We start from the raw sequence: 57671 nt of genomic DNA, 5'->3' as shown, positions 1-57671 counted from the left end.
CAAAGGTAAAGCGATTATCAAGCAATACGAAGGCTTTAGAGCCAAGCCCTATCTATGCCCAGCAGGTGTGCCTACTATTGGCTATGGTGCGACATACTACACTGATGGGCGCAAAGTGACGCTAAGAGATGCACCAATTAGCGAAGCGGTTGCAGATAAGCTACTCGATAAAATGCTTGCCAAGTACGAGGATGCAGTCAATCGCTATGTGCAAGTGCCTATCAATCAAAATCAGTTTGATGCGCTCGTGTCGTTTTGCTATAACTTGGGGCAAGAGAATCTACGCAATAGCACGTTACTCAAGAAAGTAAATGCCAAAGATTACAAGGGTGCGGCTGACCAATTTCTGCGCTGGAACCGTGCAGGTGGCAAGGTATTGGCAGGACTTACCAAACGCCGCACTGATGAACGTAAGTTGTTTTTGTCTTAAAGATAATAATCATCACCACGGCTTTTACTTTCAAGCCGTGCGATTTTTTCTCTCAGACAGAGTAGCCGGTTTTCAAGTTCGTCGTCTGTGAGCTCTGCCACCGCTTTGTCACCGATTTCTAAATCAGGATTGGTGGCAAGGTGGTACAGGGCTTCGGTGATGATGCGATAGTCTAAGTTGTCAAGTTGCATATTGAACCTCAATATCAAAACAGTTGCTTAACATCAGCAATCTTAATGTAATAGGCGGAATCATAGTTGATGAAGCCGTTTTCTACTTCATTCCATTTGACCATGGTTTCTTTGTCCAAATGTCCAACTACGGTGCAGTGTATATTTGCACAGGTGCGAATTTCAGCGCGTTTTGTCGTATAACCCTGATGTATTTTTTCAACATATACAGGCTTCATTGCTTGATCTAATCTTTCTTGTTCTTGTCGCTGCTGTTGGGCTTTTACATTCGCCATGGTTTGTTGATAATTCTGCTCACTTTGTTGCAAAAAGTCATTACCAGCTTTTTGTATTCTGCCCATGTACCAGGGAAGGACAACAAAGTATAAGAATGCTAGAAAAGTCATGCTTAGTAAAAATTGTTTTAAAACTTTTTGTTGTCTACGATTCATATCAGACTCTACTAAAGGCTTAAGTAAAATATTTGCTAATAACATCTTCTTGTGTCAATCCAGCTTCTGCAAAGTACACTTTCTCTATCTCATTGAGTGCTTCACGAATTTCACGCTGTGAGATTTGGATATACTGCAACGTCACATCGTCACTGGTCTTGCTGTCCTGGTGATTTAGCAATCTTTTCAAAACTGGGTAATTCATTGACAATCGATTGGCCACACTAATGAAAGTGCGTCTCAAATCATGTGGCGTAATGTATAAACCAGCCTTGCCGCTAATCACTTCGTAGCTGCCACCCAAGTCTTTGACATGATCATCAATCCGTTTTATCTGCGACGGGAACACCCATTCGCTACCTTGGGCAAACTTTGCCCGGTGCCGCATTAACGCCCATAAAACATCACCCATGGGCAGCGGATAATCACTGCCATTTTTTGTATCTTTGAATAAAATCTTGCCAGTCTTTAAATCGATATCCGACCATGCCAGTGTTTGCGCTTCATTGAGTCTTACGCCGGTTATCATAAACACAAGCATAATATCACGGGCATTGTGAGAATATGGCGCCTGTCTATGTGACCATCTATCTATATGCTCGAGTACAGCTTTTAAAAACTTGCCCAAGTATTCTTCTTCGACGTGGCGTTTTTTAGGTTTAATCGGGTTCCAGTCTTTTTTGACATTAAGAATATTGATGGGTTGTTCTTTGATGATAGGTTCTTCTTCATCATCGAGAAAAGAGTGACGGCAATAGTTCCATACCGACCTAAGTACGCGCATCGATGCATTGGCTTGCGCTGGACTGTCTTTTGTAAGTCTGGCATGGCGGTCACTAATCATTGATTTGGTGATATCGTTAATTGGTAAATCGAGCCAATCTTTAAGCAGTGTTAATATTTGGCGGTCATAGGATTTAATCGTTTCATCGGTCAATGTCTTTTTACTTTTAAAGTACTCATAACATTCTCTGAGTGTTGGTACTGTAGCGGGGGAATCACTTTGCTTTTTATTGGGGTCAATGCCTTGGACCAGATTGCTGATAATGGTAACGGCTTTTTCTCGGGCTTCAGTCAGTGTGATAAGCGATATGTCAGATATGACAACTCGGTGCAACTTGCCAGCCACACGTTTATTGACGATATAGGTTTTTCCAGATTTGCGGACAAACACGGCAAAGCCGGCTAAAGATGAGTCTTGATAGATTTTATCTTTACCGTCGTATTTGAGATTATCAATGAATGTTTTAGAGAGTTTATTTGCCATGAAAATATACTACATGTGAATACATGGCAAGTATATTAATCCATTTAAAAAGGCTTGTAAAAGTATACGGATAGTATACTCGACAGCGAAAGACGTGTGATTTAGATAGCTTAAAAAAGGTAAATTTTAGGCATTAAAAAACCCCTGATATCAGCATTATCAAGGGTTTCAATATATGGTGCCCGGGGCCGGACTTGAACCGGCACGCTCGTAAGAGCGAGGGATTTTAAATCCCTTGTGTCTACCAATTTCACCACCCGGGCAGGGTAGTCACAGCACTGACGCTTGGCGTCGTGTGGTGTCTGTGTCAGAAGTGGGTGCTATTATAATCAGTTTTGTTAACTTTGCAAGCAATTTTTTACGATATTTTTTCGCGTTTATTGCTGACTCATAATAACAAAACAATAGTACCGCAAAATGAAAATGGAGGCTGAGGCCGGAATCGAACCGGCGTCCGCGGATTTGCAATCCGATGCATGGCCACTGTGCTACCCAGCCATTTCATTTAGGTTTGCTATGATAGCAAAAATTTTTAAAAGTGCAAGGACTTTTTTAGCCATTTAAGCGATGTAATGAAGGATTGTGAAGGGTATTTGAGCGCTAATTTAGCGGTTAAACATTTTCAATGGATGTTATCACGCCACAAAATCGGTTAAAATAACGCAAATTTTTTGCTAACCGACTTTTTGTTGACCGATTCGTTATTAATTGAGGAACCACCATGACTGCGACAGTGTTAGATGGCAAAGCGTATGCCAAACAAATGGAAGCTGAACTTGCCGAGCGGGTTGCCAAGTTAAAACAAGACTCTGGACGCACGCCGATTTTGGCAACGATTTTGGTGGGCGATGACCCTGCCTCTGCAACTTATGTCAAAATGAAAGGCAATGCCTGTCAACGTGTGGGTATGGATTCCTTAAAAGTTGCAATGCCACAAGCCACCACCACCGAGCAGCTATTGGCAAAAATTGCCGAGCTTAACAACAATCCTGACGTGCATGGGATTTTGCTACAACACCCTGTGCCCAGCCAAATTGATGAGCGTGCCTGTTTTGATGCCATTGCGCTGGCAAAAGATGTGGATGGCGTGACTTGTTTAGGCTTTGGCAATATGGCGATGGGCGAGCCTGCGTATGGTTCTTGCACCCCGCAAGGCATTATGTATTTATTAGAAAAAAACGGCGTTGAGCTTGCTGGTAAGCATGCGGTGGTCGTGGGTCGTAGCGCGATTTTGGGTAAACCGATGGCGATGATGCTATTAAACGCCAACTGTACTGTGACCATTTGCCACTCACGTACCCAGAACTTAGCAGAATTGGTCAAACAAGCGGATATCGTGGTGGGTGCTGTGGGGAAACCAGAACTTATCAAAAAAGATTGGATTAAATCGGGCGCCGTGGTGGTCGATGCAGGGTTTCACCCGCGTACCCATGCGGATGGCACGAGCGGTGGCGTGGGTGATATTGAGCTGACAGGTATCGAAGCTATTGCCTCAAGTTATACCCCAGTGCCAGGTGGCGTAGGTCCAATGACCATCAATACACTCATCCGTCAAACGGTAGAAGCGGCAGAAAAAGCAGCAGCAAAATAATGGGTTTGAATTAAAAAAGGAAGTGTTTAAAGCTTCCTTTTTTTGTACATTTTTTTTGTATTCATTTTTTCACCATGACTGGAGATCTCTACGTGACTGATGCTGAAACTTCGACCTATAAAACTTCCCCCTATAAAACCTCAATGCCATCAAATGCTGCTGACTCATCAGCCGTTTTTCACCAACTGATTACCGCATTGCAGCAAGTGTTGCCTAGCGCTAAGCTTGCCAAGACATATGTGCCGCTACTATCTAAGCCGAATCAACCTTTTTATTTATGGCTCATTGATCCAGATTTTTGTCATGAAGATTTGACGCCAGCGGTGATAGAAAATCTGTGGAATAATTGTCCATATTGGGTGTTTGCATGGGCGTCCGGGCAAGTATTGGCGCAGTATATTTTGCGGCAGCCACAGATGGTGCGCAATAAAGTGGTGATGGATTTTGGCGCAGGGTCGGGGATTGTCGGTATTGCCGCAAAAATGGCGGGTGCCAAACGGGTCATTTGCTGTGATATTGATAGCGTGAGCCTAACTAGCTGCCAAGCCAATGCGCAATTAAATGGGGTAACGGCTGAGCTGCTAGATAATTTATTTGAGTTAAAACAGCAATTTGGCATGGATAAAGTCGATGTGCTGTTGGTCGCGGATGTGCTGTATGACAAAGCCAACTTGCCGTTATTAGATGTGTTCTTACAATACACGCATGAGGTTTGGGTGGCTGATAGCCGCGTCAAAAATTTTGCTCACCCGCGCTACCACAAGGTAACGACGTTGGATAACACAACCACTTTGCCCGATATGGATGAAGCCAAGCAGTTTAACCAAGTAGTCCTTTATCGCAGTACCGATTGACTCAGAAATAGCAGGATTATAGTAGTATGAAGTGTATGCCCGCCAAAAACCCTCGCCTTTGTTTTCTGTACTTTTAAGGCTATGAAATAATTTGTAACATAGTTATCGCATTATCGCTATTTTCAAGGCATAATAAGCCACACCCCTATTTTTAATCATCTGTTTGTTCAATACCATCCCCGATGGCATGCACCGCGGCATCATTATTGATGACAACAGCTAGATGATTGCCTTCCCGTTTTACGTTTAGAAAAGGAATCCTAATATGAGTATTTGTATCACTGCCACAGGATTATACACCCCGCCTTACAGCATCAGTAACGAAGAGTTGGTCGCAACTTTTAACCAATATGTTGACAACTATAATGCCAAAAATGCCGATGCCATCGCCCGTGGTGAGAAGACAGCACTCGTGCATTCGACGGCTGAATTTATCGAAAAAGCCTCAGGTATCAAATCCCGTTATGTGATGGAAAAAGACGGAATTTTAAACCCAGATATCATGGCGCCTGTGATTCCTTATCGCAAGCTTGGCGAAGAGATGTCCATCATGGCAGAAATGGGTCTAGATGCACTCAAACAAGCACTGGACAATGCAGGTTTACAAGGTAAAGACTTAGACGGTATTATTGTTGCTTGTTCAAACTTCCAGCGCGTGTATCCTGCCATCGCCATTGAAATCCAACAATATATTGGTATGCAAGGCGGTTTTGGCTTTGATATGAACGTCGCCTGTAGCGCAGCAACCTTTGGTATCGCCCAAGCGGTCGGTCTGATCAAATCTGGCACTGCCAGACGTGTCGCCATGGTCAATATCGAAATTACCTCAGCGCACCTCAACTGGCGCAACCGTGACAGCCACTTTATCTTTGGCGATGTGGCAACCGCGACGATTATCGAAGAGATTGACGAAAAAACAGCCACACCCAAAGGCTATGAAATTTTAGATAGTCATCTGTTTACTCAGTTTTCAACCAATATTAAAAATGAATACGGCTTTTTGGATCGCAGTGAATTCTTAGCCGCTGGTACACCGATGTATCCTGATATCGACGCGCCTGTGACCGACAAATTGTTCTTGCAAGAAGGTCGCAAAGTATTTCGTGAAGTGTGTCCTGCCGTGTCCAATTTAATCCTTGAACTGCTCCATAAAAACCACGTTGAGCCACAACAACTCAAAAAAATGTGGCTGCACCAAGCCAATGCCAACATGATTGATTTGATTTTACGCACCGTGTTGGGCAAAGATGCGGATAAATCAATCGCGCCCATGGTACTGGCAGAATATGCCAATACCAGCTCCGCCAGTCCCATGATCGTGTTTCATAAACACCAAGAAAATATGCAATCGGGTGATTTGGGTGTGATTTGCTCGTTTGGCGCAGGTTACTCAATTGGGGGTGTGTTGGTTAAAAAAGTCTAAGCTTTTTATTGCCTATCACGAAACCCATGCAAATCCCCCCAAAATGTGGCAAAATATCCGATTATTTTGCCATTTTTATTTTTAGGCCCTAAATTAAGCCAAAACTTTTAAGCCATCATTATGAAAGAATCTTTACGTTTTCGCCTTGACCAAATGTCTGACCGTTTCGAAGAAGTCACCGCCATGCTGTCTGAGCCAGAAACCATGAATGACAACAAAAAATTCCGTGAATTATCGGTTGAGCACAGTGATTTATCAGCATTGGTCGATGTCTGGGGCAAATACCGCCAAGCGGAAGAAGATTTGGCAACCGCTGAAGAAATGCTGTCAGATTCAACGGGCGATGGCGACATGAAAGAAATGGCACAAGAAGAAATCCAAGCCGCCAAAGATACCATCAATGAGCTTGAAGACGTGCTCAATGTGATGATGCTGCCTAAAGACCCGAATGATAAAGTGCCTGCCTTCTTAGAGATTCGAGCAGGGACGGGCGGCGATGAAGCGGCGATTTTTAGTGGGGATTTGTTCCGTATGTATGAGCGTTATGCGGCAACCCAAGGTTGGACAGTGGAAGTATTGTCCGAGAACGAAGGTGAGCATGGCGGCTATAAAGAAATCATCAGCCGCGTATCGGGCACGGGTGTATATGGTCGCTTAAAATTTGAGTCGGGTGCACACCGGGTGCAACGGGTGCCAGAGACTGAAAGCCAAGGACGGGTGCATACTTCGGCTTGCACGGTCGCGGTGATGCCAGAAGTTGAGATTGATGATACCGTGGATATCAACCCTGCCGACTTGCGTATCGATACGTATCGTGCCAGTGGTGCAGGTGGTCAGCATATCAATAAAACCGACTCTGCAGTGCGTATTACCCATATTCCAACAGGCACGGTGGTCGAGTGTCAGCAAGAGCGTAGCCAACACGCCAACCGCGATAAAGCCATGAAAATGTTGGTATCCAAAATTCAGCAAGAAAAAGTGCAAAAACAAATCGATGCGTCGAGCGATATGCGTAGAAACCTTGTCGGTAGTGGTGACCGCTCGGAGCGCATTCGTACTTATAACTTTCCGCAAGGGCGAATGACCGACCACCGTATTAATTTAACGCTGTATAAACTCGATGCGATTATGCAGGGTGACTTAGATGAGCTTCTCGACAGCCTACTGCGTGAGCACCAAGCCGATTTGATGGCATCGGTGAGTGGGGAAGAATAACGGGTATGTTGGATTAATAGGATAAAACTTTATTTTTACCATTTGGCATAAAAATTTTAACTTTTGATAGTGTAACTAAAATTGTGGGAAAACATCATGTCACAGCAAAACCAAACTGAAAATGCAGCAACCGAAGCGCATGTGGAAGACAGCCAAGACGTCAACGAACTTATCAAACAACGTCACAGCAAACTTGATTTAATCAAACAAGCAGGCAGAAACCCTTATCCAAATCAATTCAAACGCAAAGAATACGCCCAAGATTTGCAGCAGCAATTTGCCGATAAAGACAAAGAAACATTGGCAAACAGCGATAAAGTCATGGTGACTGTCGCTGGTCGTATCATGCTCAAACGGGTGATGGGTAAAGCCAGCTTTGTGACCATTGCCGACATGACAGGGCGTATCCAAGCCTATGTCAGCAAAAACGACTTGGGCGAAGAGATTTACAATGACTTTAAAACGTGGGATATCGGTGACATTATTGGTGTGACAGGTTATGTATTTCGTACCAACACCGGTGAATTATCTGTGCATGCCACCGAAGTACAGTTATTGACCAAATCATTACGCCCACTGCCAGACAAATTCCATGGGTTAAGCGATACGGAGGCTCGCTATCGTAGCCGTCACCTTGACCTGATGACCAATGAAGACAGCCGTAACGCCTTTATTATCCGTAGTAAAGTCATCGCAGGTATTCGTGAGTATATGCTAAATGAGCGTTATATGGAAGTTGAAACCCCGATGATGCACGTCATTCCAGGTGGTGCGGTGGCTCGTCCATTTGTCACCCATCACAATGCGCTTGATATGCCGCTTTTTTTACGCATTGCGCCAGAGCTGTACTTAAAACGTCTAGTCGTGGGTGGTTTTGAGCGTGTGTTTGAGATCAACCGTAATTTTCGTAACGAAGGGGTATCGGCGCGTCATAACCCAGAATTTACCATGATTGAGTTTTATCAAGCCTATGCCGATTATGAAGATTTGATGAAACTGACTGAAAATATGTTTGAAAAACTGGCAAACGATATTTTAGGTACCACGGAGATTGATTATCAAGGTGAAGCAATTAGTTTTAAAGCGCCATTTGAACGCTTGCCAATGACCAAAGCGATTGAAAAATACGCGGATAATTTTGACATGAGCAAAATTGCAGACCGTGATTATCTAGCGGATTATGCCAAAAACGTACTCAGACAAGACGTTAAAGACATCTTTGGGATTGGCAAACTGCAAACCATCATCTTTGAAGAAACCGCAGAAACCAAACTGCGCCAACCAACCTTCGTCACAGAATATCCTGCCGAAACTTCACCGCTAGCACGCCGTAACGATGACAATAGCGAGATTACTGACCGTTTTGAACTATTTATCGGCGGGCGTGAGATTGCCAACGGCTTTAGCGAGCTCAATGACCCAATCGACCAAGCCGAGCGGTTTAAACAACAAGTGGCTGAGAAAGATGCAGGCGATGATGAAGCGATGCATTATGATGCAGAGTTTATCGAAGCATTGTCCTATGGCTTGCCACCGACTGCAGGCGAGGGCATCGGTATTGACCGTTTGGTGATGTTATTTACCAATGCACCGAGTATTCGTGATGTGATTTTGTTCCCCCATATGCGACGTAAAGACGTCTAAAAAATACCAATACAGCGTTAATATAGCGTTAGCTTTGAAAACCGCAGTCATTATGGTGACTGCGGTTTTTTTATGATAATCCAGTCCTCAACAAAGCCAACCCTTACCCTTATTGAAGCCAGTAATATCAAAGATATCTTTTGAAACAAAACTAATAAAAAATCGGCTCAACTCATCAAATAATCAGTGTTAGACTAAACTGTATTTTTCGCTCAAACCCGTCTATTTTCTGACCTATCGTTGAGAAACGTTGACTATGACAGACCCCCGTTCAGACAAGCCTTTGGAAACCCCACCTGTTTTGCCGCCTACGTATCGTAAACCTAACAAATTTAATGTAATCCTCCCTTGGATTCTGTTACTACTAGTCCTGTTGGCGGGCTTGTGGATGATGACCAAGCCACAGTTGCCTTGGCAAAAAAATCAAGCGATGGTAGCCAGTCAGACCAGTTGGCAGCCGCCCAAATCTGAGCCTGTCGATACTAAAAAACTCGGTGATAATCCAAATGCTGCGGTGGCCTCTTATCACAATGCTGTCGCTGTCGCTGCCCAGTCAGTCGTCAATATCTATACCACGCAAAAAATCGAGGAGCATCCCTATATGAATGACCCGATGATGCGCCGCTATTTTGAATATCACGGTATCCCCAATGGCGAAAGCGATAATACCAATTTAGGCTCGGGTGTCATTATTTCGCAAGATGGCTATATCGTCACCAACTCGCATGTGATTTCCAAAGCCGATAACATTATCGTGATGCTCAATGATGGTCGTAAGGCAACGGCAAAAGTCATCGGCAACGATGTGGAAAGTGATTTGGCGGTGATTAAAGTTGATTTGACAGGGCTGAAACCCTTAGGATTTCGTGAACAGTCCACCCAAGTGGGTGATGTAGTGTTGGCAATTGGCAACCCGTTTGGGGTCGGTCAAACCGTCACCCAAGGCATTATTTCGGCAACGGGGCGCACGGGACTCGGTATCAACACGGTGGAAGATTTTATCCAAACCGATGCCGCTATCAATCCCGGTAACTCAGGGGGTGCGCTGGTGGATGCTTATGGTCAGCTGGTTGGTATCAACACCGCGATTTTTTCACGCTCGGGCGGCTCAATGGGCATTGGGTTTGCCATTCCTACCGAGATTGTCAAGCTTGTGATGAATGGCATTATTAAAGATGGTAAAGTGCACCGGGGCTGGCTTGGGATTGAATTACAAAGTTCGATGAAAGACCCAACCAAGCTAGGTGATGACACCCAGGGCGTTGAAGTGATGAACGTGATGCCCGATGGTCCTGCCGCCAAAGCGGGCTTGCAAAAAGGGGATATCATCACCGCAATGGATAATAAACCTGTCAATGATGCCAATACACTCATTCAAATGGTCGCACGTAAAGCACCCAACAGTGTGGTCAATCTCCAAGTGATGCGTAATAAAGCGCCAAGCAGCGTCAATGTGACCCTAGGCGAAAGACAACCCCAAGAGACTTTGACCGAGCTACCCACCTCACAAAACTTTGACCAAAATAATGATAGTGCTAATCAAAATGGCACCAGCAATGAGGATGACATTCGAGCAGAGTTAATGGAATTACTGAAAAAACATCATTAAACGTTATTCAAAACTTCAAAACTTCAAAAGTTTGCTGCGTTGCGGTTAGTTAGGTGCTTTACCTGCTCTGGTTGCCTGCTGTGGTTATCTGTTTTCATTACCTGCTAAGGTCAAACCACGCCCGCCATCCACTGCAATAATCTGCCCTGTGATATACGGGGCAGCTGCCAAAAATACCGCCACTTGCGCGATATCTTGCGGTGTGCCAATTCTTTTTAACGGTACGGCGCGGCAGATTTTGTCAATCGTTTCAGCGGTGAGCGCTTGCTCAGAGCCCTCTATGGGTAAAATGTTAATACCTGGTGCAATGCCATTGACGCGGATATCGGGTGCTAGTTCGATTGCTAGCGACTGCACCATCATTTGGTGCGCGGCTTTTGCCATGTTATAGACTGTATAACCCCCAAATGGCTTGCCATTGGCGTGAATGTCCAAAATGCTGATAATACAGCCTTGCGATTTTTTTAGATAAGGGTATAAATATTGGCTGATAAATAACGGGGTTTGCGCATTGGTCAAAAATAAATTTTGCCAGTCTTGCTGAGAGATTTGACCAAAGGGCGTCGGGTAAAAGCGTGAGGCATTATGAACCAAACAATCCAATCGACCAAAACTGTTGATTATGCGCCAAGTCAATTGTGGTAACGTTTCAAAATCCTCTAAATCCCCTTGCACACTTTTTGCTGACTGTGGGCGAATGGCATTACAGTAATCAACAAGTTCCATGGCTTCTGATTCGCTGGTGTGGTAATGGATGATGATATTATAATTGGCTTGATGCAGTGCCAGCACAAGCGCCCGACCAATTCGTTTGGCGCCACCTGTGACACACGCCACGCGGTACGGATTGGATACTTCGCTTATCGCGGCTGGATTTAACATCATTTGCTACCTACGTCTATTTGATTAAGCGGTTTGTCGTTTTAATCATTCATGCTTTAATTCATATAAGCCCAATTGGTTGGGATTGGAAAACCTCATGATTATCACACACCTTAAACGAGCGACACAACTTTATCAAGCGCTGCAAGATTATCAGCAAAGCACCCATGCCTTTAGCCAAAGCATCACCAAATGGCGCACCAAGTCCTAACGATTTACCTTAAATTTACATAAAAAAAGAGCAGGAGTCATCCCACTCTTAATTTTTGACACTTAAAAATTAGTTAGCTTTAAAATAGTTAACTTTAAAAAAAATTAGTTACCTTGCTCAAGCGTTTGTTGATAGGCTTGGTCAAAATTGACTGGCGCAAGTAACAATTGTGGGAAGCTACCACGGGTCACAATGTCACTGACCACTTCACGGGCATAAGGGAACAATACGTTTGGACAATACGCACCTAAAATTGCTCCCAATTGTTCTTCAGGGATATTTTGCAACATAAAGATGCCCGCTTGGTGTACTTCTGCGATAAATGCGGTTTCACCACCGTTATTAGCAGTCACATTAACGGTTAATATCACTTGGTAATGGTCATCATCCAACTTTTCAGCGGCACTTGATAGGTTGATATCAAGCTCTGGTTGCCATTCACGGGTAAATACATCTGCACCCGGTACTTCTAATGACATATCTTTAACATAGATACGCTCTAGCGCCAGTTGTGGTAAGTTTTGTTCGTCTGCCATGGTAGTGTCCTCAATTAACTGTTCTTACGGGAATTATAACAATATGACAGCTTTAACTTTATTTAAAAACTAGTCTAAAAACTATCAACTGTATTTATAATGGGGGTTATTTATCTAGTAAAGTTCTAGTAAAGTTTTTTAATCTGCGAACGGTTAATCCGCTAATAGACCATCAAGTTTGCCTTGACGCTCAAGACCAGCAAGTTGGTCATAACCACCAATGAAATTATCGCCAATAAAAATTTGCGGTACTGTGCGGTAATTATTGGTTTTTTGCGCCAATGCCTGACGTTCCTCTGTGGTCACATCATACATATTAACTTCTTCAAATGCTTGGCCTTTGTTTTTTAATAGCATTTTAGCTTGCATACAATAGGGGCAAGTCGGTGTGGTATAAATTTTCACCATAGCCATAACAATCTCCTTATTTCTGGATTTTCTAAATTGGGTTAAAAGCTTATTATCAGATACCGATGAGATAATAAAGCGTTATTGATGGTTATGGGGCTTGGCGATTTAAATTTCAAATTGTGAACAGCCAACCAATCTTATTTGGTTTTGCCGGACACGGTTTTTTCTACCACTAAAGGTAAACCTGCGGCTTGCCAATTGGTAATACCACCATCAAGACGATAAACGTTGTCGTTACCAATCATTGCCACGGCGGTACCCGCCGTCATACCCATTTGGCAAACGATGATAATAGGATGGTCAGCACTGCGAAGTGCGTCAACGTGATCTTTTAGTTCAGTAAACGGGATATTGCGGCTGCCTTTGATATAGCCTTTTTCAAAATCTTTTCGTGGTCGGATATCAATCAGCTGAGCGTTTTGGTTGTTAACCATCAAGCCCACTGCATTTGGATTGATTTTTTTGCCGCCGCGTTTGTTCTCAAGCATAAAAAATAGCACAATTAGCACAAACATGGTGCCAAATAAAAATGGGTGATGACCCATAAACTCAAACCAACGTTCCAAGATATCCTCCACAGGGGCATTGCGTCAAAATTATCGTTTGATTGCCCATAAAAAATTGACTGTATTATAACGGTAGTTGTCAATTTTAAGAAACTTTTATTTAGTCTAATATTTGGTCTAAAATCGCAAGCTTAAAAATCCTGCGAGGCCGCTTCTTGTTGCAGTAGCACCAAATTCTCCACCCGCCTTGCTAGCACTTGCCCGTCTGTCACCGCCTGCCACATCGCACAATTGGGCGTGGACTCGGTGTGTTTGCAATCGCGAAAACGGCAGTAGGGGGCGAGCGGCGCAAGCTCGATAAAGCCTTGCAAAATATCATCAGGGGTCAAATGCCAAAGCCCATATTCGCGAATACCGGGCGTATCAATAATGGCGCCTTTGCTGAGCGCCATCGGGTCAAACGCTAAAAATCGGCTGGTGGTGGTAGTATGTTGACCCAACTGTGAAATGGTTGAAATTTCATTGACTGATTGTCCCGCAGCAGGCAATAACTGGTTGACCAAGCTGCTTTTGCCAACCCCTGATTGACCAGCAAAAATCACATTCTTGCCGGCGACGGTGTTTTTTAGTTGGGTTAAGTCACCATTTGATTGGGTCACTAAGGTGGCATAGCCAAGCTGCTGATAGGCTGACAGTAGCTCTGTCACCTCGCTATGACTGCCATCTGCCAACAAATCGGCTTTATTTAAAATTAGCAATGGCGTGATGTCTGAGTGATGGCAAGCCACCAAATACCGATCAATCAGCTGGGCAGACGGCAGCGGCAGCGGCGCAAATACGACCGCTAAAATATCGACATTGGCGGCGATGGGTTTGAGCTTGTGGTAACGGTCGGGGCGGCTGATGATGCTTTGTCTATCATAAATCGCTTCAATGCGCCCAAGTCCTGTATTTGGGTCAGCGATAAAACGGACTTTATCCCCAGTGGCAATCAGTGGCAAGTTGGTACGGGTGTGACAACGCCAAACACTGTGCAGGGTGATGGGTTGCCAAAACGGTTCTGGCTCGTCAGCGGCGACAATCGGTTTTTCAGGCAGGGTTTGCGGTAGGCTAGTGGCTTGGACTTCGAGCTGCTTGCCAAAGTTTGCGACAACAATGCCATCCATCAGCTGGGCATCGTCCAGCACTTGCTGGGATTTTTGTTGTTTTTGGATGCGGCGGGTTTGCTGGTCAGTGAGTTTACGTTTACGGATTAACGCCATACGCTATTCACTACATCAGCCACTAGGGGATTTTTTACCATACTAACACCTTATAAAATTTTGCAATACTTTTAGGCTCGCTACATGAGCACGCATGAGCAATCGCCAACAAAACCAATATTTTACCTGTAAAATCTGCTAAGATGGCGGATTATTTGTTAAAGAGTATGAAAAGGCAACAGTATGGCGGTTGATAAAAAACATCTGATTTGGATTGACCTTGAGATGACAGGTCTAGATACCCTCAACGATACCATCATCGAAATAGCGACGATAGTGACTGACAGTGAACTCAATATCTTAGCCGAAGGTCCTGTGTTTGCCATTCATACGCCTGACATTGTGCTCAACAGCATGGATGATTGGAACACGCGCCAACATGGGCAATCAGGACTGATTGACCGTATTCGCCGTAGTAACGTGACGATGGCTCAAGCAGAAAGCGAAACCATTGCATTTTTGAGTAAATATGTCGAATCAGGACGCTCACCGATGTGTGGCAATTCGATTTGCCAAGACAGACGGTTTTTGGCACGTCAAATGCCAACGCTTGAGCGGTTTTTTCATTACCGCAATTTAGATGTGTCAACGGTCAAAGAGCTGGCTTATCGCTGGCGTCCCGATATTTTGTCAAGCTTTGAGAAAAAAGGAAATCATTTGGCACTTGATGATATCCGCGATTCGATTCGTGAACTGCGCCATTATAAAGAGCATTTTTTTAAGTTTATTGGTTAACAGTAAAATTTTTAAAACGATACAATTCATATCATAATACTTGAAATTATCCAAAATTTTAGGCATCATAAGCTGACAAAAGGAATTTGTTAGCTTGACTTGGTACAAGTAAATCGAGATACAAGTAAGTCAGTACGAGTGTAAATCAGCAATAGTTGCGAGCCCATCGCAAATAAACTGGTTACATCAAGCCAGATTTATTTCAAGTCAGCGTTATTTTAAGCCAGTGGGTGACCGTTAACACTGGCCTTATTCCTATTTCATGGACGACATTAGGAGCCTGTCATGGACAATCTTGACACCCAAACCCCGCAATCTACCCATCCTGATTATCAAAGCTACCACTATCAAAGCTATATTGACCAATTCAATATCGACGAACTTGAACAGCAAATCCTGCAAGGTTGCCGCATCAATGGTATCAACGGCTATGTAGAATGTGTGGGTCGTCATGCCCAGTCTGATAAAGCAAATAAAGTCGCGCTAGTGCATGAAGACACCCAAGGCAATATCCATAAAATCACTTACGCACAGCTCGATAAACTAAGCGGTAAAATGGCAAATCTGCTCACTTCTTTGGGGGTGAAAAAAGGCGATCGGGTATCAACCATGCTGCCCCGCACACCGACTTTGTTAGCGGTAATTGTGGGTGCGTGGCGCATTGGTGCGGTATATCAGCCATTGTTTACCGCATTTGGTGTCGAAGCGATTGAATACCGCCTTGAAAAAGCCGATACCAAAGTGGTTTTCACCGACAGCCATAACCGTGAAAAATTCAATGATATAAACCCACTACCAAACATGGTGATGGTGGGCAGCGAGCAAGCTGCCAAACAATATGGCGATTGGCATTTTAATAGCCTAATGGCAGCGCAAAGGGAAGACTTTGAACCTGTGATGCTAACAGGGGAAGATCCTTTTTTGCAAATGTTTACTTCAGGTACCGTGGGCAAGTCAAAAGGTGTGGCAGTACCACTTAAAGCGCTAACCGCATTTTATTTGTATATGGTACACGCAGTGGGTTTAAGCGATAATGATCGGTTTTGGAACATGGCTGACCCAGGTTGGGCATATGGCTTGTATTATGCGATTACAGGACCTTTGTTAGTGGGTGCTACTACCCACTTTAATGAGTCAGGGTTTGATGCCAAACATACATTAGATTTTATCAAAAACCATAAAATCACTAATTTAGCCTCATCGCCCACCGCATTTCGTATGATGAAATCAAGCGGTGTTTTTGACAACAAAGCTGATGAGTTACCGCTATTGACGCGTATTAGCTCAGCGGGTGAGACGTTAAATACTGAAGTGGTGACGTGGATTAATGACAATCTTGGCGCATCTATTCTTGACCATTATGGACAAACCGAATTGGGGATGGCGTGCTGCTGTCATCATAAGTTAACCCATGATCAGCCAATTGGCTCAATGGGTATGCCCTTGCCAGGTTATCGATTGGCGGTACTGGATGAAAACTTTAATGAAGTAGGCGCAGGCGTACAAGGTCAACTAGCCGTTGATGTGGCGAACTCGCCATCCTTATTTTTCCAAGGCTATACGTGGAACGAAAAAAATCCGTTTGAAAATGGCTATTATCTGACGGGCGATATGGTCGAACAGCATGATGATGGCACTTTTTGGTTTGTCGGGCGTGATGACGATATTATTACCACCGCAGGGTATCGCGTGGGTCCTACCGATGTCGAGAATACGGTAATGGAACACCCGTCGGTAGCGGAGACCGCGGCAATTGGCGTGCCAGATGACATACGCGGTCACATCATCAAATCCTATGTTGTGCTCAAAGACGGATATGCCGCTAATGACGAGTTAGCCAAAGACATCCAAAGCTTGGTGCATGCACGGTTATCTGCTCATGCGTATCCACGTATCGTTGAGTTTATTGATGCCTTGCCAAAAACCCCAAGTGGTAAAGTGCAACGTTTTATGCTGCGTAGCATGAGTGAGGCGCACTAACAAAAATTTTATCCCTATCCAAAAGAGCATCTAGTGTTTGCTAGGCTTTTTTTATCAACAAAAAATAACAGGTTAACGGAAAAACAATGCAAGTACAAAATAATACATTTTTGGTCACAGGCGGCGCATCAGGTTTAGGTGAAGCGACAACCCGTTATTTGGTGGCGCATGGCGCAAATGTTATCATCGCTGATTTGAACCAAGAAGCCGGTGATAAATTAGTGGCTGAATTGGGCGACAACGTGATTTTTGCAAAATGTGACGTCACCAGCGAAGCGGATGTCAAAAACGCGATTGAGGTGGGTGTGACCAAATTTGGTAAATTATCAGGGTCAATCAACTGTGCTGGTATCGTGGTGGTGCAAAAATTACTGGACAAAGAAGGCAATCCAGCCGATTTAACCACCTTTGCCCGTGGTATCCAGATTAACCTCATCGGTACTTTCAATGTGGCGCGACTGGCGGCGGCGGCGATGGCAAAAAATACTGCAGACAGTAATGAAGATAAAGGTGTGATTATCAACACCGCTTCAATTGCCGCATTCGATGGTCAGGTCGGACAGGGCAGTTACTCGTCATCCAAAGCAGGTGTGGTGGGCTTAACTTTACCACTCGCGCGTGAACTACAGCGCCATCAAATACGTATCATGACCATCGCCCCAGGGGTGTTCGGCACACCGATGATGGCAAGCCTGCCAGAAGCTGCCCGTACCAGTCTTGAGCAAGCCGTGCCTTTTCCCAAACGTTTGGGCAACCCAGAAGAATTTGCTAAATTGGTGGCACACATCATCGAAAATAGCTATCTCAATGGCGACGTCATTCGTTTGGACGGCGCTATTCGCATGGGTTAATTCAGGTGATTGTTGACGGTAACTGGGAAAGGCAACTGGCAACAGTAACTATCAACTTAGCCCTCTAAAAAAGCCACTCTGAGGAAGATTGGCTTTTTTTATTAACAATTTCACGGGGACTATTTGGTAAGTCACTATTTGGTGAGTATTAGGCGGTTATTACGGGTCAATCGAAGACGGTATTCTTCGCCGTCATGCTGAATGCGAATCTCTTTGGTCAGCGCAAATAAATGATTGGAATATAGCGTAGGCAAGGAACTTTGTTGGATGAGATTGGCGCGATTTAATAAGTGTAGCATGGGATACTCCTTTTCTCTGTAAGATAGGCGAATAGTGTGTTTAATTGATAATGATTATCATTTATATTTGATGGGTCGTCAAGTGACTTTTTTCACTTTTTCATCAAATTTAATGCTTTATAATTGGTAATAATCAACAGTTTGAGAAAAATATGTCAAAAGTCGTCAATGTGGCAGTCGCGGTGATACATTTTAACAATCAATATCTACTGGGATTTCGCCATGCCAGTCAACACCAAGGCAATCGCTATGAATTTGTCGGGGGAAAAATTGAGCCAGATGAAACCCCAATACAAGGGTTAATCCGTGAAGTCCATGAAGAGATTGGCTTGGATATCGGGCAAAATATTGCAGTCAAAATGGGGGTGATACGCCATGATTATGCTGATAAAACCGTGGCATTGCATGTTTTTAAAATTCAAGTGAGTCAAGCGCAGTTTGATGGTTTACAACAGGGTAAAGGCAAGGAAGGTCAAACGGTCACATGGGTTCATCAGTCAGACCTGGTTGCTAATCAATACCCGCTACCCGATGCTAATGCCCGCATTTTAGATTGGTTAAAATTGCCCAATGCGATTTATATCACGCAGCCCTTAGATAGCTTCGTTGGTGTGGATATGTGGGTTAATTTTTATAGCCAAAAACTGCCCCAAGGTGCCCATTGTTATCTTCGCCCGCAAACTAGCCAGGAAAATGCCACCGCTACGATTGATGCCTTGCTAACGATAAGGGCGGATATCACCCCGATTATTCAATATGCAACACTAGCGTGCTTACTTGAGCGCTTGCCTGAGCGTTTAGATGGGGCGTTAAAAAACGGCATGGTACATTTAAATCACCAACAACTCGTCACGCTGAATTTCTTAAACCTATCAAAAAATTATCGCTATTTTGGCAGTTATCATGACCAACATAGCCTAAGCAGATTAAATACTTTGGCAACCTCGCATACTGTAATGGGCTGTTTTTTATCCCCGGTGAAAGCCACACCGACACACCCAGAAACCTTTCAAAATGGGGGCATGGGCTGGCAAGTGTTCGGCGAATTAGCAAAGCTTAGTGATGTGCCGGTGTTTGCACTGGGCGGGGTGGGGCAGGCAGATTTAGCCACCGCCTATGAGCATGGGGCGATGGGAATCGCGGGTATTCGGTTATTGGTCGACAAGGTATAAAAAATAGCCAACAGGGTGATTTTTTTGTTACAATTTGGTTACATATTTTGTGGGTGGTATGAGCGATTTGCTTTTTTAACTTACTTTTTTAACGTAGTTTATTAACTTGCTTTTTTAACTCAATTGGTTTGCTATCGAAACTGTGTACAATCTTTGACCCAATAAAAAACGCCTATAACCGTTTGGGCGTTGCTATTTGACAATAGCGTATTAACTGTAACAACTGGCTGACAAAAAAACGCCCCAATAGTCACCGTTTGAGTGTTTATTTTGGGCTAAAATGACTACTTTAATGCGCAGTAAGACTGAGTAAAATAAGGTGATATAGACAATGAAAATAATGAGTAAAAAAACGCTAGCAGTGGCAGGTATTGCAGGGACATTGCTTGCGATGAGTGCTTGCTCCACCACCCCCACCAAAACTACCGCAACCAAAACCACCGCCAAGCCCACAAGCGTTGGCAAAGCTCAGGCGGTGCAAAGCGTTGATTTAAACCGTTATGCGGGCAAATGGTACGAAATCGCCCGTTTACCGATGTTTTTTCAGCGTAACTGTGCCAGTGATGTCACCGCCACTTACACCCTACAACCGACAGGCAAGGTGGAAGTCAATAACCAATGTATGGGCAAAGATGGCAAACCCATGCAAAGCATTGGTGAGGCCACCAAAAATGGCGACAGTGGCAGTAAACTTAAAGTTACTTTCTTGCCGCAAGGATTGCGTTGGTTGCCTGTGGGTAAAGCCGATTATTGGGTGCTTGCTTTAGACCCCAATTATAACCATGCGTTGGTGGGTACACCAAATCAAAAATACTTGTGGATTTTGTCACGCACACCCACGATGGATGAAGACACTTATCAAACCATGGTCGCTACCGCAAAATCTCAAGGCTACGATGTCAGTAAATTGCAAAAAACCGTACAAAACAGCCGATAATCTAGGTAGTTGAAACACCCTGCTTTAAAATTGCTAAAACGCCTAAATTCCGTTACAATTTAGGCGTTTATTTTTGCTGCATTTTCCACAGATTTTATTTTTCCTTCACAAAAAAAGGTCATACTATGTCTGCCAATCTCTACCAAGACCACCTCACCAATCGCAAAAATCAAGAGGCCCAAGCGGTTCAGTTGTTAGTTGAGCTAAATACCCTAGCCAATAAAGGCGTCAATGTGTTGTTTTTTGGCAACCGCATTGCGCTAAATCTTGTTGATATCATCGCCCATCATGACAAAAGCGCCCTTAACATCGCTGATACACTCGCTTTTGCCACCGCGTTAAACGACCAAAATCTAAGCCATACCACTGTAGATTTGGGTCAAGCGGTCAAAGCAGACAAACAAGCCGACAGCTTTACCAGCGGTGACGAAGTGCCTGCGACAGATGTCGTGTTGTACGGTTTTGGTCGTATCGGTCGTATCTTGGCTCGGTTGCTGATGAGCCGTCCTGCTTCAGATAAAGGCTTACAATTAAAAGCCATCGTCGTCCGTCCAGCCGGTGAAGCAGATTTGGAAAAACGTGCAAGTTTGCTTGAGCGTGACTCGGTACATGGCTGGTTTGATGGCTCGGTGGTGGTGGATAAAGCAAACAGCGGTATCATCGCCAACGGTCGTTTTATCAAAGTCATTTATGCCGCTGACCCAAGCGAAATCGACTACACGTCTTATGGTATCGACAATGCCTTAATCATCGACAACACCGGTAAATGGAAAGATGAAGCAGGTCTTGGCAAGCATTTACAGTCAAAAGGTGCCAAAAAAGTGCTATTGACTGCCCCAGCGTCGGGCGATATCAAAAACATCGTTTATAATGTCAATGATGATACCATCGGCAGTGATACCATCGTGTCAGCGGCAAGCTGTACCACCAATGCGATTACCCCTACGCTCAAACTCTTAAACGATAAATACGGCATTGAAAACGGTCACATGGAAACCATCCATGCATTCACCAATGACCAAAACTTGGTTGATAACCACCATAAAGCCGAGCGTCGTGGGCGTGCTGCAACTTTAAATATGGTGATGACAAGCACAGGCGCTGCCAAAGCGGTCAGTAAAGCGATTCCAGAATTAAAAGGCAAATTGTCAGGCAGCTCGGTACGTGTACCAACGCCAAACGTGAGCCTTGCGATTTTGAATTTGAATTTCAAAAACCCAGTCAATTCAAGCGATGAACTCAATGCCTTTATCAAAGAAGCCACTGAGAGTGAACAATGGCAAGCACAAATTGCTTACTCAGATTCGGATGAAGCCGTTTCTACCGACTTTGTGGGCTGTGAAAAAGTGGCGATTTGGGACGCCAAATCTACGCTTGCGCAAGACAACCGTGCAGTGATGTACCTATGGTATGACAACGAAATGGGCTATAGCACCCAAGTATTGCGTGTCGCTGAAACCATGGCAAAAAATGCCTAAGTGTTCCTAAGCGTTAAGGACGATGACAAAACCGCTCAATTTTGGGCGGTTTTTTATTGGATAAAATTTTAAACATCGATTGTTCAAATTTTTCTTGCTAAAATTCATGCTATAATATTTGGTTATTCAAGAATTTAAGGAAAGTCTTCAATGCGTTTTATCGATGAAGCAATCGTAACAGTCAAAGCAGGCGATGGCGGCAATGGTATCGTCAGTTTTCGCCGAGAAAAATACGTCCCCAAAGGTGGTCCCGATGGCGGTGATGGCGGCAAAGGCGGTGATGTGTACGTGGTGTGCGACGACAACACCAACACCCTCGTCGATTACCGGTTTACGCGTCGCTATGATGCCAAACGCGGCGAAAATGGCGGCGCCAAAAACTGTTCAGGTCGTGGGGCGGATGACATCTATCTATCTGTGCCCATCGGCACCACCGTGGTTGATACCGAAACAGGTGAGGTCTTAGCGGACTTGACCAAAAAAGGGCAAACGGCGAGGATTGCCAAAGGCGGTGACGGCGGGCAAGGTAATACCCATTTTAAAACCTCCACCAATCAAGCACCACGACGGGCCACCCCAGGTTTTGCAGGCGAATTAAAAGTCTTGAAGTTTGAGCTAAAAGTGGTGGCTGACGTGGGTCTTATCGGTCTGCCAAATGCGGGTAAATCTACCTTTATTCGTCAAGTCTCTGCTGCCAAACCCAAAGTTGCCAATTATCCGTTTACCACCCTGGTACCGAATTTGGGTGTCGTGGATGTGGGCAAACACCGCTCATTTGTCATGGCAGATATCCCAGGTCTGATTGAAGGCGCCTCTGAAGGGGCAGGACTGGGTATTCGCTTTTTAAAACACGTCGCTCGTACCCGTCGATTATTGCATCTGGTCGATGTACAGCCCATTGATGGTAGCGACCCGGTGGCAAACGCCCAAGTGATTTTTAATGAGTTAGAAAAATTCTCGCCAGAGCTGTCAAAACTGCCACAGATTTTGATTTTAAATAAAATCGACCAAGTGCCCGAAGAGTCATTAAACCAACTTTGCACCCACATCGTGGCAGAGCTTGGTTGGACAGGGATGGTTTTTCGTACCTCCACGCTCACCGGGGAAGGGGTTGATGCCGTGGTTTGGCATTTGATGAACGAAATCGAGCAAGAGCGCGAGATGGAAGAAACCGATCCCGACTTTGCTGAAAGTCAGCGGTTGCGTTTTGAACGACTGGAAGCGGAAGTGCGCGCCAATACGGAAGAACAAAAAGAAGCGTATCGTGCCAAACGTAAAGCCGAGCGTGAAGGTCGCGCATTGGATGAAGATGACTTTGATGACGACGACTACGATGACGATGATGGCGTGGAAGTGGTCTACGCACCTTAGCGGTGATTGAAATAGCTTTAAAAAGGTTAGCGCAGGCTAACCTTTTTTATTAGGTGAATTTAGATAAGGACCGGTCATTTTTTTAATGCTTTGACAATGTGGGGTAATTCACCATAAAACACCCCAATGCCTGTTCCCATCAAGCCGTGATTGGCGAGCGAAATGGTCGACACGCGAATGACAGGCAGATCATGCCAACCAAAATGGGTCGCCAATAAATATTTAAGATACTCGGTGCTTTCATGATGCCCCGTATCTGTCAAATAGATAAACGCGGGTTGATTTGCGGCAAGTTTTTCGACGGTTTTTCCCATGGTGATCAGGGTTTTTTCAAGCTTACGCACTTTTTCTACCGCGACAATCTCACCAATTTGATTAATTTGCATAATCGGTTTGATATCAAATAAGTTGGCAACAAATGCAGCAGGGGAGGACAATTTTTTGTTGCGAATAATATAGTCCAAGTCGCTGAGGGTAAATAAAAACTCACTGCGACGTCGCAAATCGTCAAGTTTTTTTGCCACGTCTTCAAACGATTCACCTTGCTCAATCAACACTTTTGCCTCGTACGCCAGCGCCCCTTCAGCAATATTGAGTGTTTTGGTGTCATACACAAAGATGTGCAGACGATTGGCATAATGTACTTTGAGTTCTTCGAGCATGGGCAAAGTTTGGCTAAATTTGGACGAGATGCCGCAAACAAATACCTCAGTGACTCCGCGAGCAATCAAATCATTAAACAACAGATGCATCTCATGGATGGATGGCGGAAATGTCCTCGCCACCGATTTGAGGTTGGTTTTCATAATGGTTGCTAGACGTTCACTGGTGATATTTTTACCATCGATAAAATCAACGTTATTGATGTTTACGTGTAAGCGCAGAATGTCCATGCCTTGCGACAATCCAAGGGCTTCAAGACAAGATGAGGAAGTGGTGACGACAGCTCTTTTCATAAATTTGATAAACCCAGTAGCCCATGAAGATGAGCAAATTTATATAAAAGCAAAGTTGATAGCAAGTTATCCTCATCTAAATTGAGAAAACCTCAAGTCGATATTTTTTAGTTGACAATGTCAATTTGTTTTTTCAATGGTTGCTATTTAATTGGGATAAAAATGCGTATGGCAAAAACGTGTGATATTTAACGGCTACCGGCATCGATTAGCATTTATAAACCCAGTAAAAATTGTTACAATGCTCAGCCAAGCCATTATGGCATTTAATTTGATTAAAAAATTGCACTTGACTGATTATGACTATCAACTTATGACTGCCACCGCCTCACCTAACTCAACTAAAAAAGCCCTTAAGTCCAACACTATTGTGGTAAAAATTGGTTCATCGCTACTGACCAATAATGGTAAAGGCTTGGATCGCACCGCAATTTATGAATGGGCGAAGCAAATCGCCAAGCTGCATAATGAAGGTTATCAAGTCTTGCTGGTATCCTCAGGGGCAGTGGCAGAAGGGGTGGTGCGGATGAATTTGGAAGAACGTCCCAAAAAATTACAAGCCTTGCAAGCCTGCGCCGCCATTGGGCAGATGGGATTGATTGAAACTTGGTGGTCGGCGTTGATTCAGTATGGTGTACAAAGCGCGCAGTTGCTACTGACACATGACGATCTTGCCAATCGAAATCGTTATCTCAATACCGCCAGTACGTTAAATCAGCTACTTGAATGGCGCGTGCTGCCTGTCATTAACGAAAATGACACCGTCAGTGTCGATGAAATCAAGTTTGGTGATAATGACAGTCTAGGTGCGATGGTGGCAGCCATGGTCAAAGCTGATTTGTACATCATATTGACCGACCAGCAAGGCGTATTCACCGATAATCCTCGTACCAACCCGGATGCGAAGCTGATTAAGACCGAACGAGCAATGGCAGATTATTTGTTTGACGTAGCGGGAGATGGTGGCAAATTGGGTCGTGGCGGCATGATTACCAAAATTCGTGCGGCAAGGCTTGCGGCAATGGGTGGTTGTCCCACCGTGATTGTCAGCGGCAGCATCGATACTGTGATTAATCGCGTGGTCAAAGGGGAATCCTTAGGTACGATGCTCACCACCAATGACGATGATAAACGCATTGCCAAAAAACAATGGCTAGCCGCTCATCTGCGTATGGCAGGTCGCTTGGTGATTGACGATGGCGCAGTGGATGCCATCATTAAAAATAACAAAAGCTTATTGCCTGTCGGTGTGATTGAAGTCCAAGGTGATTTTGATGAGGGCGATGTGGTGGAGTGCGTTGATAAAACAGGGGTACGTATCGCGGTCGGTCAGGTGGATTTCTCATCAAATGAAGCTAAGCGCATCGCTCGCAAACGCAATAGCGACATCGAAGCGATTTTGGGTAAAAATGAGGAACGGCACGTGATGGTACATCGTGATAATATGGCGATTATCGTATAATTTTCGACAATTTTTGATTGAAATTTAACTAATTTTAGACTGATTCAATAGTATTTTTACCCAAGATTATTTTTAAAGGCAATGACATGACCCATAACTTTCCGATGTTAAAAAATGACCGCATTTTAAGAGCCATGCGTTTTGAATCTGTGGATGTGACCCCTGTGTGGATGATGCGACAAGCCGGTCGATATTTGCCTGAGTATAAAAAAACCCGTGCCCAAGCCGGTGACTTTCTATCGCTTTGCAAAAATACCGATTTGGCGACGGAAGTCACCATTCAACCATTTCGCCGTTTTGAGTTGGATGCGGCGATTTTGTTTAGTGATATTTTAACCATTCCTGATGCGCTCGGTTTGGGTCTGTATTTTGAAGCGGGTGAAGGTCCAAAGTTTCGCAAAACTGTCAGAAGCATGGCAGAGGTTGAAGCCTTGCCAACCGTCGCGATGGCAGATGCACTCGACTATGTGATGAAAGCGGTGACCAGTATTCGTCATGCGCTGGCAGGTCGCGCGCCATTGTTTGGCTTCTCGGGTAGTCCGTGGACGTTGGCGACCTATATGATTGAAGGCGGTAGTTCTAAAGAATACCGCTATGCCAAAGCCATGTTGTATGGCGAGCCTGACACCTTGCATGCGCTGCTCGCTAAAATCACCGATGCCGTGATTGATTATTTGCTAGCGCAAATAGCAGCAGGGGCGCAGTTAGTACAAATTTTTGATAGTTGGGGCGGGGCATTGGCGCATCGCCAGTTTGTTGAATTCTCACACCATTACAACACTAAAATTGTCGCGGCTATCAAAGCAAAATACCCAGAGGTACCTGTGGTATTATTTACCAAAGGTGGCGGCTTGTGGTTAGATACCCAATGCCACAGTGGCGCAGATGCGCTAGGGCTTGATTGGACAATGCCACTAGATAGAGCCCGCAGCATCGTCTTTGAACAACAAAAAGCATTGACCAAATTGCACAAAAAGCTGCATACAGGCATCGCGCTGCAAGGTAATCTTGACCCCGCGACATTATTTGCATCGCCTGAGCATATTCGCCAGCAGACGCATTTGATGTTACAGGACGCCTATAGCCTCGGTGACAAAACAGGCTATATAGCAAACCTAGGTCATGGCATTAACCAATGGGTTAATCCTGACCATGCCAAAGCTTTTATTGATGCGGTGCATGAGTACAAACTTTAATAACAACATCAGGAGACGACCATGATCAAAGTAGGTATTGTCGGTGGCACAGGCTACACTGGCGTAGAGCTAATTCGACTATTGAGTCGTCATCCACAGGCACAAGTGACGATGCTGACATCGCGCTCAGAAGCGGGCAGACGCGTCGATGATATGTTTCCAAGTTTGCGGGGCGTGACCGATTTAACATTTTCGGATTTGGATGAAAAAAAATTAGCAGCATGTGATGTGGTATTCTTTGCTACTCCCCACGGCGTTGCGATGAAGCATGCCAGATTTTTAACCGAAAATGGCACTAAAGTCATCGATTTGGCGGCAGATTTTCGTTTGCAGTCACTACAAGATTTTGAAACTTGGTATAAACTTGAACATGCTTGCCCCGATATTTTAAAAGACGCTGTGTATGGGTTACCCGAAGTCAATCGTGATGCCATTGCCAAAGCCAAGGTCATTGGCAACCCAGGTTGTTATCCCACCACGGCGATTTTGGGATTAAAACCGCTAATCGATGCCCAAAACAGCCAGCAGCAGGCATTGATTGAGCCTTGGATTATTATTGATGCCAAATCAGGCGTCTCAGGTGCGGGTCGCCAAGCCAAAATGAATTTATTGTTTAGCGAGACCTCGGATAGTTTTAGCGCCTATGGCGTGGCAGGTCATCGTCATGGTCCAGAGATTACCCAAGGGATTGACCAAATATTGGGTCAAAGCAAACGCTTTCAGCCGCATGATATCCGCTTTGTACCCCATTTAGTACCCATGATTCGCGGTATGTTTACCACGATTCATGTTCGGTTGACGGCGGCGGGTCAAGCGTTAGATTTACAATCTTTGTATGAAACCAGCTATCAAAACGAATATTTTGTAGACGTCATGCCAAAAGGGATATACCCAGATACCCGTAGTGTACGGGGTAGCAACTATTTAAGAATTGCGGTGCAAACACTAGAAAATAGCCCGATGGCGACGATTTTGGTGGTACAAGATAATTTGGTCAAAGGTGCGGCAGGACAAGCCGTGCAAAATATGAACGTGATGTTTGGGCTTGCAGAGCAAACAGGATTGGAATTGGTCGCCGTAGTGCCTTAAGGTATTTCTTTAATAAGTAGTTTTCTTAAGCTATTTATGGTCAACCTGTTTAGAAATTTTAATGCCATAACAAGCATTGCTTTATTATCTTTAGCCAAAAAAATATGACGCTATGATGAAATGGGCTAACTTTATTATTTTTTCGGTCAATAAATTTAGCTGAATTCATCATAATTTTTGTTTATAATGGGATTCGCTTTAATGGATGTCATATTCATCAACCCTTTTTGAGCTATCATCAGTACTGTGATTATCCATGTTTTGATCGTTTTTCAATTTGAGTATCTCTATGGATTTGCCCGAAGATAATAACTCTTCTCAATCTTTGCCAGAAGCACAACGCAATTATATTGCCCAACCCAACAAGGTGTCTGGGTGGTTGATTGCGTTTGGGGTTAGCTTGTTGTTAGTTGCCATCATTGCACTGGTGTTAGGTCAACGCATTGGTTATCATCGTGGCTTAAGCTTTGCTGCTGAAGAAGCGAAAAAAACCGCCGCAGGTCTTGAAATCTCAGCAGAAAACATCAAATCATTAAAGCTAAAATCTGATACGTTGCAAAGCCAATTAACCACCGCGCAGCAAGAGCGTGATATCAGCTTGGCGAACCTATCAGCACTGCGTACCGATATTCAAGATTTAAAAGTCACCAACTTACAGCTTGAACAAGGTCAGCAATTCTTAACCACGTCGCTTGCCAAAAAAGGTGGTATGAGTTTACAAGTCATCGGGGCAAAAATCGCACCGTTGCCAGAAAATGCCTATGAATACCGCTTTGATGTCGGTATGGTCGATCCGTCAAATCAGCCAAAAAATCTGATACCAAAATTGACCTTGCTCGATGAAGTTAATATGGTCGAAGTCCCATTGCAACCCAATAGTTACTCGATTCATGGGATTGCAAGAATTCGCGGGCGGTTTTTGATGCCAAAAAACTTTGTACCTAAACAAGTGAGACTTGAATTAACCGCTGGCAACCAAAAAACTGAGCAAGTGTATGATTGGCAACTCGGTCAACCGATTGATAACATGCCATATACGCTTGAAGAAACGCCTGAAGCGGATAAACGACCTGTGAGTTCGACCGATAGCACGCCAGTGGCAAGCACAGCCAATACGCAAAAACCTGCCGCAACGACTGCTGCAAAGTAGTATAATCAATGTTTAATCTAATCTTAGGTAAATGTTCAATTAATGATGCTTCAAACGCTTAATTTTTCTCGTCAATCAGTCGTGTCACAGCCAACCACCACGAATATGGATTGGCATCTACCGGCATGGTTGCCAACACAGTCCCCTAAACAGCTACCTAACCAATCACCAAATTCATTGCCAGCGCGTTTGACCGACATAGAAGGCGAGCCAAATACCGACCCAGTCGAAGATGTGCTATTGGCTGATCCTGAACTGAAAAAACCACAGATGTATGCGGTGGTCATGTATAACGATGACTATACGCCGATGGAATTTGTGGTGGATGTTTTGCAAAATCATTTTAAACATTCGCTAGATTCCGCTATCAGTATTATGCTTGCCATTCATCACCAAGGCAAAGGGATTGCCGGTATATACCCTAAAGACATCGCAGAAACCAAAGCCCAAACGGTCAACCGTGAAGCGCGTCAGGCAGGCTATCCGTTATTGAGTCAAATTGAGCCGCAAGGTTAGGGGTAGTTTGCTATTTAACCCCGTTTTATTTTGGGTAGCACCTTCTTTCTATTTTTTTATTCATCATTGAATTTTTTGCCATTTTAAAACCCGCCATTAACTACGTTTTATCACTTGAATTTATTAGCAATGTCATTATATTAAACGTAATGATTTTGATTTTTCCCATTTTGTCATCTTTCATTTTTACTTCCTTTTAACCGAACTGAGCGTTATTAGCCAGATATCAACAGGATATTTGGTGCTGAGGTGACGGCAAATGAAACTTGAGAAAACATCAATACACATAACCCTCAACACCAATAACCACATCAAACCAATTAAAGCGCATGGTTTTTTTCAAGTAGGGCAAAATCAAAAACCGTCGGTGACAAGTATTAAGGACATCTTATGTTAAGTTTAGAATTACAAAGCACGTTGCGGTTGGTAGTGACACTCGCAAAACAACGTGCACATGAATATTTAACGGTCGAGCATCTGCTATTGGCACTGCTAGAGAATGAAAATGCGGTAGAAGCCTTGGTGGCTTGTGCAGCCAATGTGGATCAGCTTGGCAAAGATTTGACCCAGTATATTGATGAACACACCCCAACGGTCGATATCAACGAAGATTACTCGCCACAACCAACGCGCAGTTTTGACCGTATCTTGCAGCGTGCGATTTTTCATGTGCAATCGGTTGCCAGCAGCCGTTTGGTCGAAGGCTCAGATTTACTAGTATCTATGTTCTCAGAGCATGACACCTACGCGGTGTACTTGCTTAAAAAACAAGGGGTTACCCGACTTGAGTTAACCCAGTACCTATCGCATGGTCAAGACAAAAAGGTACGCGACAAATTAACCAGTGTGGAAACTGAAGAAACGGGTGAAAAATCCAATAGAGACCCATTGACTGAATTTACCATTAATCTCAATCAAAAAGCCTCTACGGGTGGCACTGATCCGTTAATTGGTCGCCAAGCAGAAATCGAGCGTACCGCGCAGATTTTATGCCGTCGCCGCAAAAACAATCCACTACTGGTGGGTGACCCAGGGGTGGGTAAAACGTCGATTGCTGAAGGATTGGCATGGCTAATTGTCAATGACAAAGCACCAAAACCATTATCAGGCTGTGTGGTTTATAGTTTAGATATTGGTGCGCTGATTGCCGGTACAAAATACCGCGGCGATTTTGAAAAACGTATGAAAGCGCTATTAGATGCCTTAAAAGCCAAGCCTAATGCGATTTTATTTATTGATGAAATCCATATGATTATTGGCGCAGGCTCATCGATGAGCAGCAATATGGATGTGTCAAATTTAATCAAACCTGCGTTGGCATCCGGTGAGCTGCGTTGTATCGGCTCAACCACCTTTACCGAATATCGCCAAGTGTTTGAAAAAGACCATGCTTTAAGTCGTCGTTTCCAAAAAGTTGATGTCAACGAGCCATCCATTGATGAAACAATTGATATTCTACGCGGTCTGAAAAAACAATATGAGAAATTCCATAACGTAAGCTATACCGATCAGGCGCTACAAAGTGCTGTGCATCTGGCGGTGAAACACATTCACGAACGCTTTTTGCCTGACAAAGCCATTGATGTGATTGATGAAGCGGGTGCATTTGTTCGCCTGCAAAAACAAGCCGAAAATCAGGTTGAATCTACTGTGGACAGCAATCAACCCATTGATGGCGTCGCAAATGATAAGCTATCAAATCAGCCTGTGGTGGATGAAGACGCACTTGCCGATGATTTGGATGTTAGCCATGCAGCGGATGGTGTTGTCGAACCTGAAGCTATGTTAAGCGAAGCCGATAATAAAGTGATTGATGCGGCACAACAAGATGGCGAGGTGGTGATTGATGTCCCGCAAATTGAATATATTATTTCTAAAATTGCGCGCATCCCACCAAAATCAGTTTCAACGGATGACAAATCGGTGCTACAAAATCTTGAAAGTAACCTAAAACATCTGGTGTTTGGTCAAGATGAAGCCATTAAAAACTTGGCAGATGCCATCAAGTTGTCACGTGCAGGCTTAAAACCAGATGATAAACCGATTGGTTCATTTATGTTTGCCGGTCCTACCGGTGTCGGTAAAACTGAAGTCAGTCGTCAGTTAGCAAATTTATTAGGCATTGAGCTGGTTCGTTTTGATATGTCTGAGTATATGGAAGCACATACGGCGTCACGCTTGATTGGGGCACCGCCAGGCTATGTGGGCTTTGATCAGGGTGGTTTATTGACTGAAAAAATCAATCAATTCCCGCATTGTGTGCTATTGCTAGATGAGATTGAAAAAGCCCATCCTGATGTATTTAACTTGCTGCTCCAAGTGATGGATCATGGCTCGCTCACCGACAATAACGGTCGCACATCAAGCTTTAAACAAGTGATACTGATTATGACCACCAATGTCGGCGCTGATAGCATCAGTCGCAACAGCATGGGCTTTACCAAACAAGACCATAGCCGCGACAATAGTGAGGCGATGAAACGGATGTTTACCCCAGAGTTTCGCAATCGTTTGGATGCCATCATTCAATTTAACCCATTGGATCAAAATGTCATTGTATCTGTGGTTGATAAGTTCTTGGTTGAGCTGCAAGCCCAGCTCGATGACAAGAAAGTGGTGCTTGAAATTGATGATGAAGTCAGAAATTATCTCGCAGAAAAAGGTTACGATCGTCTCATGGGTGCACGCCCAATGAACCGCTTGATTCAAGATGAAATCAAAAAACCATTGGCAGAGCAGATATTATTTGGTGATTTGGTCAATGGTGGTACGGTGTCGATTCGTATGAATGCCGATAAAACAGCGATTGAGCTTGTGCCCATTGATGAAAAGCAAATTGACAATGTATAGTAATGTCTAGTATAAAAAAAGGAGCCATTGAGCTCCTTTTTTTTATGCCTACTGATGATGTTTAATGACTATCGCTAATGATTATAATTAATGATTAGGCTTAATAATTATACAAAACCAAATTTGGGTTTTTCTGCTTGTTTCTCTCGATAGGACAGATGATCCATGTTGGTTAATTCTGCTAGCGAGTGGGGTTTATTGACGGTGATAGCTTTATCAATGGATGCCAAAAATGCGTTGGATTTTTCGACGGACAGTTCTTTGAATTTATACTCAGCTATCAATCGACCTTTACGCAGCAGCGCGGGGTCAATTTTTGAGATATCTGAGTTAAAGGTACAAATAAACTGGCACTCCAACACATCCGACAGCATACCATCAGCAATGTTCAAAATCGCCGATACCACATCGGTATTGGCGTTATCAATGCTACGCTCGGCAATGTAGTTTTCACAGTCTTCAAGCACTAATACCGAGTTTTTGTTATCCACCAATAGTGACATAAATTCAGGGTTGGTCAAATACCCAATCATCGTGGTGGGTACAAAGATGAATTTTTTATTAGGCACTTGGCTGGTTAGCCATTTGATATAGTTAGTTTTACCTGAGCCCGCCACGCCATGCAACAGTACCACGCCTTTACCATCGTGATTGAGCGATTCTTTGATATGCTGATGCACGGGCAGAAAATCCTCGTGATACATGGTATCTAAATTGATGGGAAATGGCTTGATACGATGGGTTTTAAACACAAAACCATGGACTTCTTTAAGTAAAATCGATACTTTAGCCTCTTGCGATACATACTTTTGCAAGTATTCATCAAACACGTTTTTGACACTCGCCGCCGAATGCGGATTGGTCGAAATATAGTAAATACTGACGACTTTTAGCAGACCTGATTCAAAGATGTATTCGTCATAGTCATTGGACAAATCTTCATTGGTCAGCATGAACACTTCATATTTGGGATGAAAATAACAAGCTTCACGCTCATACAATGTATTATTTTTATGCGAATAGGCGACGGTGGTAAAATCGGTGCAACGCTCAAAATCTTTGAGCTGCTCTTTGCGAATTACCATATCATGGTTGCCAACATGCACCCCAGGGAAAATATCATCGAGTAGCGACTCAAAAGGGTTATATTTGCTAGCGTATTGGATGTTGTCTTCAATAAGTTCAACAGTATAGGGCGGCTCAGAGGAGGCGCTGAGCAGCTTTCGCGGTTGATAATAGGGCGATTGTAAAATTTTCATAGAAATATAGGCTTATAAAAGGCAGTAGAAAAATTAACATAGTTAGCAATAAACAAGCTAACTATAGAGATGGGGCAGTTAATACTAGATGCAAGCTAAAAAGTAGCTAGTTGGCAATCAGTTAAAAAATTTTTAGCAACACAGTGAGCAACATACTGGCTAACAGTAAGGAAGTAAGCAATGGTAAGATAAGATAGACAGGAATTTTGGGCATAAAAAAACCTGCGAGAGGCAGGTTAATTTAACTAATACCGATTTGAGTGGTGGGGCTGAAGAGACTCGAACTCTTACACCTCGCGGCGCTGGAACCTAAATCCAGTGCGTCTACCAATTTCGCCACAGCCCCATGAGTTGCCTCAAAGTGTTGACTCAATATTTGTATCAGTGTCTTTGTGGTTGGCTATTATATAGAAAAATTTCGCTTTGGCAAGGGGTTTTTTAAAAAAAACGCATTTTTTTATTGGTTAAGTAGAATTTTTAGCGCATTGATAATACTTGCCAAGTCATTAATGCGGTTTTCCACGCGTTTTGCCAGCAGCTTGTCGATAAAAGGCTGGCAAGCTTGGCAAGCAAATTCTGATAACTGATGATTTGGGCATAAAAAAGGCACGGGCTGTTGGCAATGCGCAATTGCCCAACCAGGATAATCATCTGCCATAAAAGGCGGACATCCCGTCAATAGTTCGTACCATACTATCCCTAAGCTATAGTAGTCGCTAAACTTGTCAACAGGCTGTCCTGTGAATTGCTCAGGACTCATATAAGCAGGCGTACCAGCAGTGTAAGTTTTACAGTTAAGTGAGTCATTTTTTGCCCTAGTATCACTAAGACCAATAGTACTGAAACCAATATCACTAAAACTAAAATCACTCAGACCAAAATCAATTAACACCACCTCAAGATTGGGTTTTACAATAAAGTTGGCGGGTTTGAGATCCAAATGCATCAGCCCAATTTGATGCAAACGGTTGACCACTTGGCAACTATGTAAAAAAATGGTCATTTTTTGCTGAAGATTAAGTATTGGTAATTTAGCATGCGCATACATCAAGGATTTTAACGTCTCGCCTGGATGATACGACATGACCAGACAGGGACTAACAGGTTGCTGCGGCTGCTGTTGGTCAAAGATGAGGGTATCAGGTAGAAGGTTTGAAGCATACAGCGTGGGAATGCCGCTTGTCGCATGGGTGCTGTCAATCGCTAGGCTTTGGCAATGATGAAGAGCATTAATTTCTTGCTCAAAATGGGCGAGATTGGTTGCGCTAAAGTGAGGTAGTAATTGTTTAACGACAACGGCTTTAGGCGGCGATTGGGTTGAATGCCATACCCCGTACCAAAGCTCGGTATGGTTGAGTGGATTTGAAGCTGATAGTGGCTGTAAGTCAGTAATGACCGACTGACAGCCATTTTTTATGATAATCAGTACTTTGTGAATTAACCTTGTCTCAATCATGATGGCTTAACGGGTCTGCCTTCAATCAACTGCTGGTATTTTCGGGTCACGGTATTGCGCCCCCAACCGAGTAGGTCAGCCGCTTGCCCTTTATGTTGAGCAGTATGGGCAAGTGCCACTTCGAGCAAACACTTCTCAAACATCGGATAAGCGGTTTGCAATATGTCATACTGTCCTTCAGCCAGTGCTTGCTGTGCCCAAACTTGCAGCGGGGTGATCCAATCTGCGGTTGCGACGGTTTGTGATGCAGGTAAGGTCGGTATGACCGTCGTGGCGGGCAAAGGCGTTGGCAGCTCACTCGAATGAGCACTCAGATTAGAACTAGCACTGGGGCTGTTACTGGGAGCTGGTAAAGATGACGGATGTTCGCTAGCACGTGTCTCAAACTGAGTGTCGGGCTGATAGTTATGTGTCTTATGTGTATTGGGCTCACGCGTATTTGCAGGCGTGCTATCTTGCGATTCAAACGCTTGTAAAATCTCGGGTGGCAAATCACTGGGCTGAATGGTTTGCCCTGTTGTCATCACACTGAGCCAGCGGCAGGTATTTTCAAGTTGACGCACGTTACCTTGCCAAGGATAGCTTTGCAAAATATGCATGGCAGACGGCGTGATAGTTTTGGTGGGGGTATGCATGCTTTTGGCAATATTTTGCATAAAAAAATCGATTAACAGCGGAATGTCTTCGCGGCGCTCACGTAGGGAAGGTAGCGCCAGTCGAATGACATTGAGTCGATAAAACAAATCTTCACGAAACTTGCCTTGCTGCACAAGGGTTTCTAAGTTTTGATGGGTCGCTGCGATGATACGTACATCGACTTTAATGGGTTTGAGACCACCGACACGGTAAAACTCACCATTTGCCAAGACGCGCAGCAAACGCGTCTGGGTCGGTAAAGGCATATCGCCGATTTCATCCAAAAACAAAGTGCCGCCATGCGCCTGCTCAAAACGCCCTTGGCGCGTGGTAGTCGCACCTGTAAACGCGCCTTTTTCATGACCAAATAGTTCAGCTTCAATCAAATCATGCGGAATCGCCGCCATATTGAGCGCGATAAACGGTTTGGATTTGCGTGGCGAATGTTCGTGTAAGGCACTGGCAATCAGCTCTTTACCCGTCCCTGATTCGCCGGTGATGAGGACTGTCATCGGCATGTGCGACAAGCGACCAATCGCACGAAATACTTTTTGCATGGCAATCGATTGCCCGATGATGCCCGATGGGTTGGTGGGGGCTTTTTCTGGCGCGACTGCTACTTTTTGCGCTGGCGGCTGCTGTGCATCACGAATCAGAGAGTCGTTGTAGTTCTCAGACTTACTGCGCTTTTGTGTTTGGTTTGACTGGCTTTGCAGGCAAGCTTTTTTCACCATGGCAATGGCATCATCTAACTCAAACGGCTTGGGTAAGTAATCAAATGCGCCTGACTGATAGCTATCCACCGCAGACTGCACATCGGCATGCGCGGTCATGATGATGACAGGAATTTGTGCAAAGGCTTGTTTGATTTTACTGCTAAAATCCAAGCCGTTCATCATGGGCATTCGAATATCGGTGACGATAACGCTTGGCAAGGAGGCACTATTGTCACTCTTCGGTTGGCTGTCTTGCCCGCTATCTTGTAGCAGCCGCCACGCCGATTGCGCATTGCCAAAGGTTTGCACTTGAAACCCACTATCTGTCAGTGTATCTTCTAAAATCATGCGTAGCGCTTGGTCGTCATCGATGACCCAAACAATAGGCTCGGTGGTTGGCGTTTTATTATTGGTATAAGTCATATAAAAACCCTATATGGGAAACTGTATTGGTTTAAACATTATTGATTGAAAAATTCATAGCTGATCAGTCATGATGCTGTGGTGTATCAGGGTTAAACTATCAATTGGTCATTTGTTTATTTGCCGAATTTGCCAAGGTAAAAAAATCGTAAATAGGGTTTCACCTGGCTGAGAGGTCACACTGATTTGCCCTTGATGGCGCTGAATAATGTCATGAGCAAGTGCCAGTCCCAACCCCGTACCATTGGCGCGTCCTGTGACCAAAGGATAAAAAATTTGCGGTAACAACTCACTATCAATACCCAAGCCATTATCAATAAAATCAACCCGCAAGACGCTTTTATGCCGTATATCACCAATGGTTTGTTGGTGCTGAATACGGGTTTTTACCGTAATGATAGGTGACACAATGTCGTTTTCATTGAGCGCTTGTATCGCATTATTGACGATATTCATAAATACTTGTACGAGCTGGTCTTTATCAGCGGTGATTTCTGGCAACGATAAATCAAAGTCTCTGACTAGACTAATATTGGGGTTTTGTATCTCTGCTAACGTTAGTACATGCTGCAGTGGCTCATGTACATTGATTACTTGCCAGTTGGGCAAATTTGGCGCGCCCAGCAATTGGGTCACCAAATTGTTGAGTCGTCTGGTCTCATCCATAATGATACTGAGATAATTGGCGACCTTTTGCGCCTTGGTGTCGTTAATATAGCGCACAATCCCATCAGATTTCATGATTTGATTAAAATTCTTCTCAAGCAGTTGGCTTGCCCCAAGGATGCCGGCTAAAGGGTTTTTGACTTCGTGTGCCATACTGCGAATCATTTGACGGGTTATCAAATGTTGGTGATTTTGATATTGTTCTTGTTGAATACGACTTTCGCGATCTTTTGCCCAAATTTCGATCAAATAGAAAAAACCCGCCTCGGTTTCTAATGGGGAAACCCCATAATCGACCAATAATGGTGCACCAATCCCTTGGGCGCTTAGCCCCAAAATGGTGCAATCATGGTGGATAAAGGCTTGGTACATTTTTTTGGTATGTTCAAATTGGTTTTGCAGCGCCAATTTCACCTGCGCTTTGGTTTTTTTATGGGTTATCGGGTCATCATCTGTGGATGATTGCTCTGGTGCTTGCGTTAGTAATTTTTCATAGTTTGCGGGGGTTAAAATATCGATAACATTTTTATGAAGTAAATGGTGCTGACTGACTGACAAAATCTGCTCTGCCGTCGCGTTGATATAGACACACTCGTAGTTGCTGTCAGCGACAATTAACCCCGATAGTAGGTTATTGAACATGTCCTCAAACAGATTCTGGTTGGATTCAAGACTAGGTAAAAAAGTAGGATGGGTCATTGGATAACTACCACAAATTTGAGCAATGGTTAAAGTGCAATTTAAATGCCAACAAACTATTGGATAATGTTTGGATGATTGTCATAACAGATAAATAATAAAACGATGGGCATCAAATCAGTCATTTGATATTAAAAAATCACTCATTTATAGCAATGTGCTAATCGTAGTATGATATATTTTGAACCAAAATAGTGCAAAAGTTAAAACGTAATTGCTAAAAAAAGAAGTATAAAAAAAGGGCATAAAATCTATGCCCTTTGATGTACTGCAGATATAAAAATTTAGAACCATTGGTAGGTTAGTGAGATGAATGAATTAATGCCTTTTTGGCGGTAGCCGTAAACGGTCTCATAATCTTTATCTGTGAGATTGTTAAGTCGGCTGCTAATGGTTAGGTTGGGACTGACATAATAATTCCCAGTCAGGTTCAACAAGGTGTAGCTGTCTAGAGTTTGTGAATTGTTGGCATCACGATAACGCTCTCCGACGTGTTGTAGCTCCGTTCGAATGTCATATTTTGGCTGTTGATAGCCTAGGTAAACAATACCTTTGTTTTTGGGTTGATAAATTAATTCTTTGCCCGTTTTTTTATCTTCAGTATCTAGATAATCATAACCTAGACCAAATAAAGTATTATTTAACTGCCAGTCACTGGTTAACGAAATACCGTTAATATCCGCTTTATCTATATTTTGCATTTGACCTGCATAAGTAAGTGGGTCGGTGGTTACCCAAGCTAATTTATCGGTAAATTTAGATTGATAGGCTGTTACGCGTGTGTGTTGATGATGATTGCTGTTTTCAATAAAGATTTCTGCATTTTTGCTGGTTTCAGGTTTTAAGTTGGGATTTTCTGAGCCTGGCCAATACAAATCGTTGAATGTGGGGGCACGAAAATTGGTTGCGTATGATGCACCAATGCGAGTGTTAGGGCTAAGACGATACGCACCGCCCACATTGTAGGTGGTTTTGCTATCAAATTGTGAGTTATCATCGTGACGCACATTTAATTGCACATCATATTTATCTTGAGCGAGCTGATATCCCAAAAACTCACTGTTGATAGTGCGGTGAGTCACGTCATAATCATTAGAGCTATCAACTTCTTGTTTTAAATTCTCATAACCACCGATAAGCTTACCGAGTGGCAACTGATAGCCAAGCTGTATGGTTACTTGTTTCTGAGTCGTATTGATTACATCGTCTAGGCGACCTGTTTGCCAATCTGCACCATCATACGTGGTAGATTTATCATAACTTTGACCATATTTAATATTGGCAGACAGTTTATCTTGTTGATAATCGGCAAAAGCTGAGACAGCCGCGTTTGTTTGGTCAGCATATGCGTTTGGCACTTCTGAACCATTATCAATATCTGTAGTGGATTTTGCAAATAATCCTGTTGCTCCAATTTCAACATTGTCATTGACTTTATGCTTGGCGACCAAACTTGCGTTTTTGGACTCAAAACCGTCTTTGTCAGCATGATGTATGCCGAACTGAGCGTAAGGTTTCGTCGCGTCAATGCCATTGGTCTTTTCATAACCCGTAGAAAGGCTTAAAGTCGTTGCAGAATTAACCAGTTGTCCTGTAATTTGCCCTTTATAGCTGTTTTCTGTGCCACCGCCAACAGTCAATGCGACATTAGACTGTTGGGCGTTTTGACCTTTAGTAAAGACTTGAATCACGCCGCCCATCGCATCTGAGCCATAAAGACTTGAGCCAGAAGCACCATAAACTATTTCTATTCTATCGATTTGATCGACTGGTAATAGCGATAATGCTGCTCCACCTGCGGTTGCAGAGCTGTAACGAATCCCATCGATTAATACTAAGACTTGACTATTGGAGTAACCACGCAATCTGACACCACTGCTCGCACCATCCCCACCATTTTGAGTAACATATATGCCACCTTGTCCACGAAGTACATCTATCACGCTTTGACCGCGATAACGTTGTAATTGTTCTTCATTAATCACGGTGGTTTGGGCGATGGTATTCTTGACAAGCGTCGGCGTTTTGGTTGCCGTGGTAGTAAAGGTAAGGCTCGGCAAAGTCGTTTCAGCTTCGCCATTAGCAGCTTCGCTAGTCGCTGCATGAGCGCTAACACCAGTCATGGACATGCCAATAATCACCAAAACGCTTTGCGTTATTGGATGAATATTAAAAAATGGCTTTTTGATAAAACGTGGTGATGTCTGACAGGTATAACGCATAACTTGACCCAAAAAATAGTTTAAAGACACATTGTAGAAAAATATCGTTACATAAGCTATTACTTTTGCTTGGTTATTGCTCATCAAAGCCTGAGAATTTTTCAATAAAAAACCCCTCTAGTAACTAAAGGGGTTTTGATAAAAGCCTTGGTATCAACAGCTAGCTTGCTTGCTGCTGTAATTTTTTAGCTTTTTGGTAGCATTCATTAATGTGGTTTTCAGCAATTTTTTTAAACATCAAATAACCGATGGTACCTGCCACTAATTGACCGCCAAATGGTACAAATTTGGTGACTTGCTTGGCGATAATACGACTACCAAAACCTTGGAAGGTTTTTTTAGCAATACTGCGCGTCACCACTAGCCCTGCAAAATCCACTGCTTTATCTTTTAGTTGGTTGATTTGCGCGCCGTTGTTCAAATCTACCGCTGCTTGGGCGGGTTCAATTAAACCAAATTTAGCAGAAATTTCAGGTAGCAATTTTGATAAAAGCGTGGCATCCACCGCAACGTCTAGCAGCGGCACTGGGACAACCGCGGCGGCTGCCGATATTTTGGCTTTACTTTTAATCATCGACTCGCATTCGCGTTTGATTTTTTCTAAATCAAGTTTTGGGTCGATGGTTTTGGTAGAATTTTCTGCTGACATAATTTTTCCTTCTAAAAAATTTCAATTATCAATAGTAAAGGTAGTATTGCAAAACGCTTGCAACAAGAGATGATTATTCATTAATGGTCATTGATCCTGTTTCATTAATGGTAAGTGATGACTCTTTGGTTTGATTATAACTGAGAGTAAACGTATGAATTAGCATCTTTTTGCAAAAAAATGCTAATGGTTTGTAGTGGCATTATTACGATATGCAAAATGCACAAAGGGCTATGGAAGCTGATGGGATGTTTTTCACCGTTTCGCTGTTGTAATTTTGCCTATTCACTCTCATTATGTTAGTTTGTTCTATCTCCTTTATTTGACAACTCTGATAAATTTATGTTGACTGTGACTCCCCGTTTTATTGCGACCCATATTGATGATATTCCCCGTGATTTACAGCCGTTGGCGCAGACATCGATGACATTAGCACGCGTTTTGGCTGGGCGAGGCATGCAAGATGTGGCAAATTTAGACACTTCCTTTAATAAGATGTTACCTGCAAATTCGCTGACTGGCATTACCAAGGCAGTGGCGCTGCTTGACAAGGCGATTGATACGCAGCAAAAAATACTGATTGTGGGTGATTTTGACTGTGATGGCGCTACCAGCACGGCACTGATGGTAAGGGTGCTCCGTGAAATGGGCGCGCAGGTTGAGTTTTTGGTGCCCGATCGTTTTAAGTACGGTTATGGACTGACGCCAGAAATTGTTGCACTAGGTATTGAAACCTATGATCCTGATGTGATTGTCACGGTTGATAATGGTATCTCCAGCCATGCTGGGGTCGAGCTTGCCAAAGCCAAAGGGCTAACGGTGATTATTACCGATCACCACCTAACGACGCAGGCAACACCAAACGCCGATGCCGTGGTCAATCCCAATCAGCTGGGCTGTGATTTTGCTAGTAAATCATTGGTAGGGGTTGGGGTGGCATTTTATGTGCTAGGCAATCTCGCCAAAGTCAGACGCCAAGCCAATAAATCCACCACCCAAGTGAGTCGCTATATTGATTTGGTGGCGCTCGGCACGGTGGCGGATGTGGGCGTATTAGACCAAAATAATCGCATCTTGGTGCACCAAGGTATCCAAGCCATCAAGCAAGGTCGTTGCTGTGTGGGTATTTTGGCGTTGTTGGAGCAGGCGAGTCGTGAGGCAGCCGACATCACGGCTCAAGATTTTGGTTTTATTTTAGGACCCCGCATCAACGCCGCAGGTCGTATGGATAGTATGCGGATAGGCATTGACTGCTTACTGACCGATGATTGGGGGGAGGCACAGCGGCTTGCGCATCAGCTTGATAAACTCAATCAAGAGCGCCGCCAAGTCGAGCAGGGCATGCGACAACAAGCCGATAGTGTATTAACGACGCTTGAGAATCCATCGGAGCAAAATGCTGTAAATCAAGTAACGCACCGCAAACGCAGTATTATTTTGTATCAAGATGAGTGGCACCAAGGGGTGATTGGTATCGTCGCAGGCAGGCTAAAAGAAAGCTACCATGTGCCCGCTATCGTTTTTGCCCCTGCCGATACGGACATGATTGAGGATGATGATCCTATCAAAGGCTCCGCACGCTCCATTGAAGGCATTCATATCCGTGATGCCATTGAATCAGTCGCGCAAACCTACCCCGAACTTATTAGCCACTTTGGCGGGCATGCGATGGCGGCAGGTCTGACAATCAAACGAAAAAACTTTGAGCCGTTTTGTAAAGCGTTTGATGAGGTAATTACAGAAGTGGATGATGAGGTATTTGCAGAGACGTTATATAGCGATGGCGAGTTGACAGCCGGTGAATTCACGGTCGATTTTGTAGATAGCTTGCAGACGTTGGCTATTTGGGGACATGGTTTTGTGCCACCGATATTTGATGGGGTGTTTGTGGTGCAGGATTATCGGGTGTTAAAAGAGCGGCATTTAAAATTATGGTTATCGTATCCCGATGTCCCTTTTACTATCGAAGCGATTTGGTTTAATGCTGACTTTGACGCGATAGCTTTGTCTGCTATCAATCGCAGTGTGTCAAAAGTGCATGTACTCTATGAGCTGGAGAAAAATTTATTTAATGGACAAACTAAATTACAGTTAAGGGTAAAAAAGGGTGTGCTACTCTAATCAAGCGTTTTTGCTGATTCATACACAATCTGATAACCATAACACCCAATAAAGATGATAAACGACATAAAATGACATGTTAATATAATTTATCACCTATACTGCGCCAAATTTTGATAAATTATGCAGGTACCAAGGTGTTAATTTTTAGCGTTAATTTTTTAAAGTTTGAATAAAGCATTGGCGCTTAGCTAGCTAGTATTTATTATTTAACCGTTTGTTTATTAACTGGATATCTTTTAACTGGCTGTTTTTTAACTATCTGTCTTTTACCTGCGTATGGAGAATTGCCATGAGTAAATCGCTTGCCAACAATGCAACCGCAACGACGGCTCGGCAATGGCAAATCCTCTCACAGCTGGATCGCAAACGTTGGCTCGGTACAACCCATATCAAAGAACAGCTTGATTTGATGGGTTTTGATATCAGTTTGCGAACCATTCAGCGAGATTTAAACGCTTTGGCAACACGTTTTCCGATTGAAAAAAACAACACCAATCCACAAGGTTGGCGCTGGCGTGAAGATGCACCGATGCAAAGCTTGCCGCACATGAATTTGTCGCAAGCGGTGGCGTTTAGTATGATGCGCCATAATTTGACCCAGTTATTACCGCCGGCTATTTTGGATGAATTGATTCCGTGGTTTGACCTAGCGAATCGGCAACTCAAAGAAAGCAAAGTGGCAAACACTTGGCTCGATAGAGTGCGTATCTTGTCAGCCAATCAGCCGCTCATCCCGCCATCGGTCAATCCAGCCGCCAAAGACGCCGTCTATGACGCGTTATTTCAAAATAAAAAACTCATCGCCTGTTATAAAGCGCGCGGGCGAGAGGAAGCGCAAAAATACACCTTAAATCCGCTAGCCATAGTGCAACGGGGTGTGGTGATTTACTTGATTGCCTCGCGAACTGACAGAGCGTCTGACGATGTGCGCCAATTTGCTTTGCACCGTTTTGAAAGTGCGGAAGTGAGCGCAAGCGACGCGCAAACCCCGAAAGATTTTAATTTAGACAATTATATCAATACAGGCGCGATGGGGTTTAATTACCCGTTGTTCCAAAAACTCATGCCTGACAGCGAAAAAAACAACCACGAGCCGCCCACGCAGCAAGTGCAGTTACTGTTTCATCCATTATCGGGGGCAAGTTTGCTTGAAAGCCCATTATCAACCGATCAGCAGAGCTGGGAGGATGACGAAGGATTGCATATCACAGCCACAGTGAACATGACATCCCAACTGGTATGGTGGCTACGCGGTTTTGGTAAAGGATTGCGAAAAATCGAGCCTGAGATTTTATCAATCGCCGTCTTTGAAACTCAAACGCCAAACCAACAACCCACTGCCAAAACAATAAGTGAATAACTAACAAACGCCCAAGCAAACTAACTACTTTGTCCGATTTTTCGAGAATCTTATGAAACATGCTGATAATAATACCCTTGAACCCACTGCCACCGACACCAGTTCACAGCAGCCTAGCAAGCCAAAAACCACAATTTTATACAGTGATTTGACCGATGATTCACCTATCACATCTGTCAAATCACCTGATAATCTGACGCCCAGTCCTACCACAGAGACGTACCAGATTATTTCGGCGCAGTTTGCTGACCCAACGCCAGCGCCAACGGTTGAAATAATAGCGCCCGTCAACTCACCCAATTTGACCGATAAAAACACCAATGAGGAAGTAGTATCAAGCACCTCGCTGCCACACCATTCGCTACAGAAAACGCCAAAAATCAACTCAATGACTGATGACAAGATTTTGCAAAAAAGTCATCAGCTAGCAATCACCCAAGACGATCAGCTTGAAGATGATAAAACAGCGACAGGTACAGCTGTCGAGCATATGGATGTGGTACTCAAGCAGTGGTATTTTACCGTGCAATGGCAGCACACGCAGATGCCAAAATCAGGGCTTTACAATAAATTTAAAAAACGCACGCAAGCCATAGATATAGACTTATCCTGCTTGCTTTGTAACCGATATGGCGAGGTAATCGAAACCGTTTGGTTCAAAAATGTCCGTGATAAAGCGCAATCCGTACGCCATCAAGGCGATGAATTATTGGGCAAAAAGCCATTTAGCGCTATCGATGACCGCAAAGAAGACCCTGACAACAACCAAGGCACAAAAATCAATGATGCCAACCTCAATCAAGAAAGTATGGTGCTTTTTTTAAGTAAGCTTCCCCCGCAAGTATTTCATGTGGTGATGATTGTGTCATCTTATCACGGCTATGCGCTTAACAAAGCGAAAGAAGCGTCTTGTCAGCTCAGTGATGATGAAGGTAACGTGATTAGTGAGTTAGCTTTTACCAAACTGCCAACTGATACTAAGGCATTATGGTTTGCCAGTCTGACCCGTTCTGCCGATAGCTGGCGCTACAACACCGAGCATCAACCTTTGGATAATAATAAGATGGCACTAATTGAAAAAGAAGTGAGTGGAAAATTGGTCCGTACGGCTAGATGACATGCCGTGTAGCGTAAGCTTACTCTTTAATTCTCCTGAGTAAAATTACCAAAGATTTTGAAAGCCAAAAATTTATACATTTGACGACGTTGCTACAGCGTCTGTCAGTGATTGGATATATTCGCCACTGTGATACTGTGGTAAACTAGGAAAAAAAGGGATTGTGTTAATCGATAGGGATACAGCGCATCTGCATTATTTTTCTCCTAAATATAGGTATTCCTAGATACATTATTGACTCATTATGCGGTAACCGTATACTTTGCGTTTAAAATGGTCAATCACATTTTATCCCATAATTAGTTAGTAATACTTACTGTGAAATTTCTCACGCTGCTAGATGCATCATCTAGTGTCTCAATTAACATTCATATAAAAGAGGTTCTCTATGGCTAGTGGAAAGTCAAATATTATCTATACCTTAACTGACGAAGCACCGCTACTGGCGACTTATTCACTACTTCCTATCATTGAAACATTTACCAAGCCTGCTGGCGTTGAAATTACTAAAACCGATATTTCCGTTGCCGCGCGTGTATTGGCAGAGTTCTCCGACTACCTGACCCCAGAACAACAAGTGACCGATAATCTTGCTGAGCTTGGTCGGTTAACCCAAGACCCAGACACCAATATCATCAAATTGCCTAATATCAGTGCCTCAGTGGCTCAGCTACAAGAATGTATTGAAGAGTTACAAGCCAAAGGCTACAAGATTCCCAATTACCCAGAAAACCCAACCACAGACGAAGAAAAAGCCATCAAAGCCCGTTATGGTAAATGTTTAGGTTCTGCGGTAAATCCCGTATTACGTGAAGGTAATTCCGATCGCCGTGCCCCCGCCGCCGTAAAAAACTATGCCAAAAAACACCCGCATTCAATGGGTGAATGGAAACAATGGTCAAAAACCCACGTCTCTCACATGGAAGAAGGGGACTTCTACCATGGCGAAAAATCAATGACCCTTGATAAAGCGCGTAAAGTCAAAATGGAGCTCATCACCAACAGTGGCAAAGCTGTGGTGCTAAAACCTGAAGTTGCCCTACAAGACGGTGAAGTGATTGACTCAATGTTTATGAGTAAAAAAGCCTTAATCGAATTTTATGAAAAAGAGCTAGAAGACTGCCGCGAAGGTAAAATCCTGTTCTCTCTACACGTCAAAGCCACGATGATGAAGGTATCACATCCTATCGTATTTGGTCACTGCGTGAGAGTTTACTACAAAGATGCATTCGAAAAATGGAACAAAACCTTTGACGAATTAGGTATTAATGTTAACAACGGTATGGCAGGCCTATACGAAAAAATCGAAACCCTACCGACCACTATCCGTGAAGAAATCGTCCGTGACCTGCATGCCTGTCAAGAGCATCGCCCCGCATTGGCGATGGTTGACTCAGCGAAGGGAATCGACAACTTCTATTCGCCAAATGATGTCATTGTAGACGCCTCAATGCCAGCGATGATTCGTAATGGTGGTAAAATGTGGGCAGCAGATGGCAAGCCTTACGACTGTAAAGCAGTGATGCCAGAATCGACCTTTGCCCGTATTTACCAAGAAGTCATCAACTTCTGTAAATGGCATGGCAACTTTGACCCAGCGACCATGGGTACCGTACCAAACGTAGGTTTGATGGCACAAAAAGCGGAAGAATACGGCTCTCACGACAAAACTTTTGAAATCCCAGAGGCAGGCTTTGCCAATATCACGGACATTGAGACCGGCGAAGTATTGATGTCGCAAAATGTTGAAGAAGGTGATATTTGGCGTATGTGTCAAGTCAAAGATGCGCCAATTCGTGACTGGGTAAAACTGGCCGTGACGCGTGCACGTAACTCAGGCATGCCAGCTATCTTCTGGCTTGACCCATACCGCCCACATGAAAATGAACTCATCAAGAAAGTTAAAAAATACTTACAAGAGCATGATACCACAGGGCTAGATATCCAAATTATGTCTCAAGTTCGTGCGATGCGTTATACCCTTGAGCGTGTGGCGCGTGGCTTGGACACCATCTCAGTGACAGGTAACATCTTACGTGACTACTTAACTGACTTGTTCCCAATTTTAGAATTAGGCACCTCAGCCAAAATGCTATCAATCGTCCCATTGATGGAAGGCGGTGGTCTTTATGAGACAGGGGCAGGCGGTTCAGCCCCAAAACATGTCGAGCAGTTGGTTGAAGAAAACCACTTGCGCTGGGATTCACTCGGCGAGATGCTGGCGCTTGCGGTATCTTTAGAAGACTTGGGGATTAAAGAAAATAACCCACGGATAAAATTACTGGCAAAAACCCTAGACTTGGCAACGGGTAAATTGTTGGATAACGACAAATCACCATCACGCCGTACCGGTGAGCTCGACAACCGTGGCAGCCATTATTATCTAGCCAAATACTGGGCAGAAGAATTGGCGAACCAAGAGGAAGATGGCGAGCTTAAAACCAAGTTTGCGCCACTTGCTCAAGCGTTGTCAGAAAATGAAGACAAAATCGTTGCTGAATTAAATGATGTTCAAGGTCAAGGTGCAGATATTGGCGGTTACTATCAACCAGACCAACAAAAACTAAGCCAGGTGATGCGCCCAAGTGCGACATTTAACCAAGCATTGGCTTCGTTTGATGCCTAAATCAATAGTATAAAAAAAGCCGAAGCTGAATGCTTCGGCTTTTTTAGCTTATGTGAACGGTTCAACATAGATAAGCTAAAGATACAGCTGAGATAAAAACATAGCTGAGCTAAGAATATAGATGAGCCAAAACCGTTAACATCATTATTTTTGCTTTTCTTCAACAAGCGCCAATGCAGATTTTAGCTGGTTAGTAATATCATTTTTATCATAATTACGAATATCATGAAAATTTAAATGTAGGTTAAACCCAGGCAAGCTAAAGTCCACCCAATCGGTTTGCTCTATAGATTCGCTGTTGGGTTCAAGCAATTCCCACACATTCATGGCATCTTGAAAGCCCTTAAACTTAAGTTGCCCCACGGCTTGGCAATGATGGACATGACCAATTAAATTAAACGTGCTTTCGCTGATCAAAATTTGATTGTTTTGCGCGGCAGTTTCAAGGCGAAAGGCAAAATTGGCCTCTTTTCCAACCACGGTATAAGTCATACGATTGCGGCTGCCAAAATTACCGACATAACAATACCCTGTATTGATACCCATACGTACATGCAGCCCTTCAAAACCGAGTAATCGCCATTGGTGGCGCAGCACTTCCATCTCACGGCGCATCTCAATGGCCATACTGGCACAAGCAATCGCGTTATCACGGTCATTACCACCCATATCGCCAAAATAGCACAATAACCCATCACCCAAAAACTTATCGAGGGTCGCACCATATTTTTGGCTCACTTGGGTCATACGGTCAAGGTAAGTATTTAAAATATTGGCTAAATGGTCGGAGCTAATATGATCCGACAAATCAGTAAAGCCAACAATGTCCGAAAACAAAATAGTTAGCTTGCGACGTTGATTAATGACTTCAACCTTGGTGTTATTTTTGACAATGGGCTGCCAAATCTGGGGCGGCAAAAAACGGGTTAATTTATTGGTTACCTTGACTAAGGTATCAATCCGTGCCTGCTGCTGCGCAAGCATTTGATTTTTTTGGCGTAAGCGAACTACCATGGACCAAATATGATAACCGACAATTAAGATGTCGGTAAATACAATGGCGAAATTTAAAATGTCTTCTTGCTTGGCCGACAAACTAATGGCAGGTAATAAAAAATGCGCGAATATCAGACTAAGTAGACCTACTGCTACGGTTAATAATACCAACGAAACGGTGTATTTGGTATCTGAAAAAATCAAGCGAATCAAAATCAACAACCATAACGCAAGGCTTGGGATATAGTTAAACTGCAACATACCCGTTGCCAACGCCATCAGGGTTAATACACTTGCCGAAGTAATGTAGTGATGGGGCCGGATAACACTCAAAGTGGTGATGATAACGCCTACTACCAACAGCAAGATACTGAGCATATGATAAATGGGCGGTACGTCAAGAGAGGTTAAGGTAAGCAATACAACAAAAAATGCCACTAACTCAATGAATTTCGGACTTTTTAGATTGGTCGAAAGACCTTGAATGGATTCACGCAATTTAGTTCGTCTACCTCGTAGTAAATTTTTTTAGACGTTCATTTGCCAATCAAATGGCATATCACGATGACCCCTCAGTGCCATCATCAGTGTCTGCTGCATATGGCTGAGCACTTCAGGGGTATAGGGGATGGCTGGATTGCCCCATACGGGATTGGGCCAAGCAATGTCATTTTGGTAGCGCACGATATGATGAAAATGCAATTGCGGCACTTGGTTGCCAAGCGCGGCGATGTTCATTTTGTCGGCTTGAAAAGTTTTGGCAAGCTGACTTGATAGCCAGCTAGATTCACGTAAAAATTGGGCTTGGTCACTGGCGGACAGTTCATATAATTCTTTGATACCTGGGACACGCGGAATTAGAATCAACCAAGGAAATTGACAGTCGTTCATCAAGCGGCAAGTAGATAACGGAAATTCGCCCACCAAAAAAGTATCTTTTGCTAGTTGTGGATGTAAATTAAACATAATAACTCAATGCATTTAAAAGTGTTTTTGGAATTTAAAACTGATAAAATCAAATAATTCGCGTATTTTAGCAGTTATACCTACAAGACGAAATACTTTATTCAGAATAAGCGCATTGCAATTTAAGATTTCTTAAAGCATAAAGCAAGGCCGTTTATTTAGCCTAACTATGTCTGAGTGTTTTACAAATTTTGGGAAGTTTATGCAGTTGTCAAAGTCTCTTAACCAATGTCAGCGTCATGCTGATGCACCATCTTTATCCCGCCGTTGTTTTATGATGGCATTGTTTGCTTTACTCATGGTTATCACCAGTGTCAAACCCACCGCTGCATGGGCGGCTGATAGCAGCAAATCAGCGAGTAGCGCCAGCGGCACGGTCACCCCACAAGACACCTTTGGGCGTGATACCCCGCGTGGTAGCGTACAAGGCTTTATTCAAGCCTTGGCAAAAAGTGATTGGATGCTCGCCAGCCGTTATGTAGATTTAAGTTCTACCAAAGACCCCAGTGGCACGCTCGAATCTTTAAAATCGGCACTCGATAGCGGCGGACGTATCAACGAGCAGCTACAAATTAGCAATGACCCTACCGGCAATCTCGATGACAAACTAGCGCCCAATCTCGATAAGGTAGGGGAGATCAACAATCCCACCGCTGACAAAAAGAGTATCGACATCTTAATGCAGCGTGTCAAACAATCTAACGGCACCAATATTTGGCTGATTTCACAACAAACCTTGCAAGAAGTTGCGTCGTTATCACTCGTTACCCAGCCGACATTGGTAGAAAAGTACATTCCCAAACAATGGATTGAGAAAGATATTAAAGGCTATAGTCTTGGGCACATTGCGGCAGTGATTGCGCTCATGATAGCAACTTATCTCGCCTGTCTATTGATTAGCCAAATCTTATATATGATTATCACGCGGATTTATCTAGCGACCCACCCAGATAAAGAAAAGCAATTTCCAATTGATGGACGCGTGGTTGTGCCTGCCGCAATGGTGCTGACGGCGCTGATTATCAAAGAAGCCATGATTTTGGTGGGTATTAATTTGGTTGTGCGCAATATGGCGTCCAACCTTGCCGATATTTTATCTTGGGTATCAATGGTATGGTTGATTTTACGTATTTTGGATTTGATTTTTAAACGTGCAGAAAACTATGCGAGTAATAACCATCATCCAGAGCGGCTATCTGTCCTAAATCTGCTGCGAAAAGTCGTAAAATTGATTTTGATTGCGATTGCGACCATTGTGATTTTGGGTAATCTAGGCTACGACTTAACCACAGGTATTGCCGCATTAGGGATTGGTGGTGTGGCGTTGGCGTTGGGTGCACAAAAAACGATTGAAAACTTGGTGGGCAGTGTATCGGTCGTTGCTGACCAGCCTGTAAATGTGGGCGACTACTGCCGCTTTGGCACGCAAGAAGGTACAGTTGAAGACATCGGTATCCGCTCCACCCGTCTGCGTACCACCGATCGCACAGTAGTGACAATTCCCAATGGTAATTTCTCATCGATGAGCATTGAAAATGTCTCTCAGCGCGATATGTTTCATTTTTCGCAAGTGTTCTATATCTCGCGCGATAGCGACATCGAGAAATTACGTGAATTTATGGAGCAAACACAAATTTATATCACCAATCATCCGGACACCAACAGTGTGTGGAATCAAGTGCGTATCTCTGGCACTCAGCAAGACGCGTATCTTGTTGAAGTGCGATGCTATCTCAATGTGAAAGGGGCAATGGATTTTAATCAAAAACAAACTGATATGATTTTAAAAATCGCGGAGATGATGAAAGAGGTGGGACTCAAAAATGCGTTACCGACCAGCCGTGTGATGATGGGCAAACCGATTGATGTTACCTATTCAAATTTTGCTAATACTGTACCTGTGAAAGATAAATTGGCGGGGTCAGAAAAACTGGCACAATCAGACAAGCCTGATACCAAGCCTTAGTGACTCATGGTTTTGGTATTGGCTTTTGAATTTGAATTGGGCAGGGTGGTGGCAGGTGTGGCATCACCCAAGTCAACATAGACAGGAATCGGACTGTCGTATGTTTGCGGCAAAGAAGCACACGAGGTAAGGTTCATGAGTAAAATGGCATAAACAATCAACGAGTTTTTCAAGTTCAAACATCCTATGTAATAAAATTCCATGCAATGAAAATTTCTAGGCTTTTAATAATAAAAACCTAGATATTACATTGAAATAATTTAAGAGTTAAAATCTATTTGTTATTACTAATATAGATTTTAAAAGGCTTTCCATTCTTAGACACGATTTTCTTACCACTTTTAGTAGTAAAGGAATGCCTTAAAACATATGTACCTTTTTCATCTTTATATAGCATTATTTTCCTTAAAATGAAAATAACGACTATCACTTCAAGTAATTTTGATGAACAAGGAATATTGATTGCGTGTAAAATATCAGGCTCAAAACCTAGAGAAGTTATTTTACTATCAATACCACTTGTGGAAGTCGATAGCCTTAACTTCCTGATAATAGATACTGCTAATATCTATTATCACCAATGGCATAATCAGTTAACGGGTTATGCCATTTTTATTTGTATTTAATGAAGATAAATCACTGAATAAAAAACTAGGGATAATCCATCAGTATTATCCCTAAATACTCTCTTATAAAGTACAAGCGCCGCCAGCACAGCCATTTTCAAGGTCATCTTGGGCATCATTTGCGCCATCACGGGTGTTATGATAGTACAGTGTCTTAACCCCCAATTTATACGCCATCAACAAGTCTTGAATCATCACCTTCATCGGTACACGGCTATCTTCAAACTTGGTTGGGTCGTAGTTGGTATTGGCTGAGATGCTTTGGTCAATAAATTTTTGCATAATCGCTACAAGACTCAAATAACCTTTGTTATTCGGCATTTGCCATAATAGCTCGTATTGATCTTTGAGCTTATCAATCTCAGGCACCACTTGTTTTAAAATACCGTCTTTTGATGCTTTGACAGATACCAGACCACGCGGTGGCTCAATACCATTAGTTGCGTTAGCAATCTGGCTAGAGGTTTCTGATGGCATCAAGGCGGTCAAGGTTGAATTGCGAAGACCGTGAGTTTTGATATCGTGACGCAGTGCTTCCCAGTCAAGTTGTAGCGGCTCATTGCAAATCGCATCAATATCTGCTTTATACGTATCAATCGGTAAAATGCCTTGTGAGTACGTGGTATCGCCAAATGCAGGACACGCGCCTTGCTCTTTAGCCAGTTTATTGGATGCCACCAGCAGATAATATTGTAAGGCTTCAAAAGTGCGATGGGTTAAACCGAGCGCCGTAGGATCTGAATATTTGGTACCATTTTTGGCAAGATAATAGGCGTAGTTGATGACACCAATACCCAGCGTACGGCGTTTCATAGAGCCATTTTTAGCAGCGATGACAGGATAGTCTTGGTAGTCAAGCAAGGCATCTAGCGCACGCACGATCAGTTCCGCGGGCTCTTTGATGTCTTCTAATTGGTTGATTTCACCCAAGTTAATGCCTGATAACGTACAAAGGGCGATTTCACCGCTTTCATCATTGATGTTGTCAAGCGGTTGGGTTGGTAGCGCGATTTCCATACATAGGTTAGATTGGCGAATTGGCGCGACACTTGGGTCAAACGGACTGTGGGTGTTGCAATGGTCAACGTTTTGCACATAGATACGACCCGTGCTGGCACGCTCTTGCATCATCAGGCTAAACAACTCTTGCGCGGGCACACTGCGTTTGCGAATGGATTCATCTTGCTCATATTGCTCATACAAACGCTCAAACTCGGCTTGATCGGCAAAAAAAGCATCGTACAAACCTGGCACATCCGATGGGGAAAACAGGGTCACGTTTTGATTTTTAATCAAACGTTGATAGATGGTTTTATTGATTTGCACGCCATAATCCATGTGGCGAACACGGTTGTCTTCCACACCGCGGTTGTTTTTGAGCACCAACAGATTTTCCACTTCCAAATGCCAAATCGGGTAGAACAAGGTCGCTGCACCACCTCGCACGCCGCCTTGTGAGCAGCATTTGACGGCAGTTTGGAATAGTTTATAAAAAGGAATACAGCCAGTGTGCTGCGCTTCACCGCCACGAATTGGGCTACCTAATGCGCGAATACGACCCGCATTGACACCAATACCGGCACGCTGTGACACATACCGCACGATGGCACTGGTAGTGGCATTGATACTGTCTAAGCTATCATCACATTCAATGAGTACACATGAGCTAAACTGACGCGATGGGGTACGCACGCCCGACATGATTGGCGTTGGTAGTGAGATTTTAAAAGTAGAGGTCGTGTCATAAAAGCGCTTGATATAATCTAATCGCGCAGCCTTGTCATATTGTTTGTCGTAACTGGCAAACAGACACATACCGACGAGCATGTACAAAAATTGTGGGCTTTCAAAGACTTGTTTGGTGACGCGGTCTTGCACCAAATATTTGCCTTCCATTTGTTTGACAGCGGCATACGCAAAGCTTAAATCACGGTTATGGTCAATATAGTCATTGAGTATATCAAATTCTTCTTTGCTAAAGTCTTGCAAAATATGGGCATCGTAACGACCTTCTTGGGTCAGTTTGGTGACATGGTCAAACAAATGCGGCGGTTCAAACTGACCAAACGCGATTTTGCGTAAATGAAAAATTGCCAATCGCGCTGCCAAATACTGATAATCAGGCGTTGCTGCAGAAATCAAATCCGCGGCTGATTTAATGATGGTTTCATGGATGCTTTTGGTGGTGATTTTGTCATAAAACTGGATATGTGAGCTGATTTCTACTTGCGAAACAGACACATTATCAAGTCCTTCTGCTGCCCACTCGATGACTCGGTGAATCTTATCCAAATCAATTTTTTCCAAACGCCCGTCGCGTTTTTGCACGAGGATATCTTCAGTACGAGTCATAATACGTTCCTTTTTTTACCTATTTATCAACGTCATATCTGTATGTATTAAAAAGGCGCTGAGTGAGAGGTGGTGAGATAAAAATGCCAAGTAAAACAGCTAACCGAAAGTATAGTGAGTGTGTGTGCCGCTTTTAACGACCGCTTTTGAGCCGAGGCCACATCACTTATCTAGCATCGCAAAGTCATTGCCGTATTATTGCAAGGTTTTGCAAAAAACTACTATATCTAGGGGTTGTTTTATTATTTCGCACAATATAGCCTAAAAAAATTTGTAATTCTAGCTTGTATTTTTTTCAATTTTTTGCCTATTTTTTTGCAAAAATCCTAGACGCTTGATTTTATTAGCAGTTCATCAAGTCAAGCAAAAAGATAAAAAATTTGTAATTATTAAAATCAGATGGCTTGATGAACGCGTAGTCATTGTCATAAAAATTTGCAAAATTTATGCTATAGTCAAACTTATAGTCAAACCATTAAAACGATTTTGCAATCGTGGTTTTTTATGAAGTTAATCAACAAAAACAAAAGGACGGATAATGACAACTTTTAGTAATTTTACCTATGAGGAATTAACTATCGGGCAAACTGCCAGCATGACCCGCCAAGTGACCGCAGATGATGTCAAAGCATTTGCGCTTGTTACCCATGACTACAACCCAGCGCATCTCGATAATGAGTATGCCGAGCAGAGCCAGTTTAAAGGCGTGATTGCGCATGGTATGTGGACAGCAGGTCTATTATCAGCCTTGATTGGTACCAAATTTCCAGGCTTGGGGACAATTTATCTGAACCAAAGTTTGTCGTTCCGTCGTCCTGTGCATATAGACGATACCTTAACCGCGACCTTGACCGTGAAAAGTAAAGACGATAGCAAAAAATGGGTGGTGTTAGATTGCCAAGTGACCAATCAAGACGGTAAAGCGGTAGTGACAGGCGAAGCGCAAGTAATTCCCCCCACTGAAAAGAGCAGCCGTGAAGCGGTCAAATTAGAAGATTTTACCCTGCGTCAAACCTTCACAGAATAAACAGTCAATATAGAATAGACAGCATCAAAGTGTTGCAGTTATTGACGACAATTATTTGCTACAATAAAGCCAAGAAATTCTTTGGCTTTTTTTATAATTTTTTGATAGCAGATAAACCATGAAAACATTAACGCCTGAACAACAACAAATTTTAGCCAATGTCAAAATGCCGGACGATTGGAAGCACGCCTTGGCGACAGAACTAACGAGCAGCAATATGGATAAGATTCGCCAGTTTTTGCGAGATCAATATCATGCGCAAAAAGTGATTTATCCATCGGGTAGTCAAATGTTCAATGCGTTTAACTTGACGCCTTTGTCGCAGGTCAAAGTAGTGATTTTGGGTCAAGACCCGTACCATGGTGCAGGACAAGCGATGGGGTTATCCTTTTCCGTGCCCAAAGCTATCCCCAAACCCCCGAGTCTACAAAATATTTTACGAGAGCTTGCCGCCGATTTGGGTATCGCCCCGTCAAAACATGGCGATTTGACCCATTGGGCAACTCAAGGGGTGCTGCTACTCAACAGTATGTTATCCGTAGAAGCAGGGCAGGCGGGCAGTCATCAGCGTATTGGCTGGGAAACGTTCACTGATGCGGTGATTGAGGCTGTCAATCAGCACTGCGAGCACTGTGTCTTTATCCTATGGGGGAGTTACGCACAGAAAAAAGGCCGTTTTATCGATACATCTAAGCATTTAATCATTACAGGCACGCATCCATCACCGCTTGGCGCCAATCGGGGTGGTTTTTTTGGCACCCGTCCTTTTTCCAAAGCCAATGATTATCTGATAGCGCATGGCAAAAGCCCGATAGATTGGCAATTGCCACAGTAGTTTGGGTGGTATCATAAATGAATGCAAGTGAGCATAACTGTTGTGAAACAGGCTTTTGTGACAGCGATGACGCCTTTATGCAAGCGGCGCTTGACGTTGCAGCCGAGGGCGGACAGCAGGGGGAAGTGCCAGTGGGTGCCGTGATTGTGCATCAAGGTACCATCATAGCCAAAGGCTACAATCAACCGATTTTAAGCCATGATGCCACGGCCCACGCCGAAATAGTGGCAATAAGGCGAGCGTGTCAATATTTTGATAATTACCGCCTGCCAGCGGATTGTGAACTGTTTGTCACGCTTGAGCCTTGCACCATGTGTCTAGGAGCGATTATTCACGCCAGAGTGTCGCGCTTGGTGTTTGCAGCGACAGAGCCGAAAGCAGGCATGATTGTCAGCCAGCAGGATTTTAGCCAAGTGACGTTTTACAATCATTTTTTGACCGTAAA

48 protein-coding genes and 3 tRNA genes (1 of these 51 running past the window's edge) are annotated in these 57671 nt (G+C 43.6%); 28 read left to right on the top strand and 23 right to left on the bottom strand.

Features of this window, described 5'->3' with window-relative positions; all coding sequences use genetic code 11:
* A protein-coding gene (locus RT143_RS03390) for a lysozyme (RefSeq protein WP_313091158.1) crosses the window boundary here: on the top strand, positions 1 to 430 show its 3' portion. Its footprint begins 14 nt before the window's first position; the window shows 430 of its 444 coding nt (coding positions 15-444); the start codon falls outside the window, past its left edge; it ends in the stop codon at positions 428 to 430.
* On the opposite strand, the gene RT143_RS03385 is transcribed toward RT143_RS03390, so the two are convergent.
* The 5 genes from RT143_RS03385 to RT143_RS03365 all read right to left on the bottom strand — a co-directional run bounded on the left by RT143_RS03385 (position 427) and on the right by RT143_RS03365 (position 2817).
* Positions 427 to 621 (bottom strand): hypothetical protein, encoded by a 195-nt coding sequence (locus tag RT143_RS03385; protein WP_313091156.1) that lies wholly within the window; start codon positions 619 to 621, stop codon positions 427 to 429. The two genes, RT143_RS03390 and RT143_RS03385, sit on opposite strands and share 4 nt — an antisense overlap.
* Before the next feature lie 14 nt (positions 622 to 635).
* Positions 636 to 1097 (bottom strand): hypothetical protein, encoded by a 462-nt coding sequence (locus RT143_RS03380; protein WP_313091155.1) that lies wholly within the window; start codon positions 1095 to 1097, stop codon positions 636 to 638.
* A complete protein-coding gene (locus RT143_RS03375) occupies positions 1072 to 2319 on the bottom strand; it encodes a tyrosine-type recombinase/integrase (protein ID WP_313091153.1) in 1248 nt (415 codons plus the stop codon). The genes RT143_RS03380 and RT143_RS03375 overlap by 26 nt, the downstream gene beginning before the upstream one ends.
* Positions 2320 to 2495: 176 nt before the next feature.
* Positions 2496 to 2582: transfer RNA gene (locus RT143_RS03370), tRNA-Leu, on the bottom strand.
* A 161-nt stretch (positions 2583 to 2743) separates the two neighbouring features.
* Positions 2744 to 2817: transfer RNA gene (locus tag RT143_RS03365), tRNA-Cys, on the bottom strand.
* Between the two features lie 223 nt (positions 2818 to 3040).
* Here RT143_RS03365 and folD point away from each other — a divergent pair.
* The 6 genes from folD (at position 3041) to RT143_RS03335 (ending at position 10655) form a co-directional block, all read left to right on the top strand.
* On the top strand, positions 3041 to 3910 hold the full coding sequence (gene folD, locus RT143_RS03360; RefSeq protein WP_036589930.1) for a bifunctional methylenetetrahydrofolate dehydrogenase/methenyltetrahydrofolate cyclohydrolase FolD: 870 nt from the start codon (positions 3041 to 3043) through the stop codon (positions 3908 to 3910).
* 143 nt (positions 3911 to 4053) lie between these two features.
* Positions 4054 to 4764, top strand: coding sequence for a class I SAM-dependent methyltransferase (locus tag RT143_RS03355; RefSeq protein WP_313091286.1), 711 nt, complete (start codon positions 4054 to 4056; stop codon positions 4762 to 4764).
* A gap of 265 nt (positions 4765 to 5029) precedes the next feature.
* Positions 5030 to 6187 (top strand): beta-ketoacyl-ACP synthase III, encoded by a 1158-nt coding sequence (locus RT143_RS03350; protein ID WP_313091152.1) that lies wholly within the window; start codon positions 5030 to 5032, stop codon positions 6185 to 6187.
* 120 nt (positions 6188 to 6307) lie between these two features.
* Complete coding sequence (gene prfA, locus RT143_RS03345) at positions 6308 to 7402, top strand: peptide chain release factor 1 (protein WP_060994394.1); 1095 nt, start codon at positions 6308 to 6310, stop codon at positions 7400 to 7402.
* A gap of 96 nt (positions 7403 to 7498) precedes the next feature.
* Entirely contained in the window at positions 7499 to 9046 is a 1548-nt protein-coding gene (lysS, locus tag RT143_RS03340; protein ID WP_313091151.1) for a lysine--tRNA ligase, read from the top strand.
* 256 nt (positions 9047 to 9302) lie between these two features.
* A complete protein-coding gene (locus RT143_RS03335) occupies positions 9303 to 10655 on the top strand; it encodes a S1C family serine protease (RefSeq protein WP_313091150.1) in 1353 nt (450 codons plus the stop codon).
* Between the two features lie 84 nt (positions 10656 to 10739).
* On the opposite strand, the gene RT143_RS03330 is transcribed toward RT143_RS03335, so the two are convergent.
* The 5 genes from RT143_RS03330 to rsgA form a co-directional block, all read right to left on the bottom strand.
* Positions 10740 to 11540 carry a pteridine reductase gene (locus RT143_RS03330; protein WP_313091148.1) on the bottom strand — a complete coding sequence of 267 codons (801 nt, stop codon included), beginning with the start codon at positions 11538 to 11540 and terminating at the stop codon, positions 10740 to 10742.
* A gap of 312 nt (positions 11541 to 11852) precedes the next feature.
* Complete coding sequence (gene secB / locus RT143_RS03325) at positions 11853 to 12284, bottom strand: protein-export chaperone SecB (protein WP_007114956.1); 432 nt, start codon at positions 12282 to 12284, stop codon at positions 11853 to 11855.
* Between the two features lie 153 nt (positions 12285 to 12437).
* On the bottom strand, positions 12438 to 12698 hold the full coding sequence (gene grxC, locus RT143_RS03320) for a glutaredoxin 3 (RefSeq protein ID WP_036589920.1): 261 nt from the start codon (positions 12696 to 12698) through the stop codon (positions 12438 to 12440).
* A 134-nt stretch (positions 12699 to 12832) separates the two neighbouring features.
* Positions 12833 to 13261, bottom strand: a complete 429-nt coding sequence (locus RT143_RS03315) for a rhodanese-like domain-containing protein (protein WP_007114958.1) — start codon at positions 13259 to 13261, stop codon at positions 12833 to 12835.
* 131 nt (positions 13262 to 13392) lie between these two features.
* A complete protein-coding gene (gene rsgA, locus RT143_RS03310) occupies positions 13393 to 14463 on the bottom strand; it encodes a ribosome small subunit-dependent GTPase A (RefSeq protein WP_313091145.1) in 1071 nt (356 codons plus the stop codon).
* A gap of 183 nt (positions 14464 to 14646) precedes the next feature.
* On the opposite strand from rsgA, the gene orn reads away from it, so the two are divergent.
* From orn to RT143_RS03295, 3 genes are all read left to right on the top strand, one after another.
* Positions 14647 to 15198 (top strand): oligoribonuclease, encoded by a 552-nt coding sequence (orn, locus tag RT143_RS03305; protein ID WP_099808247.1) that lies wholly within the window; start codon positions 14647 to 14649, stop codon positions 15196 to 15198.
* 285 nt (positions 15199 to 15483) lie between these two features.
* On the top strand, positions 15484 to 17178 hold the full coding sequence (locus RT143_RS03300) for an AMP-binding protein (protein WP_313091142.1): 1695 nt from the start codon (positions 15484 to 15486) through the stop codon (positions 17176 to 17178).
* Positions 17179 to 17264: 86 nt separating this feature from the next.
* Complete coding sequence (locus RT143_RS03295; protein WP_313091141.1) at positions 17265 to 18029, top strand: SDR family NAD(P)-dependent oxidoreductase; 765 nt, start codon at positions 17265 to 17267, stop codon at positions 18027 to 18029.
* A gap of 134 nt (positions 18030 to 18163) precedes the next feature.
* On the opposite strand, the gene hemP is transcribed toward RT143_RS03295, so the two are convergent.
* Complete coding sequence (hemP, locus tag RT143_RS03290; RefSeq protein WP_007114963.1) at positions 18164 to 18328, bottom strand: hemin uptake protein HemP; 165 nt, start codon at positions 18326 to 18328, stop codon at positions 18164 to 18166.
* Positions 18329 to 18480: 152 nt separating this feature from the next.
* Between hemP and RT143_RS03285 the strand changes: the two genes are divergently transcribed.
* The 4 genes from RT143_RS03285 (at position 18481) to obgE (ending at position 23286) form a co-directional block, all read left to right on the top strand.
* The gene (locus tag RT143_RS03285; RefSeq protein ID WP_313091139.1) at positions 18481 to 19500 is read left to right on the top strand and encodes an NUDIX domain-containing protein; all 1020 of its coding nucleotides are present in this window, start codon (positions 18481 to 18483) and stop codon (positions 19498 to 19500) included.
* A 331-nt stretch (positions 19501 to 19831) separates the two neighbouring features.
* Entirely contained in the window at positions 19832 to 20437 is a 606-nt protein-coding gene (locus RT143_RS03280) for a lipocalin family protein (protein ID WP_409519683.1), read from the top strand.
* A gap of 125 nt (positions 20438 to 20562) precedes the next feature.
* Positions 20563 to 21915: a glyceraldehyde-3-phosphate dehydrogenase gene (locus RT143_RS03275; protein ID WP_313091136.1), complete on the top strand. Its 1353-nt coding sequence runs from the start codon at positions 20563 to 20565 to the stop codon at positions 21913 to 21915.
* 150 nt (positions 21916 to 22065) lie between these two features.
* Positions 22066 to 23286 carry a GTPase ObgE gene (gene obgE, locus RT143_RS03270; RefSeq protein ID WP_203172067.1) on the top strand — a complete coding sequence of 407 codons (1221 nt, stop codon included), beginning with the start codon at positions 22066 to 22068 and terminating at the stop codon, positions 23284 to 23286.
* Between the two features lie 74 nt (positions 23287 to 23360).
* Here the strand turns inward: obgE and RT143_RS03265 are convergent, their stop codons facing one another.
* On the bottom strand, positions 23361 to 24242 hold the full coding sequence (locus RT143_RS03265) for a DegV family protein (RefSeq protein ID WP_313091135.1): 882 nt from the start codon (positions 24240 to 24242) through the stop codon (positions 23361 to 23363).
* Positions 24243 to 24555: 313 nt separating this feature from the next.
* Here RT143_RS03265 and proB point away from each other — a divergent pair, with 313 nt between their 5' ends.
* The 6 genes from proB (at position 24556) to clpA (ending at position 32505) form a co-directional block, all read left to right on the top strand.
* On the top strand, positions 24556 to 25704 hold the full coding sequence (gene proB / locus RT143_RS03260) for a glutamate 5-kinase (protein ID WP_313091134.1): 1149 nt from the start codon (positions 24556 to 24558) through the stop codon (positions 25702 to 25704).
* An 86-nt stretch (positions 25705 to 25790) separates the two neighbouring features.
* Complete coding sequence (gene hemE / locus RT143_RS03255) at positions 25791 to 26900, top strand: uroporphyrinogen decarboxylase (RefSeq protein WP_313091133.1); 1110 nt, start codon at positions 25791 to 25793, stop codon at positions 26898 to 26900.
* A gap of 21 nt (positions 26901 to 26921) precedes the next feature.
* A complete protein-coding gene (argC, locus tag RT143_RS03250) occupies positions 26922 to 27989 on the top strand; it encodes an N-acetyl-gamma-glutamyl-phosphate reductase (RefSeq protein WP_313091131.1) in 1068 nt (355 codons plus the stop codon).
* Positions 27990 to 28278: 289 nt separating this feature from the next.
* A complete protein-coding gene (locus RT143_RS03245) occupies positions 28279 to 29139 on the top strand; it encodes a hypothetical protein (RefSeq protein ID WP_313091129.1) in 861 nt (286 codons plus the stop codon).
* A 42-nt stretch (positions 29140 to 29181) separates the two neighbouring features.
* Complete coding sequence (locus tag RT143_RS03240; protein ID WP_313091128.1) at positions 29182 to 29655, top strand: ATP-dependent Clp protease adaptor ClpS; 474 nt, start codon at positions 29182 to 29184, stop codon at positions 29653 to 29655.
* 390 nt (positions 29656 to 30045) lie between these two features.
* Entirely contained in the window at positions 30046 to 32505 is a 2460-nt protein-coding gene (clpA, locus tag RT143_RS03235; RefSeq protein ID WP_313091125.1) for an ATP-dependent Clp protease ATP-binding subunit ClpA, read from the top strand.
* A 107-nt stretch (positions 32506 to 32612) separates the two neighbouring features.
* Here clpA and RT143_RS03230 read toward each other — a convergent pair whose 3' ends face one another.
* From RT143_RS03230 to RT143_RS03200, 7 genes are all read right to left on the bottom strand, one after another.
* On the bottom strand, positions 32613 to 33764 hold the full coding sequence (locus RT143_RS03230) for an AAA family ATPase (protein ID WP_313091123.1): 1152 nt from the start codon (positions 33762 to 33764) through the stop codon (positions 32613 to 32615).
* 261 nt (positions 33765 to 34025) lie between these two features.
* A tRNA-Leu gene (locus RT143_RS03225) sits at positions 34026 to 34110 on the bottom strand.
* A gap of 111 nt (positions 34111 to 34221) precedes the next feature.
* Entirely contained in the window at positions 34222 to 35220 is a 999-nt protein-coding gene (locus RT143_RS03220) for a serine/threonine-protein kinase (RefSeq protein ID WP_313091121.1), read from the bottom strand.
* A complete protein-coding gene (locus tag RT143_RS03215; protein ID WP_313091120.1) occupies positions 35217 to 36995 on the bottom strand; it encodes a sigma 54-interacting transcriptional regulator in 1779 nt (592 codons plus the stop codon). The genes RT143_RS03220 and RT143_RS03215 overlap by 4 nt, the downstream gene beginning before the upstream one ends.
* A gap of 108 nt (positions 36996 to 37103) precedes the next feature.
* A complete protein-coding gene (locus tag RT143_RS03210; RefSeq protein ID WP_313091119.1) occupies positions 37104 to 38360 on the bottom strand; it encodes a two-component system sensor histidine kinase NtrB in 1257 nt (418 codons plus the stop codon).
* A gap of 284 nt (positions 38361 to 38644) precedes the next feature.
* Positions 38645 to 40483: a TonB-dependent receptor domain-containing protein gene (locus RT143_RS03205; protein WP_313091118.1), complete on the bottom strand. Its 1839-nt coding sequence runs from the start codon at positions 40481 to 40483 to the stop codon at positions 38645 to 38647.
* 259 nt (positions 40484 to 40742) lie between these two features.
* Positions 40743 to 41231, bottom strand: coding sequence for a hypothetical protein (locus tag RT143_RS03200; protein ID WP_313091116.1), 489 nt, complete (start codon positions 41229 to 41231; stop codon positions 40743 to 40745).
* A gap of 342 nt (positions 41232 to 41573) precedes the next feature.
* On the opposite strand from RT143_RS03200, the gene recJ reads away from it, so the two are divergent.
* The 4 genes from recJ (at position 41574) to RT143_RS03180 (ending at position 48458) form a co-directional block, all read left to right on the top strand.
* Positions 41574 to 43352 (top strand): single-stranded-DNA-specific exonuclease RecJ, encoded by a 1779-nt coding sequence (gene recJ / locus RT143_RS03195; RefSeq protein ID WP_313091114.1) that lies wholly within the window; start codon positions 41574 to 41576, stop codon positions 43350 to 43352.
* Positions 43353 to 43644: 292 nt separating this feature from the next.
* The gene (locus RT143_RS03190; protein ID WP_313091112.1) at positions 43645 to 44715 is read left to right on the top strand and encodes a helix-turn-helix transcriptional regulator; all 1071 of its coding nucleotides are present in this window, start codon (positions 43645 to 43647) and stop codon (positions 44713 to 44715) included.
* A gap of 52 nt (positions 44716 to 44767) precedes the next feature.
* A complete protein-coding gene (locus tag RT143_RS03185; protein WP_313091110.1) occupies positions 44768 to 45832 on the top strand; it encodes a TerD family protein in 1065 nt (354 codons plus the stop codon).
* Positions 45833 to 46220: 388 nt separating this feature from the next.
* The gene (locus RT143_RS03180) at positions 46221 to 48458 is read left to right on the top strand and encodes an NADP-dependent isocitrate dehydrogenase (RefSeq protein ID WP_313091108.1); all 2238 of its coding nucleotides are present in this window, start codon (positions 46221 to 46223) and stop codon (positions 48456 to 48458) included.
* 144 nt (positions 48459 to 48602) lie between these two features.
* On the opposite strand, the gene RT143_RS03175 is transcribed toward RT143_RS03180, so the two are convergent.
* Both RT143_RS03175 and RT143_RS03170 read right to left on the bottom strand, forming a co-directional pair.
* A complete protein-coding gene (locus RT143_RS03175) occupies positions 48603 to 49952 on the bottom strand; it encodes an adenylate/guanylate cyclase domain-containing protein (protein ID WP_313091105.1) in 1350 nt (449 codons plus the stop codon).
* 30 nt (positions 49953 to 49982) lie between these two features.
* A complete protein-coding gene (locus RT143_RS03170) occupies positions 49983 to 50420 on the bottom strand; it encodes an HIT domain-containing protein (RefSeq protein WP_036601311.1) in 438 nt (145 codons plus the stop codon).
* Between the two features lie 202 nt (positions 50421 to 50622).
* On the opposite strand from RT143_RS03170, the gene RT143_RS03165 reads away from it, so the two are divergent.
* Positions 50623 to 52386 (top strand): mechanosensitive ion channel family protein, encoded by a 1764-nt coding sequence (locus tag RT143_RS03165; protein ID WP_313091104.1) that lies wholly within the window; start codon positions 50623 to 50625, stop codon positions 52384 to 52386.
* On the opposite strand, the gene RT143_RS03160 is transcribed toward RT143_RS03165, so the two are convergent.
* Both RT143_RS03160 and nrdA read right to left on the bottom strand, forming a co-directional pair.
* Positions 52383 to 52559, bottom strand: a complete 177-nt coding sequence (locus RT143_RS03160) for a hypothetical protein (protein ID WP_313091102.1) — start codon at positions 52557 to 52559, stop codon at positions 52383 to 52385. The two genes, RT143_RS03165 and RT143_RS03160, sit on opposite strands and share 4 nt — an antisense overlap.
* A 516-nt stretch (positions 52560 to 53075) precedes the next feature.
* Positions 53076 to 55364, bottom strand: coding sequence for a class 1a ribonucleoside-diphosphate reductase subunit alpha (gene nrdA, locus RT143_RS03155; protein ID WP_096489096.1), 2289 nt, complete (start codon positions 55362 to 55364; stop codon positions 53076 to 53078).
* 538 nt (positions 55365 to 55902) lie between these two features.
* On the opposite strand from nrdA, the gene RT143_RS03150 reads away from it, so the two are divergent.
* From RT143_RS03150 to RT143_RS03140, 3 genes are all read left to right on the top strand, one after another.
* Positions 55903 to 56391, top strand: coding sequence for a MaoC/PaaZ C-terminal domain-containing protein (locus tag RT143_RS03150; protein ID WP_313091098.1), 489 nt, complete (start codon positions 55903 to 55905; stop codon positions 56389 to 56391).
* Positions 56392 to 56509: 118 nt separating this feature from the next.
* Positions 56510 to 57226 (top strand): uracil-DNA glycosylase, encoded by a 717-nt coding sequence (ung, locus tag RT143_RS03145; protein WP_060995186.1) that lies wholly within the window; start codon positions 56510 to 56512, stop codon positions 57224 to 57226.
* 17 nt (positions 57227 to 57243) lie between these two features.
* Positions 57244 to 57671 (top strand): nucleoside deaminase (locus RT143_RS03140; RefSeq protein ID WP_313091097.1); only part of this gene is annotated, 428 nt, incomplete at its 3' end.

Source organism: Moraxella sp. CTOTU48268, from assembly GCF_032069585.1.
Classification (GTDB): Bacteria; Pseudomonadota; Gammaproteobacteria; order Pseudomonadales; family Moraxellaceae; genus Faucicola; species Faucicola cinerea.
This window is presented reverse-complemented; position numbering and strand designations above follow the sequence as displayed.

What these genes read in the sequence shown, in the direction of transcription:
- RT143_RS03385 (WP_313091156.1), bottom strand. Translation starts at nt 621, where the DNA reads ATGCAACTTGACAACTTAGACTATCGCATCATCACCGAAGCCCTGTAC.
- RT143_RS03380 (WP_313091155.1), bottom strand. Translation starts at nt 1,097, where the DNA reads ATGTTATTAGCAAATATTTTACTTAAGCCTTTAGTAGAGTCTGATATG.
- RT143_RS03375 (WP_313091153.1), bottom strand. Translation starts at nt 2,319, where the DNA reads ATGGCAAATAAACTCTCTAAAACATTCATTGATAATCTCAAATACGAC.
- folD (WP_036589930.1), top strand. Translation starts at nt 3,041, where the DNA reads ATGACTGCGACAGTGTTAGATGGCAAAGCGTATGCCAAACAAATGGAA.
- RT143_RS03355 (WP_313091286.1), top strand. Translation starts at nt 4,054, where the DNA reads ATGCCATCAAATGCTGCTGACTCATCAGCCGTTTTTCACCAACTGATT.
- RT143_RS03350 (WP_313091152.1), top strand. Translation starts at nt 5,030, where the DNA reads ATGAGTATTTGTATCACTGCCACAGGATTATACACCCCGCCTTACAGC.
- prfA (WP_060994394.1), top strand. Translation starts at nt 6,308, where the DNA reads ATGAAAGAATCTTTACGTTTTCGCCTTGACCAAATGTCTGACCGTTTC.
- lysS (WP_313091151.1), top strand. Translation starts at nt 7,499, where the DNA reads ATGTCACAGCAAAACCAAACTGAAAATGCAGCAACCGAAGCGCATGTG.
- RT143_RS03335 (WP_313091150.1), top strand. Translation starts at nt 9,303, where the DNA reads ATGACAGACCCCCGTTCAGACAAGCCTTTGGAAACCCCACCTGTTTTG.
- RT143_RS03330 (WP_313091148.1), bottom strand. Translation starts at nt 11,540, where the DNA reads ATGATGTTAAATCCAGCCGCGATAAGCGAAGTATCCAATCCGTACCGC.
- secB (WP_007114956.1), bottom strand. Translation starts at nt 12,284, where the DNA reads ATGGCAGACGAACAAAACTTACCACAACTGGCGCTAGAGCGTATCTAT.
- grxC (WP_036589920.1), bottom strand. Translation starts at nt 12,698, where the DNA reads ATGGCTATGGTGAAAATTTATACCACACCGACTTGCCCCTATTGTATG.
- rsgA (WP_313091145.1), bottom strand. Translation starts at nt 14,463, where the DNA reads ATGGCGTTAATCCGTAAACGTAAACTCACTGACCAGCAAACCCGCCGC.
- orn (WP_099808247.1), top strand. Translation starts at nt 14,647, where the DNA reads ATGGCGGTTGATAAAAAACATCTGATTTGGATTGACCTTGAGATGACA.
- RT143_RS03300 (WP_313091142.1), top strand. Translation starts at nt 15,484, where the DNA reads ATGGACAATCTTGACACCCAAACCCCGCAATCTACCCATCCTGATTAT.
- RT143_RS03295 (WP_313091141.1), top strand. Translation starts at nt 17,265, where the DNA reads ATGCAAGTACAAAATAATACATTTTTGGTCACAGGCGGCGCATCAGGT.
- hemP (WP_007114963.1), bottom strand. Translation starts at nt 18,328, where the DNA reads ATGCTACACTTATTAAATCGCGCCAATCTCATCCAACAAAGTTCCTTG.
- RT143_RS03285 (WP_313091139.1), top strand. Translation starts at nt 18,481, where the DNA reads ATGTCAAAAGTCGTCAATGTGGCAGTCGCGGTGATACATTTTAACAAT.
- RT143_RS03280 (WP_409519683.1), top strand. Translation starts at nt 19,832, where the DNA reads ATGAAAATAATGAGTAAAAAAACGCTAGCAGTGGCAGGTATTGCAGGG.
- RT143_RS03275 (WP_313091136.1), top strand. Translation starts at nt 20,563, where the DNA reads ATGTCTGCCAATCTCTACCAAGACCACCTCACCAATCGCAAAAATCAA.
- obgE (WP_203172067.1), top strand. Translation starts at nt 22,066, where the DNA reads ATGCGTTTTATCGATGAAGCAATCGTAACAGTCAAAGCAGGCGATGGC.
- RT143_RS03265 (WP_313091135.1), bottom strand. Translation starts at nt 24,242, where the DNA reads ATGAAAAGAGCTGTCGTCACCACTTCCTCATCTTGTCTTGAAGCCCTT.
- proB (WP_313091134.1), top strand. Translation starts at nt 24,556, where the DNA reads ATGACTGCCACCGCCTCACCTAACTCAACTAAAAAAGCCCTTAAGTCC.
- hemE (WP_313091133.1), top strand. Translation starts at nt 25,791, where the DNA reads ATGACCCATAACTTTCCGATGTTAAAAAATGACCGCATTTTAAGAGCC.
- argC (WP_313091131.1), top strand. Translation starts at nt 26,922, where the DNA reads ATGATCAAAGTAGGTATTGTCGGTGGCACAGGCTACACTGGCGTAGAG.
- RT143_RS03245 (WP_313091129.1), top strand. Translation starts at nt 28,279, where the DNA reads ATGGATTTGCCCGAAGATAATAACTCTTCTCAATCTTTGCCAGAAGCA.
- RT143_RS03240 (WP_313091128.1), top strand. Translation starts at nt 29,182, where the DNA reads ATGATGCTTCAAACGCTTAATTTTTCTCGTCAATCAGTCGTGTCACAG.
- clpA (WP_313091125.1), top strand. Translation starts at nt 30,046, where the DNA reads ATGTTAAGTTTAGAATTACAAAGCACGTTGCGGTTGGTAGTGACACTC.
- RT143_RS03230 (WP_313091123.1), bottom strand. Translation starts at nt 33,764, where the DNA reads ATGAAAATTTTACAATCGCCCTATTATCAACCGCGAAAGCTGCTCAGC.
- RT143_RS03220 (WP_313091121.1), bottom strand. Translation starts at nt 35,220, where the DNA reads ATGATTGAGACAAGGTTAATTCACAAAGTACTGATTATCATAAAAAAT.
- RT143_RS03215 (WP_313091120.1), bottom strand. Translation starts at nt 36,995, where the DNA reads ATGACTTATACCAATAATAAAACGCCAACCACCGAGCCTATTGTTTGG.
- RT143_RS03210 (WP_313091119.1), bottom strand. Translation starts at nt 38,360, where the DNA reads ATGACCCATCCTACTTTTTTACCTAGTCTTGAATCCAACCAGAATCTG.
- RT143_RS03205 (WP_313091118.1), bottom strand. Translation starts at nt 40,483, where the DNA reads ATGACTGGTGTTAGCGCTCATGCAGCGACTAGCGAAGCTGCTAATGGC.
- RT143_RS03200 (WP_313091116.1), bottom strand. Translation starts at nt 41,231, where the DNA reads ATGTCAGCAGAAAATTCTACCAAAACCATCGACCCAAAACTTGATTTA.
- recJ (WP_313091114.1), top strand. Translation starts at nt 41,574, where the DNA reads ATGTTGACTGTGACTCCCCGTTTTATTGCGACCCATATTGATGATATT.
- RT143_RS03190 (WP_313091112.1), top strand. Translation starts at nt 43,645, where the DNA reads ATGAGTAAATCGCTTGCCAACAATGCAACCGCAACGACGGCTCGGCAA.
- RT143_RS03185 (WP_313091110.1), top strand. Translation starts at nt 44,768, where the DNA reads ATGAAACATGCTGATAATAATACCCTTGAACCCACTGCCACCGACACC.
- RT143_RS03180 (WP_313091108.1), top strand. Translation starts at nt 46,221, where the DNA reads ATGGCTAGTGGAAAGTCAAATATTATCTATACCTTAACTGACGAAGCA.
- RT143_RS03170 (WP_036601311.1), bottom strand. Translation starts at nt 50,420, where the DNA reads ATGTTTAATTTACATCCACAACTAGCAAAAGATACTTTTTTGGTGGGC.
- RT143_RS03165 (WP_313091104.1), top strand. Translation starts at nt 50,623, where the DNA reads ATGCAGTTGTCAAAGTCTCTTAACCAATGTCAGCGTCATGCTGATGCA.
- nrdA (WP_096489096.1), bottom strand. Translation starts at nt 55,364, where the DNA reads ATGACTCGTACTGAAGATATCCTCGTGCAAAAACGCGACGGGCGTTTG.
- RT143_RS03150 (WP_313091098.1), top strand. Translation starts at nt 55,903, where the DNA reads ATGACAACTTTTAGTAATTTTACCTATGAGGAATTAACTATCGGGCAA.
- ung (WP_060995186.1), top strand. Translation starts at nt 56,510, where the DNA reads ATGAAAACATTAACGCCTGAACAACAACAAATTTTAGCCAATGTCAAA.